The organism is Rummeliibacillus suwonensis (assembly GCF_007896435.1).
GTDB classification, from domain to species: domain Bacteria; phylum Bacillota; class Bacilli; order Bacillales_A; family Planococcaceae; genus Rummeliibacillus; species Rummeliibacillus suwonensis.
The window spans coordinates 2,737,133-2,794,803 of the sequence record NZ_VCBL01000001.1; the positions used below are offsets into that span (position 1 = coordinate 2,737,133).

At 35.5% G+C, this 57,671-nt stretch carries 46 protein-coding genes (1 of these 46 cut by a window edge); 18 read left to right on the forward strand and 28 right to left on the reverse strand.

The window, feature by feature from the left end:
• Window positions 1–223: 223 nt before the first annotated feature.
• Window positions 224–514 carry a DUF2653 family protein gene (locus tag FEU33_RS12425; RefSeq protein ID WP_146549674.1) on the reverse strand — a complete coding sequence of 97 codons (291 nt, stop codon included), beginning with the start codon at window positions 512–514 and terminating at the stop codon, window positions 224–226.
• Window positions 502–990 (reverse strand): hypothetical protein, encoded by a 489-nt coding sequence (locus tag FEU33_RS12430; protein WP_146549675.1) that lies wholly within the window; start codon window positions 988–990, stop codon window positions 502–504. The genes FEU33_RS12425 and FEU33_RS12430 overlap by 13 nt, the downstream gene beginning before the upstream one ends.
• A 204-nt stretch (window positions 991–1,194) precedes the next feature.
• Here FEU33_RS12430 and FEU33_RS12435 point away from each other — a divergent pair, with 204 nt between their 5' ends.
• Together FEU33_RS12435 and FEU33_RS12440 are read left to right on the forward strand one after the other, a co-directional pair.
• Window positions 1,195–1,581 carry a PaaI family thioesterase gene (locus FEU33_RS12435; RefSeq protein WP_243881100.1) on the forward strand — a complete coding sequence of 129 codons (387 nt, stop codon included), beginning with the start codon at window positions 1,195–1,197 and terminating at the stop codon, window positions 1,579–1,581.
• A 156-nt stretch (window positions 1,582–1,737) separates the two neighbouring features.
• Window positions 1,738–2,457, forward strand: a complete 720-nt coding sequence (locus tag FEU33_RS12440; RefSeq protein WP_146549677.1) for an S-layer homology domain-containing protein — start codon at window positions 1,738–1,740, stop codon at window positions 2,455–2,457.
• Between the two features lie 334 nt (window positions 2,458–2,791).
• On the opposite strand, the gene FEU33_RS12445 is transcribed toward FEU33_RS12440, so the two are convergent.
• Both FEU33_RS12445 and FEU33_RS12450 read right to left on the reverse strand, forming a co-directional pair.
• Entirely contained in the window at window positions 2,792–4,159 is a 1,368-nt protein-coding gene (locus FEU33_RS12445) for a S41 family peptidase (protein WP_186731396.1), read from the reverse strand.
• Window positions 4,160–4,777: 618 nt separating this feature from the next.
• Entirely contained in the window at window positions 4,778–5,368 is a 591-nt protein-coding gene (locus FEU33_RS12450; RefSeq protein ID WP_146549679.1) for a competence protein ComK, read from the reverse strand.
• Between the two features lie 491 nt (window positions 5,369–5,859).
• Between FEU33_RS12450 and FEU33_RS12455 the strand changes: the two genes are divergently transcribed.
• Complete coding sequence (locus tag FEU33_RS12455; RefSeq protein ID WP_146549680.1) at window positions 5,860–6,129, forward strand: hypothetical protein; 270 nt, start codon at window positions 5,860–5,862, stop codon at window positions 6,127–6,129.
• A 344-nt stretch (window positions 6,130–6,473) separates the two neighbouring features.
• Here FEU33_RS12455 and FEU33_RS12460 read toward each other — a convergent pair whose 3' ends face one another.
• The 6 genes from FEU33_RS12460 to FEU33_RS12490 form a co-directional block, all read right to left on the reverse strand.
• On the reverse strand, window positions 6,474–6,821 hold the full coding sequence (locus FEU33_RS12460; RefSeq protein ID WP_146549681.1) for a hypothetical protein: 348 nt from the start codon (window positions 6,819–6,821) through the stop codon (window positions 6,474–6,476).
• Between the two features lie 488 nt (window positions 6,822–7,309).
• A complete protein-coding gene (locus tag FEU33_RS12465) occupies window positions 7,310–8,320 on the reverse strand; it encodes a C40 family peptidase (protein ID WP_146549682.1) in 1,011 nt (336 codons plus the stop codon).
• 1,146 nt (window positions 8,321–9,466) lie between these two features.
• Window positions 9,467–9,742, reverse strand: a complete 276-nt coding sequence (locus FEU33_RS12475; RefSeq protein ID WP_146549684.1) for a YqhV family protein — start codon at window positions 9,740–9,742, stop codon at window positions 9,467–9,469.
• A 1,143-nt stretch (window positions 9,743–10,885) separates the two neighbouring features.
• Window positions 10,886–12,322 carry a 4-hydroxyphenylacetate 3-monooxygenase, oxygenase component gene (gene hpaB / locus FEU33_RS12480; RefSeq protein WP_146549685.1) on the reverse strand — a complete coding sequence of 479 codons (1,437 nt, stop codon included), beginning with the start codon at window positions 12,320–12,322 and terminating at the stop codon, window positions 10,886–10,888.
• A gap of 654 nt (window positions 12,323–12,976) precedes the next feature.
• Window positions 12,977–13,255, reverse strand: coding sequence for a hypothetical protein (locus FEU33_RS12485; protein ID WP_146549686.1), 279 nt, complete (start codon window positions 13,253–13,255; stop codon window positions 12,977–12,979).
• A 66-nt stretch (window positions 13,256–13,321) separates the two neighbouring features.
• Window positions 13,322–13,579, reverse strand: a complete 258-nt coding sequence (locus tag FEU33_RS12490) for a hypothetical protein (RefSeq protein WP_146549687.1) — start codon at window positions 13,577–13,579, stop codon at window positions 13,322–13,324.
• Window positions 13,580–14,072: 493 nt separating this feature from the next.
• Here FEU33_RS12490 and FEU33_RS12495 point away from each other — a divergent pair, with 493 nt between their 5' ends.
• The gene (locus FEU33_RS12495) at window positions 14,073–14,435 is read left to right on the forward strand and encodes a hypothetical protein (protein ID WP_146549688.1); all 363 of its coding nucleotides are present in this window, start codon (window positions 14,073–14,075) and stop codon (window positions 14,433–14,435) included.
• A 332-nt stretch (window positions 14,436–14,767) separates the two neighbouring features.
• The gene (gene guaD, locus FEU33_RS12500; protein ID WP_146549689.1) at window positions 14,768–16,132 is read left to right on the forward strand and encodes a guanine deaminase; all 1,365 of its coding nucleotides are present in this window, start codon (window positions 14,768–14,770) and stop codon (window positions 16,130–16,132) included.
• Window positions 16,133–16,524: 392 nt separating this feature from the next.
• Here guaD and FEU33_RS12505 read toward each other — a convergent pair whose 3' ends face one another.
• From FEU33_RS12505 to FEU33_RS12515, 3 genes are all read right to left on the reverse strand, one after another.
• Window positions 16,525–17,958 (reverse strand): efflux RND transporter periplasmic adaptor subunit, encoded by a 1,434-nt coding sequence (locus tag FEU33_RS12505; RefSeq protein ID WP_186731397.1) that lies wholly within the window; start codon window positions 17,956–17,958, stop codon window positions 16,525–16,527.
• Window positions 17,959–17,973: 15 nt separating this feature from the next.
• Complete coding sequence (locus FEU33_RS12510; RefSeq protein WP_146549691.1) at window positions 17,974–18,636, reverse strand: hypothetical protein; 663 nt, start codon at window positions 18,634–18,636, stop codon at window positions 17,974–17,976.
• A 682-nt stretch (window positions 18,637–19,318) separates the two neighbouring features.
• Window positions 19,319–23,719, reverse strand: coding sequence for a lamin tail domain-containing protein (locus FEU33_RS12515; RefSeq protein WP_146549692.1), 4,401 nt, complete (start codon window positions 23,717–23,719; stop codon window positions 19,319–19,321).
• Window positions 23,720–24,061: 342 nt separating this feature from the next.
• Between FEU33_RS12515 and FEU33_RS12520 the strand changes: the two genes are divergently transcribed.
• Window positions 24,062–26,203, forward strand: coding sequence for an alkaline phosphatase PhoX (locus FEU33_RS12520; RefSeq protein WP_146549693.1), 2,142 nt, complete (start codon window positions 24,062–24,064; stop codon window positions 26,201–26,203).
• A gap of 979 nt (window positions 26,204–27,182) precedes the next feature.
• Here FEU33_RS12520 and FEU33_RS12525 read toward each other — a convergent pair.
• The 3 genes from FEU33_RS12525 to FEU33_RS12535 all read right to left on the reverse strand — a co-directional run bounded on the left by FEU33_RS12525 (window position 27,183) and on the right by FEU33_RS12535 (window position 31,349).
• Entirely contained in the window at window positions 27,183–28,331 is a 1,149-nt protein-coding gene (locus tag FEU33_RS12525; protein WP_146549694.1) for an amidohydrolase, read from the reverse strand.
• An 850-nt stretch (window positions 28,332–29,181) separates the two neighbouring features.
• A complete protein-coding gene (locus tag FEU33_RS12530; RefSeq protein ID WP_146549695.1) occupies window positions 29,182–30,165 on the reverse strand; it encodes a Two component regulator three Y domain-containing protein in 984 nt (327 codons plus the stop codon).
• Window positions 30,166–30,350: 185 nt separating this feature from the next.
• A complete protein-coding gene (locus FEU33_RS12535; protein WP_146549696.1) occupies window positions 30,351–31,349 on the reverse strand; it encodes an SDR family oxidoreductase in 999 nt (332 codons plus the stop codon).
• Window positions 31,350–31,442: 93 nt separating this feature from the next.
• On the opposite strand from FEU33_RS12535, the gene FEU33_RS18845 reads away from it, so the two are divergent.
• A complete protein-coding gene (locus FEU33_RS18845) occupies window positions 31,443–31,604 on the forward strand; it encodes a hypothetical protein (protein WP_186731398.1) in 162 nt (53 codons plus the stop codon).
• On the opposite strand, the gene FEU33_RS12540 is transcribed toward FEU33_RS18845, so the two are convergent.
• From FEU33_RS12540 to FEU33_RS12555, 3 genes are all read right to left on the reverse strand, one after another.
• Complete coding sequence (locus FEU33_RS12540; RefSeq protein ID WP_146549697.1) at window positions 31,597–31,968, reverse strand: hypothetical protein; 372 nt, start codon at window positions 31,966–31,968, stop codon at window positions 31,597–31,599. The two genes, FEU33_RS18845 and FEU33_RS12540, sit on opposite strands and share 8 nt — an antisense overlap.
• A 488-nt stretch (window positions 31,969–32,456) precedes the next feature.
• Window positions 32,457–34,544 (reverse strand): methyl-accepting chemotaxis protein, encoded by a 2,088-nt coding sequence (locus tag FEU33_RS12550; RefSeq protein ID WP_146549699.1) that lies wholly within the window; start codon window positions 34,542–34,544, stop codon window positions 32,457–32,459.
• 983 nt (window positions 34,545–35,527) lie between these two features.
• Window positions 35,528–36,415 carry a PP2C family serine/threonine-protein phosphatase gene (locus tag FEU33_RS12555; protein ID WP_146549700.1) on the reverse strand — a complete coding sequence of 296 codons (888 nt, stop codon included), beginning with the start codon at window positions 36,413–36,415 and terminating at the stop codon, window positions 35,528–35,530.
• A gap of 427 nt (window positions 36,416–36,842) precedes the next feature.
• Here FEU33_RS12555 and FEU33_RS12560 point away from each other — a divergent pair, with 427 nt between their 5' ends.
• Together FEU33_RS12560 and FEU33_RS12565 are read left to right on the forward strand one after the other, a co-directional pair.
• Window positions 36,843–37,316: a sigma-70 family RNA polymerase sigma factor gene (locus FEU33_RS12560; protein ID WP_146549701.1), complete on the forward strand. Its 474-nt coding sequence runs from the start codon at window positions 36,843–36,845 to the stop codon at window positions 37,314–37,316.
• Between the two features lie 936 nt (window positions 37,317–38,252).
• Window positions 38,253–39,626 carry an Nramp family divalent metal transporter gene (locus FEU33_RS12565; RefSeq protein ID WP_146549702.1) on the forward strand — a complete coding sequence of 458 codons (1,374 nt, stop codon included), beginning with the start codon at window positions 38,253–38,255 and terminating at the stop codon, window positions 39,624–39,626.
• 138 nt (window positions 39,627–39,764) lie between these two features.
• Here the strand turns inward: FEU33_RS12565 and FEU33_RS12570 are convergent, their stop codons facing one another.
• Both FEU33_RS12570 and FEU33_RS12575 read right to left on the reverse strand, forming a co-directional pair.
• Window positions 39,765–40,085 carry a YolD-like family protein gene (locus FEU33_RS12570; protein ID WP_146549703.1) on the reverse strand — a complete coding sequence of 107 codons (321 nt, stop codon included), beginning with the start codon at window positions 40,083–40,085 and terminating at the stop codon, window positions 39,765–39,767.
• Between the two features lie 47 nt (window positions 40,086–40,132).
• Window positions 40,133–41,383 carry a Y-family DNA polymerase gene (locus FEU33_RS12575; RefSeq protein WP_146549993.1) on the reverse strand — a complete coding sequence of 417 codons (1,251 nt, stop codon included), beginning with the start codon at window positions 41,381–41,383 and terminating at the stop codon, window positions 40,133–40,135.
• 855 nt (window positions 41,384–42,238) lie between these two features.
• Here FEU33_RS12575 and FEU33_RS12580 point away from each other — a divergent pair.
• Together FEU33_RS12580 and FEU33_RS12585 are read left to right on the forward strand one after the other, a co-directional pair.
• Window positions 42,239–42,577, forward strand: coding sequence for a hypothetical protein (locus FEU33_RS12580; RefSeq protein WP_146549704.1), 339 nt, complete (start codon window positions 42,239–42,241; stop codon window positions 42,575–42,577).
• A 1-nt stretch (window position 42,578) separates the two neighbouring features.
• A complete protein-coding gene (locus FEU33_RS12585; RefSeq protein WP_146549705.1) occupies window positions 42,579–42,968 on the forward strand; it encodes a type II toxin-antitoxin system RelE family toxin in 390 nt (129 codons plus the stop codon).
• Window positions 42,969–43,088: 120 nt separating this feature from the next.
• On the opposite strand, the gene FEU33_RS19415 is transcribed toward FEU33_RS12585, so the two are convergent.
• Window positions 43,089–43,253, reverse strand: coding sequence for a helix-turn-helix domain-containing protein (locus FEU33_RS19415; protein WP_370467685.1), 165 nt, complete (start codon window positions 43,251–43,253; stop codon window positions 43,089–43,091).
• Between the two features lie 203 nt (window positions 43,254–43,456).
• Between FEU33_RS19415 and FEU33_RS12590 the strand changes: the two genes are divergently transcribed.
• The 4 genes from FEU33_RS12590 to FEU33_RS12600 all read left to right on the forward strand — a co-directional run bounded on the left by FEU33_RS12590 (window position 43,457) and on the right by FEU33_RS12600 (window position 45,802).
• Complete coding sequence (locus FEU33_RS12590) at window positions 43,457–43,852, forward strand: zinc-ribbon domain-containing protein (protein ID WP_146549706.1); 396 nt, start codon at window positions 43,457–43,459, stop codon at window positions 43,850–43,852.
• Between the two features lie 10 nt (window positions 43,853–43,862).
• Window positions 43,863–44,039 carry a TcaA NTF2-like domain-containing protein gene (locus FEU33_RS19420; RefSeq protein WP_425328611.1) on the forward strand — a complete coding sequence of 59 codons (177 nt, stop codon included), beginning with the start codon at window positions 43,863–43,865 and terminating at the stop codon, window positions 44,037–44,039.
• Window positions 44,040–44,193: 154 nt separating this feature from the next.
• The gene (locus FEU33_RS12595) at window positions 44,194–45,051 is read left to right on the forward strand and encodes a HipA domain-containing protein (protein WP_146549707.1); all 858 of its coding nucleotides are present in this window, start codon (window positions 44,194–44,196) and stop codon (window positions 45,049–45,051) included.
• On the forward strand, window positions 45,044–45,802 hold the full coding sequence (locus FEU33_RS12600; protein WP_146549708.1) for an HIRAN domain-containing protein: 759 nt from the start codon (window positions 45,044–45,046) through the stop codon (window positions 45,800–45,802). The genes FEU33_RS12595 and FEU33_RS12600 overlap by 8 nt, the downstream gene beginning before the upstream one ends.
• A 935-nt stretch (window positions 45,803–46,737) precedes the next feature.
• Here the strand turns inward: FEU33_RS12600 and FEU33_RS12605 are convergent.
• From FEU33_RS12605 to FEU33_RS12620, 4 genes are all read right to left on the reverse strand, one after another.
• On the reverse strand, window positions 46,738–47,862 hold the full coding sequence (locus FEU33_RS12605; protein ID WP_146549709.1) for an NAD(P)-dependent alcohol dehydrogenase: 1,125 nt from the start codon (window positions 47,860–47,862) through the stop codon (window positions 46,738–46,740).
• A gap of 404 nt (window positions 47,863–48,266) precedes the next feature.
• A complete protein-coding gene (locus tag FEU33_RS12610) occupies window positions 48,267–49,121 on the reverse strand; it encodes a DUF5011 domain-containing protein (RefSeq protein ID WP_146549710.1) in 855 nt (284 codons plus the stop codon).
• Between the two features lie 552 nt (window positions 49,122–49,673).
• A complete protein-coding gene (locus tag FEU33_RS12615; RefSeq protein WP_186725832.1) occupies window positions 49,674–50,984 on the reverse strand; it encodes an ammonium transporter in 1,311 nt (436 codons plus the stop codon).
• A gap of 5 nt (window positions 50,985–50,989) precedes the next feature.
• Window positions 50,990–51,349: a P-II family nitrogen regulator gene (locus FEU33_RS12620; protein WP_146549711.1), complete on the reverse strand. Its 360-nt coding sequence runs from the start codon at window positions 51,347–51,349 to the stop codon at window positions 50,990–50,992.
• Between the two features lie 623 nt (window positions 51,350–51,972).
• Here FEU33_RS12620 and FEU33_RS12625 point away from each other — a divergent pair.
• From FEU33_RS12625 to FEU33_RS12630, 3 genes are all read left to right on the forward strand, one after another.
• Window positions 51,973–52,632: a hypothetical protein gene (locus FEU33_RS12625; RefSeq protein ID WP_146549712.1), complete on the forward strand. Its 660-nt coding sequence runs from the start codon at window positions 51,973–51,975 to the stop codon at window positions 52,630–52,632.
• A gap of 238 nt (window positions 52,633–52,870) precedes the next feature.
• On the forward strand, window positions 52,871–52,996 hold the full coding sequence (locus FEU33_RS19305) for a hypothetical protein (RefSeq protein WP_255473088.1): 126 nt from the start codon (window positions 52,871–52,873) through the stop codon (window positions 52,994–52,996).
• Between the two features lie 461 nt (window positions 52,997–53,457).
• The gene (locus FEU33_RS12630; RefSeq protein ID WP_146549713.1) at window positions 53,458–54,552 is read left to right on the forward strand and encodes a DUF5105 domain-containing protein; all 1,095 of its coding nucleotides are present in this window, start codon (window positions 53,458–53,460) and stop codon (window positions 54,550–54,552) included.
• Between the two features lie 414 nt (window positions 54,553–54,966).
• On the opposite strand, the gene FEU33_RS12635 is transcribed toward FEU33_RS12630, so the two are convergent.
• Together FEU33_RS12635 and FEU33_RS12640 are read right to left on the reverse strand one after the other, a co-directional pair.
• Window positions 54,967–56,022 (reverse strand): acyl-CoA dehydrogenase family protein, encoded by a 1,056-nt coding sequence (locus FEU33_RS12635; protein WP_146549714.1) that lies wholly within the window; start codon window positions 56,020–56,022, stop codon window positions 54,967–54,969.
• A 765-nt stretch (window positions 56,023–56,787) separates the two neighbouring features.
• Window positions 56,788–57,671 carry the end of an endonuclease gene (locus tag FEU33_RS12640; protein WP_146549715.1) on the reverse strand. The gene runs 3,631 nt beyond the window's last position, so only the last 884 of its 4,515 coding nucleotides appear in the window; its start codon lies beyond the right edge, outside the window — the gene reads right to left on this strand; the stop codon is at window positions 56,788–56,790.

Genomic DNA, 57,671 nt, shown 5'->3' on the forward strand with positions numbered 1-57,671 from the left:
TTCGAAATGCATGGCAAAGTAATACATATTTCCTATTAGAAGTCCGTGAGCCAGAAATGGGTTCCTCTGCCATCTTAGGGCCAGAAACAATAAAGAAAACCTCTATTTTGTGAAGTTTCACTTTATTATTTTCCCTCACATATATGCTAGAAAAACTAAAATGCACCCTACAGAATGGACGTATAAAAGTCCATCTATAGGGTACATTCTAAAAAAAGTAGCTTTATTCAACGATAGCAATCATGCCTTGTTCGTCATCGATTTCTAGCCGAATACTTGCTGCATATGGGTCTACATTTAGTTCTTCTTGAAGAAATACACGAATAGCAGCTAGCATATTAGCTACTCGATAAATGTCTTCTCGACCTTTACAGTATGCGTCTGCGTAATATCCTTCATCATCATCAAAACAAAGCTCAATTTCTACATCTTCAGGCATGACATTGATTTGTCTCGCATGATAAATGCATAAAGCGTTGATTAAATTATCTTCTGAAAGAATCATCGTTTCCATACGTTGCGTTCCTCATCTTTTCTTTTGTTGCGCGTAAACATTTGGAAAATTTTCATGACTAGCATGATCAACACTAAAATGGCGATCACATTAATCAGTAAACCAAATATATTCCCCATTGCTCCCATATGGCTCATCATACCACCGAAAAGCATGCCAGCCAGACCGCCGACCATCATGCCTTTAAGAAATCCGCCTTTTGTGCCTGTAGGGTTTGCTGTATTTGTTTTGTTATTTGTTTTCTTGTTACCAAAGATTGAATTACTATTGTCTTTGGTATTGCTGTTTGTATTTGATTTATTGCTATTGAACAATGAATTATTATTTGAACTTCCGTTTGAATTAAAACCACGTTTTCCAGATTTATAACCTTTAGCTTCTGCTGTGATCGTACCTTGATGACTATCCATTACAATCGGTCCGACAGTTGAGAATGCAAGTGTTGCTGCAAATAAAGCTGCTGCAAGTTTTTTCAATTAAAATACCCTCCGATAAATAAATGTTTTTCTAACTTACTATTATTTTATCATCTACCTATTAATTTATAAAATAAAACGCAAGGGCTAAAAAATAGATTTTCTAGAAGTACATCAACTTTTTCGAAGGTTTCCTGATACATCTTTTCTAATAAGACTTAAAAAGTTATAATTGTAGTACAGGGGGGAAATATTTTGACAACAATGAAAACAGTTCAACAACGTTTTGAGCAAAGTTCTTTCTGGCAAACACTTGGCTTTGAATATATCCATGCCGAAAATGGAGTCGCTGAAATTGCTTTAAACTATCGTGAAGATTTAACAAATGTTGTAGGTACTCTACATGGTGGTGTCTTTATGACAGCACTTGACACAGTAATGGGGATTGCCACACACACATTAGGCTTTGATCAAGTTATTACAATCCAAATGGAAACAAGATTTTTAAAACCTATTACAAAAGGACGAATCCAAGCTATTGGTCGCGTCATCTCTCAAACACGTTCAACCATTATTTTGGAAGGACGATTGTATGATGAAGATCAAGAACTCGCAGGATTTGCAACCGCCACTTTTAAGGGGATTCATTAATTCTTCCTATTATTCTAAAGTTTGATTTAGATCTATCAACCTATTTTGAAAACTTGTATCTCCTCAAATTTACTCAATTTGAAATATACTTGTTACAAGAATGTAATCGACTTTAGCTATAATAGAGAAAATGATGAAACCTTAAGGAGGATTTTGATGAAACATAACATACGTAACAGTTTGATCCTATTATTAGCTACTATATTATTTGGGATGGGTAGTCTATTTCGCGGATCAACTGCTAGTGCTGGTATAATCATGAAATTCTCCGATATGAATAAACAAAATCCTGCTTATTCATCAGTCTTATATGTAACAAGTATGGATTATATGAATGTATACAAAAACGCAAAATTCAAACCCAAAAAAGCTGTAACGAAAGCGGATGCAGCTAAATTTGTTGGAAAGGCAACTGACATAGATAATCAAGCACGATTATCGAATAGTATCAATTTTGAAGATGTTTCTCAAAAAACGACAAACTATTCGTATATTATTGCCTTAACCGCAATTGATGCATTTGACAATGATCCAAAATTTCATCCAAAGAATACAATTACACGACAAGAAGCAGCCAAGCTTTTTGTGACTGCCTTTGGATTACCTATGAAAACAGGCAAAAAGTATATAGATGTTTCTACAAATAATTCATACATTGACTATATTTCAACAGCTTCTTCCTACAATATTTTAAAAGGAAGTTCATCGAAAAAGTTTCAACCAACCAAGAAGATGAATCGTGCCGATTTCGCAATAGCGTTGAAAAAATCATTAGATGCGAAAGAAAAAATAGATGAAATGATGAATGAAGAAATGGATGATGATCAAGATTCGCCTGATCATGATTTAGATGAAACCATCTCAGAAGAAGAATGATGTTGAAAACAAAAAGTACCGATCCGTCCTAACATATAGGCAGATTGGTACTTTTTTATGTGTTATTGATTTGGAAGCTTCCTCCACTAATCGAGATGTTCACTTTATCCCGCGTTAATGGACAGTAAAACCCTCATCTCAGGGTTTAGAGAGAAACGAGAATGATAGGTGGGGAATCAACTGCCGCATGCGCCCGATTGGTTTAGGCCAACAAGATATTGATCACTCAGGTGTTGCCCACAGGACGTGGCGCTTTTAACCTGAGTTCCTCTAGTTCAGGGGGATGAAGAACCCCCCACTGATGGAAGCTTCACTTTATTATGATTTTGATTGGTTATTTTCTAACTGTTACTTTGCTGTAGACACCTTTAGCATTGTTGGATTTTGGTTTTACCACTAAATAATAGTTCGTCCCAGCTTTTAGTTGTTTACTTGGGGTGATGACAAGTTTTTTACTGGACGAATACTTTACTGTAATTTTGCGCGATACCCCTCCAATTTGCCATAAGTATACATTGGATTTTTTCATTGCAGTCCAAGATAGATTTTTGCTAGCTTTTAAACTAATCGCTTGAGATGAAGTATTTTTTTCGATTGCTGATAACTTTTTATAGTTTTTTAACCGTTTTAACAAATAATCATTGTGGCCCTTCTCTACCTCTTTTCCGATTGCTGTCGTAATATCAGGTTTAATGCCTCTTTTATTAATTTTGTACAAGTTTGGTCCAAAGAACTCTGCAGTCGTTAACTTTAAAATACTGCCATCGCTCAATGGAATGATATCTTGCATAACCCCTTTACCATAAGTTGTTTGTCCATAAATTTTTGCTAACTTAAGATCTTTTGCAGCTGCAACGGTCATTTCAGAAGCACTAGCTGTATTGGCGTCTGTTAAAATCGCTACAGGTGCATTCCATTGTACCTTTTGCTTTATAGCACTGTAAATCTGATAGTTGCCTTGCCGTGCTTTATAAACAAAAGCGTATGTAGCCTTTGGAAATAGTCCAATTACCTTTTGCGCAGTACTAACGTATCCTCCGCCATTACTGCGAAGATCAAAAATCCACCCTTTCATCCCAGGCATAGACTTAATCGCATTTTGAACTTCTTTCCCACTCTGATCTGAAAAACTATTTAATCGAATAAAACCTATCTTCCCCGCAAGTTTTCTCTTTTCAACATTTGGTAAATGAATCACTTTACGAGTTAACGTTTTATCAAATGTTTTTTTCGTAGCTGGTCTGAAAATCATTAACTTTACTTTCGTATTTTCTTTACCTGTTAAAAGTGACAACGTCTTTTCAGATGATTCACCTGCTATACTTTTTCCATCCACTTTTGTAATGATATCTCCAGCCCTAAGACTGGCTTTTTCAGCTGGTCCCCCCTTAAAGATCGATGTGATTTGCAATCCTTTTTTATTTTCTAAAATGTTGACACCAATACCGATAAATTTCATTTTGATGGTATTTTCAAAAGTTTGATATTCATCTTTCGTCATATACACCGAATATGCATCCAATTGTTTCATTAAATCTTTAATGGTTTTACTCTTTAATGCATTGGATGGAGCTTTTGGATAGTAATACTCTTTCACGATGCTTTTGACTTCTTTCAGAGGCTCCGCTGCATAAACAAATGATGATGTGAAAAAAAGCGACAGTGCTATGACACTGGAGCAAAAAATTCGTAATATTTTCATAGTATCTCCCTCACTCATATATTAGTAGTAAGGGTTCTTCCCGATAGAATATCCAGTTGATCCAGACAGTTAAAGGATCTGTTGGATTTCCTATAAGAGATGTCCCTAATGGCTTTTCTATTACATTGTACTTTTAATAAGACAAAAAAGTGAGATAAAATTTAAAATTTTTTCAGAGCATGTTCATCACCATAATTGGAACAAAAAACTGCAAAGTCAAAAAGGAAGAATGTTGATTGGAAATGAAGTAGCATTCGCATTTTTTGAGTGATTAAATTTGTCAAACAAACATCTAGTAAGAATGGAGGATCCCCTCACTGAGTGAAGTTTCAGTTTATGAGTTTTTAGAAAATTACCAACTGAGTTCATCGCCGAAAACGAAGACGTAAATTATCGAATGAGTAAATAAATTCTCGGTATTAGCGAAGAAAGCCACTCAAGGAGCAAATAAATTCTCGATGATTTATTTCATATAAACAGGCAGTAAGATCTCCCCTCTTAAGATTTAAATATGGGAGATCCTACTGCCTAGAAAAGCTTGAATAGTTCCATGACACAAAAACCTAGAATAGATGAAGAAATTCCCACTGGAGATAGTTTCACTTATACATGACTAAATTATTTATCGTATGATTCTTTTTCGGAGTTTTTATCTTTACTATATATTTTATAATTTAAGCCATTTACTTCTTTCACAATTTCACAACGAAGAAAATTTCTTTTGATACTATGGGGAATAAGCAAAAACTTGGTGTGATATTCTAATTTGAATTTCAATTCATATGCGCGGTATATTCTTTTTTCAAAAGAACGATAACTAATGGGAAGAATGAGTGATGAATCATTTGTGAACAAGATTTCTGTATTTCGATCATGATTTTGCCGATAACTTTTGATATGATCTAATGCCAGCCAGACACAATCCTTCTTTTTGGGGGACATTGTAGGAAGCCAAACTAATAGACGTTTAAGGTTCATAATAACTGGGTACATATTAACTTCGCCCAAAATATTACGAGTGCCCTCGCTTGCGCCTTTTAAACTGGAGCCAAAAAATCGTAAATTTTGATCCACAAGTTCAAGTGGATTGAGATGGCACTTCTTCAAATACTCCACTTCAAGGATACTCGTTTTGACAACGCCTGTATGATCAAAGATCGGAATAAATGCCATCGTATTTTCATCAACTATGTAAACATCTTTTAGCATAAATGAACCTCCTTATGAAAAAATTATTTACCACACGGAGTTTTATCCGCATGAACAGGCAGTATGACCCACGCTGTGTGAAATTTCATTTTAAAACATCACTTCTCTCCGACAACTTAAGTTTTAAGATCAGCAATAAGTACTTTTTCTTGTTTAATCAGCTCCTCTCATCTATAAAAATTAATAAACTATCTTAAAAATAAAGTTCATTTGTCACATATAGATAATCTATTTATACTATCTTATAATTTACTTCTTTCGTTTGTCAAATTATTCTGTATTTTCAAAAATTATTTATTTAAAATTTGAATTTTTTATGAAAAATGGCTTTAAATTAACCTTTAACGTTATTTACATCATATTAATGTTATTTATTTTTCCCTTCATAATCTATTAGAAGATTATTATTTCTTCAGGCGTGTTGATTATCCAATTTAATCCATAAAAATAGGGGGATTCGTTGATTTCCGCTACGGCTTGCTCGCTTTCCTGTGGGCGAATGCTGGGGGCAACAGGATGTTGGTCACGGAGTCGTTGCCACAGGACGTGGCGCACTACAACTCCGTTCCTTAATCGCTACGCTGCGGGGTCTCATCTATTCGCTTTTCCCGCGGGACATTGAATTTACTTCATCGAATCCACACCGCACGAAGAAAATGCGCATGCATTTTCGAGGACTCGAGCAAGCCGCAGCGAAGATCTATATGAATGGTCTTAAAAACACAGAGTTTTTCAGAATTACGCCAAATATATATTCCTAATTTTTGTAAAATCAACACATCTGTTATTACTTCAAATAAAATAATAATTTTCTAGCATAATATAATCTTTCACTTACCAGATATGGTTTTAGGTTGACTTTTTAAGTCCAGAAAGGATTTATATATAACTTCTTTCCCTTTTTCATAGAAGTAATCCTCCGTTTAAAGTATTTTTTAGACTATACCATTCAGAAATAGCAATTTTCCTATACATATTGAAATTGATTTAAATAGATCCAAAAACTACATTTTTATATAAAAAAAAGGCATTCCCATCGTCCTATTTCAAACGGACTTAGGAAGTACCTCTTATTAGCTAGATTGCATCTCTTAATTTAATTTTTTCACAACCAAGGGTGTCCTGGATTCCACTGTTGCCACTGGTACCATTGTTGTCCTTGATGACTTGGATTCCATTGATTTTCTGGATGATGATATCCTGGATACCATTGATGACTCGGATAATACTGATGACCTGGATTCCATTGGCTACCTGGATAATATTGTCCTGAATGCCATTGATGGCTCGGATAATATTGGTGCCATTGACTATCATGGTGCCACTGATTGCCATACTTCCATTGATCGTCATCTGAATGCCACTTTGACTCAGAATGCCATTGATCTTCTGAGTGCCATGGTTTCCATTGATGATCACCATAACTGCCGTGTCCGTCAAAAGGTTGAACCATTCTATTTTCGCTCCTCTGCATATTTTTCTTTTCATCATAGTATATGGGTCATTCCCCAAAGGAATTGGGACTTTGACTATCTGAAGAAAAATATAATCCGCATCATTGAGCAATCAAAACTCCTCGAAAGTTATTAAAAAAAGCAAGAATACATCTTCTAAAAAAGGAACCTTCATAAATGATTATCCTATTTATGAAAAAACTCCTTATAAAAAAGCACAATTTAGTGATGCGCACTTAAAAAGTAAACCTAAAAATCCAATTTTAGAGTTTGGTGCATAACATCATCTAAATTGTACACCTTGCCTTCTATCACACATGAATGTACAGTAAGTACTTTCTTTGTTTGAGGCTTCTTTCATCGTTCTTTGAATAACAAGGTATATCTTGACCTTTCAACAGAGGTCGTTCATCTTCTCTTTAGATTAAAATCGGTAATAACATGTCATAAAGCGAAAATTTTCAAGCAACCTCATTAACAAATTCGACTACAAATGTCTATAGCCTGCAAAATGTGCTTTCCAATATGATTCGTATACAGAGCTTATTTGTACTTTTTTACCACTTGCTGCTATAAATCTGCCATTTCCCATATAAAGACCTATGTGGGAAATCCCTGATTTATATGTATTCTTAAAAAATACCATATCTCCTACTTTTGGTGAACTTGTCGGTTTTGAAATAGAATAAAATCCTGCAGCTGTTGTACGGTAAACTGAAACTCCCGCGTTTTTATAAGCATAATAGACAAGTCCGCTACAATCGAATCCTTTAGATGTTGAGCCACCAAATACGTATGGAACACCTTGTTTCGCTAGTGCAATGGATACAGCTTTTTCTTGTTTTGTGTTAACTGAAGCTGTTGAAACACTGCTGCTAACCTTTTTTGTAGCTCCACTTATCTTCAACTTTTGACCAACTCTAATGTTAGTTGATTTTAGGTGATTCCAACTCATGAGCGTCTTATATGACACACCGTATTTCTTACCAATTTTAGATAAAGTGTCACCTGATTTTACTGTATATGTAGAAGTGGATGTAGAAGAATTCTTTTTACTAGTACTAGAGCTAGATGAAGAGCTTTTTTTCACTTTTAATTTTTGTCCGACTTTAATCTTAGTCGATTTTAAGTGATTCCAACTCATGAGCGTCTTGTACGATACACCGTATTTCTTGCCAATTTTAGATAAAGTGTCACCTGATTTTACTGTATATGTAGAAGTGGATGTAGAAGAACTCTTTTTACTAGTACTAGAGCTAGATGAAGAGCTTTTTTTCACTTTTAATTTTTGTCCGACTTTAATCTTAGTCGATTTTAAGTGATTCCAACTCATGAGTGTTTTATAAGAGATATGATACTTGGCTCCGATCCCTGATAACGTATCACCTTTTTTTACCTTGTATGTAGTAGTAGCTGCTGATGCAGTTGTTTCTCCCGCGATTGTTGAAAACAACACGATCGAACTTAATGCCATGGCTGAGACGACTGATTTTTTCATTTTTTAACTTCCTTTATATGTTTATAGTTTCATTATAAAGGGATTATGTGACAAGATTATGATAACAAGATCAAATTAATATTACAAAATAACAGGCAAACTACATTTTCTAGTTTTATTTATCCATTGATTTTTAAAGATTTTTTCCTATATATGGTGAATAAAAGACAAAAAATTAAGACTCAACTTTCATTTTTTGAAAGCGAGCCTTAGAATATTTAGAAAAAGCGGATGGAGCTTTTGACAGATTCATTTTATCCCGCGTCAACGGGCAGTAAGACCCCCACTACAAGGTTTAGAGAGAAACGAGAAAGATAGACTGCCCATAAAAGCCCGATTGGTTTAGTTTAGCTAACCATCAGTGGGGATGAAGAAAACCCCCACTGATGGAAGCTCCACTTTATTCCACATTAACGAACAATATTGCCTCACTTCAAGACTCTAGTAAAAAGAAAAGTGCCACGATTAGTTCCATTCATACATAGCATAGGGTGAAAAAGATCCCACTATGTAAAACTTCATTTTATTTTTTCTTTAAAATTATGAATAAAAATTGTTGCTATCATAAGTATCTTCTTTTACTTTCTTACTCTTGTCTACTCTGTGATATTCAGAAATCTGGATAACTCTGACCTTGCCAGTATCTAACTCATGATAAATCCCACGACTATCTGTAAATGATATATACTGGTCCCTTTCGCTTTGTATCAACTGCTCCGCCTCCTCTTGTGAATGGAGAAAGACGAATCTTCTCACATAATGTTCTTGGTCAAAAAAATAGGTTACTTTGAACTCCCTCATAGCCAATCAACACCTCGAATGTATTCAAATAGTTTTACTATCCTATCAATAAGATGCCCAAGAACAGACATTAAAAAACAAAAGATCAAAATCTCGTTTTATCCCGCGTTAATGGGCAGTATGATCACCACCTCCAGGTTTAGAGAGAAGCGAGAAAGATAGGTAGGAGATCAACTGCCGCATGCGCCCGATTGGTTTAGGCTGGCAAGATGTTAGTCACTCAGGTGTTGCCACAGGACATGGCGCTTTTAACCTGAGTTCCTCTAGTTCAGTGGGGATGAAGAAAACCCCACTGATGGAAGCTTTACTTTATCTTTCGAATGCAATGTGCATGGTGAAGCAGCTCTATTTTGCATTTAAGCTGATTAAAATAAGTGTAATGCCAGCAAAAAGACAAATCATTCTTGTAACAGAAATTTTATCAGCTAGTCCAAACAATGCGATGGCCGTAGTAACGATTAACACAGTTGGTCCTACTAAAGCTAACATTGTATTAATGTAGAACGCCTTTTCCAAGCTATTAAATTTCAGCATAAATAAAGCAGCCGTCACTTCAATACTTCCAGATATTAAACGTAAAATAACCATTAGCAGAAGTGATTTGTCCATAACTTTCATCATCCAATCTTTTTTAGAATATAGTTATTCGATCAGGCGTGTTGATTAGGAAAAAAACAGGTGATAAATTGGACAAAATTCTAAAAAAACATGTATTTTTAGCTCCATTTATGTAGATCTTCGCTGCGGCTTGCTCGAGTCCTCGAAAATGCATGCGCATTTTCTTCGTGCGGTGTCGATTCGATGAAGCCAATTCAATGTCCCGCGGGAAAAGCGAACAGTTGAGACCCCGCAGCGAAGCGAGTAAGGAACGGAGTCTAAGGGCGCCACGTCCTGTGGCAACGACTCCGTGACCAACATCCTGTTGCCCCCAGCGTTCGCCCGCAGGAAAGCGAGTAAGCCGTAGCGGAAACCAGCGAATACACTTATATTTTGTGGATAAAATTGAATAATCAACACGCTTGTTATTCGATTGATATAGAAGAAACTTGTATTTTACCTTTAGGCTTTGTTTAACAGGTCCTTCATCATTCACTTGTTATAGGCGAATATTTCCCACTGGCGAAACTGGAACTCCTCATCTACTGTACTTACTTTTTCATCGCTGCTTCGCTATTCCAAAAGCATTTTCTCCTAAACCCTTTTTGTGGCTCGTCCTTTTGAAGTGGCGTAACCACCTTCCTCTAAAAATTTTACTCCCCTTATACATGGGCCTGTATGGAAATACAAGTCTTTTTTCAATATATGCTTGATCGGATTGTTTTACGATTTTATTCTTTTCCATCCTCCAAAATTTGCTCAGAAAAGGCCTGTCTATAAAGGTGCGTTAGGATAGACCTGCCGATTCTCATTTTTAAAAATAAGCAAAGTCCGCAATAATAACAGGAAGTGAGCCATTTGTTATGTTTACTTAGAGGATATCACCATATAAAGTGAAACTCCATCAGTGGGGTTTTCTTCATCCCCCACTGATGGTTAGTTGAACCAATCGGACTTTTACGGGCAGTTGATCCCCATCTATCTTTCTCGTTTCTCACTCAATCTTGAGATGGGGGTCTTACTGCCCCGTTAAAGCGGGATAAAAAGCACAGGACATGCTGATTGAATCACATCCTGCGCTCTACTTTTTTCCAATACGAATACTCGCTTTTGAACCTTCTATTTCATTTCATATTTTCTACATGACACACGCTCTGGGCATCTATTCTAATTTTCTAACTTTTTCTTCACGATCTCAACATACGGTTGCTTATCGTATTCATGATAGAGTGCCATTGCAATCCGTATTGGGTCTCCAAAAAAGAAACGTTCATATAATGTTTGACGTGTACCGAAAGAACTCATCGTAGCATCCCATGCTAGACGGAAAAGCTTAACACGGTCTTCTGCATTGTGTGCTGCAGATTGCAAGTATTGATCTAGATCTTTTTTAATCGGAGATTGAAATGCATTTTTTGTAGGGATAGACACAAGACCACTTGCACCTAATAACTGCACAATTTCTGTAAAACGTGGGTATACCTTTGGAAAAATATTAATAGCCACTTTTAATGTTGAAAAATCCGGTTGCATGAGTCCAGACTCATTTCGTTTTGCTTCTACTTCAGATTTAATAATTAAAGCCTTCAATGTTTCCAATGCCACAATGATTTCAGTCGCTTTTTCTTGCACATGCTGATATCCGGAAATGTTAATCGTCTCAATTATGGATTGCACGATTCCCAACATAAATTCTGTTTTCACGATTTGGCGTGAAAGTACTTGGTGGAGTGCAAACGGTTGAAATGAACTTTGGCCCAAATAAGAATACGACACATCAAGGTTGTCATAAAAGAATACACGATTCCATGGTACTAAAACGTTATCAAAAACAACAATCGTATCCATTTCTTCATATCGAGAACTCAAAGGATAATCGAATGGAGAATCTCCAACGACAAAGGATTCTCTACATATAAACCTTAAACCTTTCGTATTGCTTGGAATCGAAAAAGCGAAGCCGCTCTCATCATCATATGGCTTTCCAACTGAAACTAACAACATTTCATCCGTGATGCCACCTTGTGTCGCTAACAAACGCGCCCCTTTCACGATTAAGCCTTCCTTCGTTCTATCCACAATTTTGGCCGCAATAGGTTCTGTGGAATCTTCCCAAAATTGAAACCCCCTATCCACTTGCGGTTCAATAAAGGTGTGGGTCAAACATAAGTCATTTTCACGTACATATTCATAATAAGCTTTTATATTTTCTGGAAAGCAATTTTCTTCGCCTTCCAATAGATGTGCAGAAGCGGCAAGGGTCATCAATGTTGTATTCATATAATCCGGGCTTCTTCCCATCATTCCATTGCTCTCCCTAGCCCACTGTTGCACCATTTTCCTTTTCTTTGCTAGATCTTCTTTTGTTTTCGGCATTAAAAAAGAAAGTCCTACAGTTTCTCCAGTCGTTGGAGATGTGTAAGTCATCACATCTTTTAACTTTTCATCATTTTGCAAATCATAAAGATGTGCCTGACTTTTCATAATCCCTTTAAACGCAGGATGCTCAGAAATATTGCCTGTAACTTTTTTTCCGTCAATCCATACTTCTGATTGCAACTTATTAATGCGATCGATATATTGCGCCCCTGTAATGACAGGCATACCTTTCCCCCTTATAAGCAATACTAACTATCCATAAAAGAATTGCCTAAACTTATATTATGTAAAAATAGATGAATGGTGACGTTGATGGACCGTTTATACTTTTAATCATAAACATCATGAGAATGTTTAAAAAATAGATTTCAAAGCAAAATCTGATGAAATCAATGGAACAAAATTGTGATTTTTTATTCACTCTCAAAGGATTTACTTCTTTCTAAACAGCCCATGATGTATTTGTGAAGAGAAAATTGATTCATTAATAGGCGTGTTGATTATCCAATATAATCCATAAAAATAGGGTAATTCATTGATTTCCGCTCCGACTTGCTCGCTTTCCTGCGGGCGAATGCTGAGCCTCCTCGCTACGCTGCGGGGTCTCATCTATTCGCTTTTCCCGCGGGACATTGAATTGGCTTCATCGACTCAACACCGCACGAAGGAAATGCGCATGCATTTTCGAGGAGTCGAGCAAGTCTCCGCTCCAATCTATATAAATGTTCCTAAAAATACAGGGTTTTTCAAAAATTACACCAAGCAGGTACTCCTAATTTTTGTGAAATCAACAAGCGTGATTTTTTAATATAATAAATGCCTTAAAAACATTTTTCAAATCGTATTTTATTTTTTTATATTTTTAAAAGTTTGATGAGTTTATTCCTTCGTATCTAAGTTCTTTTCAAGCATCTCAAATATCTGGTTATAACTTGGACCGGATGCAGCATTGAGCCTTTTGACTTCCTCAATATCCGTTCCAGTCCATGTATACTTTTTTGGTGTATCTGCATCGATCATATTACCATTTGATGTATCATCGAATTCATGATTTGCAGCCAGTTCTTTTATATCATTAAAAGAAAGTCCTGATTCCGCATTTTGTCTTTTTACTGCCTCAATATCTGTTCCTACTACTGTACGTTTTTGGTTACTCATTTTTTCATCTTCCTTTCGCTCCCTTGATGGCTTTTCTATTACATTTCATAGCTTATTGACATTTAGCTATTGTCGTTCGTTTTCAGCAGGATGTGGCTGTATGACTTGTCCTTGTGCTTCATGAATACTAATACCTTCTGATGAGAAAATAGGTGTTTTGTTGTCATTCACTGGATGACTATAAGCTGATGTGGCAGTTCCACCTAGTTCTGAAACAATTGATTTGATCGCATTATTTGTCACCGAAGGGTAGGTTCCTTTTCCGATCACTTCATCGATCTCTAATTCCTTTTTTTCTGACTTTGTTTGTTCATCTTTTTTCATCGAATCACCTCCATTATAATTAGGCTTCCACAAAAGAATTTTTTTATGAGAGAGACCTACCTTACTTATACAGAAAATCTTTCTTATCAATTATTCTTTTGCAATTAGAAGATGGAGCAAGAAGATAAAGTAAAGCTTCCATTCAGTGAAGACCACTGAAAAAGTAAAAAAAAAGCGAATTTTTTATAATAAAAATTCGCTATTACTATCTTTGTTGAAGTGGAATTAGCGTAGACTCCTGTGGGAAAACGGACTAGACGAGTAGGCTCGGCAGTTCGCCCACGGAAAGCGAAGCTAATTCTACTTCAATTAATATCATATATATACTATAAATTATTGTGTTACTACATTTTTTCAGTGGCCTCCATTCAGTGGGGGGGTTCTTCATCCTCCACTGATTAACCATTTCTATTCACTAATTCCAACACTTAGTTATAAATTCTTCATAGTTTGGAAAGAATGCTGCTGTCTATTAAAAAAGGAGATGGAAAGAATGATAAGGAAGTTTTTCAGTGTTGCCATTATTGGCACAATATCTTTTTTGGCAGGTTCGTATTATACGATGAATAATCCCTCCACCAAACTCTATGATTGGAATAAAAATAGTGTCGAGCTATTTGCTTCAACACCTTCCACCATTAACTCGGCATTTAAAGATATAAAAATTATACTTACGACATCCATAGATATTATTGACAATAAGCTTAACAATATCCTAGCAGATAAAAATAACTCTCAAAACATAGAAAAAAATAAGCATGATCATGACAATCCTTCAATCGATGATTTAAAACAGATCGATATCGACCATGAAGATAAAGAAAAGATGCCAGAGGATAATGGAAATAGGATATAATCTACATGGGAGCTGTCCGAAAAGCAAAGAGGTACAATTCAACATTGATTTGAATTGCACCTCTTTTTTATAATGGATTGTTATTTCAGATGGTCATCTTCCGCAGACGTGGACCTTTTTTTCCTCTTTACTTCCAAACTGTTGTTGAAAATCCCCTCATTTCAACTATGTCTTCCCATTAATCATGAAATTGGCTTTTCAAATTGTTAGTTTTGAAAAGGACAACTAAACTCATAAAATTAGCTATTGCAATATACATTAGATTTTTCACTATCACATGCGTATAATAGTGTATAATTCCAAAATTAGAACATTAAGGTGTGGTGTTGTCTATGAAAGAATATGCACAAATTTTTCAAGGTACCGCTTTTACAAGCCAGTCACCAAAGGAAGTAAAAGTCTTAAAAGATTATCTTTTCTGTATAGATGAAAACGGAATAATTGAAAAAACTGTAGCACCAGAAGATATCGAATATCAGGATTTACTAGAGGCTTATCAATATAAAGATCATTTTCACCGTTTATCCAAAGGACAGTTTTTCTTACCAGGCTTTATTGACTTACATGTTCATGCACCACAATGGGCGCAATCAGGTACCGCATTAGATATTCCGCTCTATGATTGGCTCAATACCTATACTTTTCCACTGGAAGCCAAATTCTCAGATTTAGAGTTTGCCGACGCTGTTTATGAGGATCTCGTCAATCATTTATTAGCCAACGGGACTACCACTGTATTGTATTTTGCTACTGTTCATAAAGAATCTAGCTTACTATTAGCAAAAATATGTGCCAAAAAAGGACAACGTGGTTTGGTAGGAAAAGTAGTAATGGACGATCCTGTCCAAAATCCAGACTATTATCGTGATGAAAACACAGAAACAGCTTTAAAAGATACGGAAGAATTTATAGTAGCTGTAAAAGAATTAGCGAAAACAACCAAACAAGGTGTGTATCCAGTCGTAACACCGCGATTCATCCCTAGCTGTACAGATGATGCTCTAAACGGCTTAGGAAAACTTGCTGCCAAATATGACACCCATATTCAATCCCATTGTAGTGAAGGTGATTGGGAACATAATTATGTAAGAGATCGCTTTGGAAAAAATGATGCATTTGCTTTAAACGACTTTGGGCTTTTAAAGGATAAATCAGTTATGGCTCATTGCAATTTTTTAAGTGATGATGATGCAGATTTATTTGCGAAAACAGGGACTGCTGTTGGTCATTGTCCTCTTTCAAATGCTTATTTCGCCAATAGTGTCATTCCACTTGCCCATCTACATAGTAAAGGTGTGGAAATCGGTTTAGGTACAGATATTTCGGCAGGCTTTTCACCAAGTATTTTCGATAATGCTAGACAAGCTGTTATCTCCTCTAGAATGTTGGAAGAAGGCGTTAACACAAAACTTCCTGCCGAAAAACGTGGTGTCCCTGATTCACGGATCACTATTAACGAAGCATTCTTCTTGGCAACAGCTGGTGGTGGTGAAAGCTTGAGCTTACCGATTGGGAGATTGGAAAAAAACTATGCTTGGGATGTGCAAATCATCGATACAGCGCTTGATTCTGCGAAGCTCCCTCTTTTTGATAGCCATGAAAATTTACTAGATACCTTCCAAAAAATTATGTATCTTGTTAAACCAGAAAATATTCGCGAAGTATGGGTACAAGGAGAACAAGTCCATACGCGTTAATACTTGTTTGGTATGATACAAGGAAGTTTCCCTAGTGGAAGTTTCCTTCGTATGAACTGAATCGATCGAGCTTATAAAAGCAGTTAAAACCCTATTTCAAGATCCTTCTTTTACTCGGATCTTGAAATAGGGTTTTATTATCTATCGATGATTTACATCATGCGTGTTGATTTATACAATGCTATCCATTATAGGCATCATCGATTGATTTGTGCTATGATGGTCTGCTTTTTCTATGAGAATCGGTTCCATCTATCTATAGTGAACTAGAAACAAAGATGATTGCCTTGTTCTCAACCAATATTTATCCTACCTCATCAACATGCTTGAATTTGCATATTTTTCACTACGCCTAAAGCGGACTACTGAACAAAAGCTATAGTGATCTATTATTAGTCCTCAAATAAGCCCATCAATATATATTTTGCTTGTTGGGATTGCGTCATTTTTTTAAACTCTTTGTTTTGAATGCTGGTAGTCTTCAATGGCGTGATAAAGTTAGAAGGAGCTGTTAACGAAATAGCGTCTTGATCGACGACGATGACATCATTTGCTTGTAACCCCTTCAGTACCTGATTTTTCCCCTTAAATACTACACCCAAAGTAACTGCTTGTTTTTGCACGATCCCTTTATCCGTAAATTGATAAACATACTGTTTTTTTCCATTTTTTAATATCGATTTAGAATCGATGACCGGTGTATTTGTTGCTTCTGCTACAGTCACTTGTAATTTCATGTTTGTTCCTATGAGCAATGGTTTGTTGTCATCCACTGTAGGCATTTGATTTGCTTGTGTTTGTTCATTGGTTGTTTGGTTATCTAAATCTGATGTACCAAAAGTTTTACCATCATTGGATTGGTCAGCTTGATTTTGTATTTTTAAAGAGGAATCCGTAGTTGCTTCGCTCTTTGGATTTTCTTCTGTTTGCTTTCCATCTTTTGCTGCTTCATCATTGATCTTTACTAAAAATGAATACGTAGGGTCTGCCTTCTTGTCCTTTTTTTCTTTGTTTGGATAAGTAATTACCTGTGAAACAGTCCCTTTATATGTTTTCTTCATCAGTGTTGAAGATAGCTTTACAGTTTGACCTTCTGCAATTTCTCCAACTTGTTTTGCTGACACAACAGCCTTTACGACAGAAGCGGTTGAGGCAATAGTCATTATGGGGGCTTTTAAATCCGCATTGATCTTCACAATTTGCCCATCTACGGCACTTTTAACAGTTAAATCTGCTAATTGCTCTTCCACTCTAGATATTTTGGCTTCATTTGTAGTGAGTGCCGCGTTCAATTTTCCTTTTTCAGCTTCAGCTTCTGCTATTTTTTGTTGAACATTTCCGTTTACAATGGCGGACGTATCTACATCAACATCTACTTTCACTTTTTGATCATCGGAAGTCGTACTCGTTGCATCTGGAGTTCCAGTGGTTTCAATTTGCTGTAATGAAGAAATTTCTTGATCGATACTATCCATTTCGCCCTGCAAACGTCCTTGCTCATCCTCTAAATCTGCTTTCTTTTCTTCCAGTCTTTGAGAATTGTAGGAAAAAAGAGGCGTACCATTCTTTACGACATCTCCTTCTTTCACCAAAATCTTGTCTAAGGAACCTTTTTGATCGTCAAAATACACATGTGTTTCAGTTTCTGGCTTTGTAACGCCAGTAGTATATAACAATTTCTTTACATCACCTTGATCGACAAATGTCCAATCATTGATGTTCACTGTTCTAGCTGCCTTACTATCTTCCTTTAATAAGAGGAAAAGATTACTTCCAACAAAAAGAACGACAATCATAGCAACCAAATACTTGCCCCACTTTTTCAAATTGCTCATCCTCCTTTAGAAAAAGAAACCTATTTTAATATAAGACATAAAGCTGACAAAAACCCAATAAAGTAAAAATAATATACCGACCGCTACTAACAACACTTTTTTACGCACTTCTACTATTCTGGATAAATAGTAATAGGAATAAATCAACATCGCGATTCTAAACAGTGTTAATTCCCCTAGGAAATGAATGATGACTTTGCTATGTGTCAGATATTGAGCAATAATTCCTAATGAAAAAATATTCGAGGTTTCATCTATATTTAGCAAAAGAAAAAGCGGGATCTGTATGATTTTTTCTATTAAAAAAATACTAAAAACAATTAGTTGAACAATGACTAATTTCTTAAAATCGCCATTTATAAACGCAAAATAATATAAGGCAGTTCCAAAGATCAATACACAAGGAATCAACAGTCCTTGCAATAATCTACCTATTAAAAACAATTGTTTTCTTGCTTCAAGCGCATGATTACTTATACTGGATAATTCACTTGAAAGCGACTCCGTACCAATTCCAAGTGTAGCGCTTATTACATATACGCCAATGCTCAGCAAGAAAAAAAGCAGTATGTTTAACTTATAATGCGAATAATCTTTTGCTTCTTGTAGCTCTGTACGGTACGCTTTTGGTTTCAAAATCCCTTTGATAGGATTTACATTCAATGTCATGTTACAGTCTCCTTTTAATCTTGTTGCTTTTGCTTCATAGAACTACTGAAACGTCCTTTGCTATATTCTCTCTTTCTATAATATCAGTATTCTTTCGATAACATCTATTTGATGAGGTAATTTTCATATAATCTAAAATGCGTCAAAATTTGTTCTTGATACAAAAACTAGATATGTTGATTATACAATATATAGTTGATTCGCTGATTTCCGCTACGGCTTGCTCGACTCATGCGGGCAAGCCAAAATTTTAGAGAAATACAGAAAGCTCTGTAGAGAGGGTTCTCATAACAGAGCTTTTTTAAATATCTTATCTATTTCCATTGATATTAATGATCTCTTCTCATACTTCTTCCTTATTTTAGTTACTTTTAGAATGAATTGTCAACACTTTAACTAGTTATTTTTTCGTTAAATTAATACTTATCTACTGTAAATAGTAGCTGAATCATTTTAAATATGTTTAGAAATGATGGCAAGCAACTTTTACTCTTGAAAACATGTCATATTCATTCTATTAACAAGAGACAAGAGCATTCAAGTCTGTTGGTCTGTTCTATCTCTTTACCCTAAATTTCTTCCTATAAAAAAGAACACAGAATATCCATCTACAAGTATATTCTGTGTTCTTTATGAGGATGTATTTTTAAACAGACTCCTTTAGTAGCTTTTCCTGAAAAAACTATCTGCCTTTTGATCCTTTTCCTTTATTGGATGTTTTGAATGTCCAAATGGGGGATGTTACTTTTCCTTTGAAGCGATCGGTTACATTGACATACCAGCCATAGCTTTGATTTGCTTTTAATTTTTTCCATATGACAGATGCCGATTTGTTGTTTTTAATCCCTCGTTTTTTACCGATTTCATCATCTGTATAGACATTGACTTCTATTGCATCTGTTGAAACTTCTTTTTCTTTAGGTGTTAAATCTGTTTCAATGATAAATTCATCTTTACTTGGATACTCAGTTGCATCATAGAAATTGAATTTATCTAGATAAGGAGAGTACGTTTTCATATAAATCTTATTTTCTACTGGATTTACTTGAAGTAGACGCATAAAACCTTGACCGCCTTCAGGTCCTCCTTGGTAATCCGCAAGCATTTGATAAACTTTGCGATCTGGTGTGCCGTCTTTGTTATCATCGATTTCATCAACCAATGTTTCAGCATCATGATAATGCCCCGACAATACTGCAATGACGTTTTTATTTGGTACTACGACTTTGTTGTATATTTCTTCACCGATCGGACTACGCCCACCAGATACAAGTAAATACTCATGGAAATTGAGGATGGCTTTTCGTTCTGGGTATTTTGCTAGAACCTCGTTCATCCATGCCATATCTTCCTCATTCACACCCCAACCCATATAGAGCATGACAAAGTCGTTCCCTTTCTCACTGATTAAATCGTAATGACCACGATTGTTCTTGTAGGAAGCCCCGTAATAGTTTCTGCCCGCAAAGCGGCTTTCACCAAAATACTCACCATATTTTGTGTAATCTTCCGCTTTGTGATTAACATCATGATTTCCCGCTAATACACCATATGGCACATTCGCTTGATCGAGCGTTTTCATAGAGTTATCTGCATTTTGCCATTCGTACTCTTGATCAAAGTCATCCACTAAATCCCCTGTGTGGAATACATACTTAATATTCATAGCCGCTTTTTGCGCTGCAATCCATTCTGTCATTTTGTTATAAATATGAGGATAGCTTTCAGAATAGTATTGTGTATCAGACATCCAGATCAATGAGTAGTCAAATTGATTGGTAGCAGCGATTTCATCCTGTACCATCACTTGTACTTTATGATTTTTAATATACTCTCTTCCTTTTACAGAAGCATTAAGTTGAAAGTTTTTGCTGTTTTCAGCAATCTTCCATTCCTTCACTTCCCATTTTTTTGTTTCGTAGTTCCATACATACATGGACACTTTTCGACCAATAATGGATTTACCCTCCCAGTTAATCTCGATATCATCGGTACTGTCGACTTCTTTATCTAAATTTAGTTCAAAACGATGATATGGATACTTTTCCATACCTTTTGTCGTAATATATTGACCATCCACTTTCGTTAGCTTGTTAACAGCCGTCACTCGTTTTTCACCAGTCGATGTCAACGTTTCAGGTGGCTCATGATCGACACTATTTGTAAAAATCGACACATGTTCTTTTTGATTGGCCTTATACTGATAACCACGATTAAAGGAAACGTCCAATTGATCATTTGTAGGATCTGATACTTTTACTTCTAATTTTGGTGATAAAGATACATTTGTAGCTTTATCCTTTGGCGTCATTAGTTTTGGTGCATATGGCTGTTCCTCTACTACACGGAAGTTGGTTGTTTTTGTCGCTGAATTGCCCACCTGATCAGTTGCTTTCACTATAAATGTATGAGAACCAGGCGATAAATCAGCTGAAGAGGTTTTCAACGGTAATGTAATATCTTTGCCATCTAAAGTGGCACTTACTTCCTGTACACCTGCAAATTGATCCTCCACTTCTGCTTGAAGCGTAAAGTCACCCTTGTATTCTTTTCCTTCTTCAATAGACGACGTAATAATAGGAGCTCTATTATCGACTAATACTTTTGCTTTGGATGTTTCACCGCCATTTGTTGCGGTAAATAGATGCTCACCGTCTTTAGCAGCCGTTGTATCCCATTTATACGTTTTTGCCGTATACTTTTCATCCGGTATAACGAAGCTAGCATCCAGCACCGGGTTTAGTCCACTACTATCGCCAACGGTTATTTCCTTTGTAGGATCATTATACTGAGGATCATAGATGACCGTTCCATCTCTTAAAACAAGACGGATATTTTTGACATAAAAATCATCACGGTTTTCCTCTGAATTGTGATCAAATGGAGATACTTTTGTACCTGACCGTATGGAAATTTTCGTTTCTTTTCCTTTTTCAAAATATTTCGGATCGATAGGAACCGTTAATGTAGTATAACGATTGATCGTATCATCAAAAATTCGCAATGTTTCATCGCCGATCGTAATTCCATTTTTGAAGAAAAGATTTACTTTCTTTACATCGACCGCAAAATAAGCTTGATCTGGCAATGTATAAAAGGTATCATTTGTCACATCTTGACCATCAAGCATTAATTTTGTATGGGTATTATCCTTAGAATGAAAAGCTTTAAGCAAAACCTCTTGAGATAATAAGGAGTCATCTTGGACATTTAATGAAAGCCCTTCTTTCCTCTCATCCTGAATAATATCGATTTTTTTCTTATCCGTAGTTACCTGATTTATCCCATCAGAAGCCTCTAAATAGTATTCAAGTGATTGTTTTCCGATTAAATTGGCAGCGTAGACGGTATATTTGTAGCTTCCATCTGTAGCATCTTTTAGTAGATCTACTGAATGATAAGCAGATTCTTGATTATTTTTATAGTAAAGTCGGACAGTTTTAACCGTTTGATCATCTTGAATGGAAAAATCGAGTCCTACATCCGTTTGATCTGTAACGGCTTCCGTGTTGGATCGATCTAAAACCACAGGCGCCTTATGATCTTCTGTAAAATGTACCCTTTCTTTTGGTATTTGATAACGTGATACAGAACCCGGTGTCCCTGTTTCGGTTTTACTGCTATATTTTTTCATTTCTTTGTCGCCAAGTATTTTAGGAAATGTGTAGTATATTCCTTTATTTTTAGCAGTATCTAAGTTCGCACCATTATTATTGTAGTAAGCTACAGAAATATCCTCTCCTGTATTGGTCGAAATGGTCATGCCGCGATAACTTGTATTGGCCATCCCACTGCTATATACTTTTACGATATTCTTGTTTTCTACTAATTGAGTATGATAGTTCTGATTGAAATCTTCAACCGTTTTATCCTTGTTTGATGCATTGATGATCCAGTAGACCATCGTTTCTCCAGATGCCAATTCCAAATTTTCTTCTTTAGGCCCCCAAATAAGATCGCCTTCTGCTCCTTCTTCAGGATAACGATAATGAATTTTATAATCTTTTAAATTCAATGTTTTATCCGAGTTATTGTACACTTCGATATATTCATAACCATCCGATGCTCCAACATTCGTTGAATCAGGGACAACCTCTGTTACTAGAAGATATGGCACATCTTGTGAATTGTATGGAGTATGGGTAATTTCCGCTTGGTATTCATCTGTTGACACTGCATTTGTTCCATCATACGCTGTTATTTTATAAGTTAGTTCATCTCCTACTAACTGTGGCGCAGACAAAGCAGCTTGATAGTTATGATCAGCAGTAATGGTCATTGGTATTTCTAGCCATTCACTTTGGTCATCTAAGCGATAGGACAAGATCACATTTTTGACATACGTTTCATCTGTTACTTTTGCTTGTAATTTTATCCCTTCTTCTGCACTTATTTTAGTTATTGCTTGATGGGTAATCATAGGAGGTGTCGTATCTTCATCGACTCCTCCCTGGTTCTTAGGAACTTGTCCTTCAATGGTTTGTCCAGGTGTTACTCCTTCATCTTTTTTTAGAATGTCCATGGTTTGATCTTTTCCAGACCATTTATATTGAATGCCTACATCCTCTTGGACATCAGCTTTTTCATATCTAGCACTAACCATTTCATTTTTGTATGCATCCGAAACGACAAGGATACGTTCAGCAGTGTTGACCATTCCATTTGTTTCGATTGAAATGACCTGATCCTCCGTTAGTTGTGTGTTATAGTATTCATTAAATTGTGTGAGTGTTGCATCCTTATTGGCACTATTTTTAACCCAAACGACTATCGTGCTATGTGCAGGTATTTTTTTATCTTCATCAAATCCCCACTCTACGTCTGCTTTGTTTTCTGAAGCCGGATAGCGATAGAGCAATTTATAATCCTTCAGTGAAATTTCTTTATCGGAATTGTTATAAAGCTCTATAAATTCATAACCGTCTGCTCCATTAATGTTACCAGTACTTGGTGTAATTTCAGTGATTAAGATCGATGGTGCTCTTTCTTCTGCTAAAGCATGATCAAAGCCTGATCCTTCGAGTCCTAATGATGAGAAAATAAAGCTTGCTACTATTGCTGATGTCAATAATTTTTTAGCCATTTAAGCCTTCGCCCTCCTTTATCCCGCTTTAACGAGCAGTAAGACCCCCATCTCAAGATTTAGAGAAAAACGACAAAGATAGATGGGGATCAACTGCCCGTAAAAGTCCGATTGGTTCAACTTCATTATAAAAATGGAACATGAAAGCGATATAAAGGAGATGTAAAAGAGTTCTATATTTTTGTAAAATTTTATCATTAATAGAATAAATATTATATTAATAACATTTTTCTCATTAATTTAAATATTTTAAGCATAATTTACCTTGCTGTAACAGCGTATTTACAAAATTTTTGTCTAATTAATAGTGTAAGATAACTATTATTGGAGGATGATTGATTCATGAATAAATCATTTATAAAAAAAGGTTTAACGGCTGCTTTAGCTCTAACTATTGCTATTCCTGCCATTACTCCTGTACAAGCGGCAGCAAAAGACAATGTGAAAATTGATTCTGTGCAGTTCAATGGGATGAAAGCTCCATCTACTATCAAACAAATGGTCAATACTTACACAAATGCATCTGTTCAAGTAAAATACAGTAATGGAAAAATAAAAACATTCCCACTATCTTATAACACTTTATTCAAATCAGAAGATTCAGTAGCGAATGTGAACGGTCAATTGGTTCCTGCAGGTACACCTATCGATTATTTTGGTGATCCAATCGTTGACCCAAGTGTCCCAGGAAATAAATATTTCGTATCAGATGCTCCTGATTCCAATAGCATTTTGAATCCTATCAATGGAAAAACTTATATGATTACACATTATGAATATCAAACAGTTGATGCAGCAGGTAAAGATGCTTACGGTTTAGTTCCTGCTTCCATGTCCTTAACACAATTAGGACAAGATAGCAAAACAGGTAAACTAACAGCAAAATCTGTAAAGAAAATTGACTTTTCAGACGTCAATGGTCTTTGGATTCCTTGTAACGGCTCTCTTTCACCTTGGAACACTCATTTAGGTTCAGAAGAATATGAACCTGATGCACGTGCCTTTGAAAGCGATCCAACTTCAAAAGATCGCGCTCAGGTAGAAAGCTTTGCTAAACTTTACTTTGGTGATACGGAAAAGGCAAATCCATATTATTACGGCTTTATTCCTGAAATTCAAGTGACAGAAAACGGCGATACAAAGATTCAAAAACACTATAGTACTGGTCGCTTCTCTCATGAATTGATGAAAGTAATGCCAGATCAACGTACGGCATTCTTTGGTGATGACGGTTCTTATACAACGTTATTCATGTACGTAGCCGATAAGAAAAAAGATTTATCTTCAGGTACATTGTATGCTGCAAAATTCATCCAAACAGGAACTACAAACGGTGGTTCTGGTAATCTACAATGGATTAAACTTGGTCACTCCACTGATAGTGAAATAAAGGCTCTCATTGATAGTGGCATTAAATTTAGCGATATCTTCGAAACATCTGATACTGAAAAAGAAGGCTTCAAAAAAATTAAGCAATATGGAAAAACAGAGTTCTTAAAGCTAAAACCAGGAATGGAAAAAGCAGCTGCTCTTCTTGAATCTCGTCGCTATGCTGCATATGTAGGTGCTACTACAGAATTCAACAAAATGGAGGGTGTAACACTAAATCCTCAAGATAAAAAGGTTTATGTTGCAATCGCAGATCAAAGTAAAGGTATGGAAAAAAATCCAGAAGAACCAGCAGATGATATTCAATTGAATAAAATCAAAGCCGGTGCTACTTATCAATTGAACTTAACAGGTAGTCAAAGAGATAGTAGTGGCAAACTCATTCTAAGTAAATATGTTGCTTCCTCTATGTCAGGGTTACTTGTTGGTGAAGATTTAGATAAGGCAGATGCTTATGGCAATACAGCTAATGTCGATAAAATTGCTAGCCCAGATAACTTAAGCTATTCTGCAGAAATGCGCACATTGTTTATCGGAGAAGATAGTAGCCAACATACGAATAATTTTGTATGGGCTTATAATATCGACACGAAAAAATTAAATCGTATTCTATCAATCCCAGCTGGAGCAGAAGCTACTGGATTATTTGCAGAGGACGACCTTAACGGCTTCTCCTATATCTTCAGTAATTTCCAACATCCTGGAGATGAACTAGATGGAAAAAATATCACAGCAGTCAACAAGGATACACTAAAAAAAGAAATTGATACACAAATAGGTATTAACAAAACAGGCGGTATCGGCTATATTTCTGGCCTTCCTTCTTTCACTCATATGCCCGACTTTACTGCTCCAAAAACGCCAACAGTGAAAAAAGTAACACAAAAAACTAGGTATGTAACAGGTAAAACTGAACCTTATGCAACTATTCTTATTTATAAGGGATCCGCATTACTAGGAAAATCAGTGGCTAACTCTATGGGTGATTACAAAGTAAAAATTAAAGTTCAAAAGAAAAATACAATTTTACGTGTATATGCTCAAGACAAAGCAGGTAACAAAAGCAAAGGTAAAGGTATAAAAGTAGCTAAATAAACATTGCCACAATCCAATAGATAAATGAAAATGGTAATAAAATGAACATTTAGTGTATTAAATAGAGATACACTCTTTCAATTCACTTTATTACCATTTTAAAATACATACCTAGAATTGCTGCAACAAATGGTACAACTACCTAAAATCAATCATGCCTTTTCCCATTCTCAAGAGATATTGCATTTTTTTAAGAATATCTACTGCAAGTAATGATATCAAAAATGTTTATGTTGCTTCTCCACAATATCCAGGACTCGTTACATATCCAAACATACCACTGCTTAAAGACTATGATGCACTCCAACAATCCAACAAGACTGGTACAAACAAAGTACTATAGCAAATGGAAAGGTGATTTTGACGCTTCCTTATCAAGATGCTGGAACAAAAAATGGATGATTACAAACATTTCTAATACAAACCATCGCAATCAAGCAACTGTTGCCATTGCGATGTAAATAACTTTCCATAGAAATTTTAAAAATAAAAAGTCTCTAGGATAGAACCAAATGCCCCCCAAAGTTGAATGACTTTATAAAATTATCACGCGTGTTGATTTGACAAAAATTAGGGGTGTCTGTTTAACATAGTTTTTGAAAAACTCTGTATTTTCAAGACCATTTATATAGATCTTCGCTGCGGCTTGCTCGACTCCCGCGGGAAAAGCGAATAGATGAGACCCCGCAGCGTAGCGAGGAGGCTCAGCATTCGCCCTCAGGAAAGCGAGCAAGCCGGAGCGGAAATCAACAAATTCCCCTATTTTCATGATTTTCATGGATTAAATTGGATAATCAACACGCCTGTAAAATTATAATAAAAAGAAAATCCGAACTAATGTGAAATTCTATTTAGAATTTCGATTCATAGTTTGGATTTTTTATAAACTGAAATACCTTTGTCCCAGCCTTTATTTGAAATAAAATAGTAGACTAACCCTTCAAATTGAAATATTTTAATCTTTCTTACTCAAATCCCTCTACTTCCATTGTGCTAATACCTTCACTGCTAAGTTCGCAAAATAAGTGGCAGCAACAGATAACGCATCTTCATTTAATTTATAGGAAGGGTGGTGCCAACCATGAGGACCATCCACACCCATCCAAACGAAAAATCCTGGAATACTTTGTTGATAAAATGCGAAATCTTCTCCGGCTGGTGCAGGTTGAGCTTCTACAGCTTTAAATCCAGCCTCGAGAGCTGCTTCTGTTGCAACCTCTACAAATTGTGGGTTATTATCAACCACTGGCATATAGGAAAACCATCTAAAATCGGCACGAGCTCCATAACTTTCAGCGATCCCTTCTGCCAGCTTTTTCATACGTTCTGCCACTAATGCACGGTCTGCTTCTTGGAAAGAGCGAACCGTTCCTTCTAATTCGGCTTTATCAGGTATAACATTCCAAGTGTTTCCAGATTGCAACTTTGTGACAGAAACAACAGTATCGCTAAATGGGCTTAAGTTTCGGCTGACGATGGTTTGGAATCCTGTAACCACTTGACTCGCAATGACGATTGGATCAATGACAGCATTAGGGATACCCGCATGTCCTCCGATCCCAATGATATCAAGCTCAAAGCGATCTACACTCGCCATTAATGAACCTGCTTTTACACCAATCGTTCCAACTGGGAGATCAGGCTTGTTATGCATACCAAAAATGGCTTCTACACCCTCTAATACGCCTTTCTCTGACACATATACGGCACCTTTGGCAATTTCTTCTGCTGGCTGGAAGATAATACGAACCGTTCCTTTGAGCTCAGCCGTTCTTTCCTTCAACAAAATCGCAGCACCCATGATCGAAGCAGCATGAAAATCATGACCACATGCATGCATGACCCCTTTATTCTTAGAAGAGAAAGGAACGCCAGATTTTTCTTCGATTGGAAGTGCATCAATATCTGAACGCAAGGCTATAGTTGGTCCTGAAAGTTTGCCTTTTATCTCCGCTACGACACCTACTTCAAGTGGATAATCCAAAATATCGATTCCTGCATCTGTCAACCATTTTTTAAGACGTTTTGTCGTTTCCACCTCTTTAAACGATAATTCTGGATTCTCATGAAGTTCACGTCGATATGAAACAAGTTGTTCTTGCAATTTCACCTTTTCAATATTCCCCATAATATATTTTCCTTCTTTCAATTGTTTAATTTTTTAGTAAAAGATTTTGTTCGACCCTAGTGCAGGTAATCAACGATTGCTTTTGATGTTGCTTGTTCAAAACTATGTCCCATTTGCCATAAGGATATCTGATCGAATCCTTCACGTATGAAGTCTAGTCCGTGTATCCGAAATTTTTTTATTTCCTTTACATTTTGCTATTTCTACTATTCTACGTGAACCATTACAAACCATTTTATTTCTCTAAAAGCTATGGAACATTATATTAAATATATTATATCACTTAATCTTATCAATTTACTTTGTATTATCATATTTCATATTATTTATTACTTTATAAATTAATTCAATCCCCTCATACATATAAAATAAAACTTCACATAGTGGGAGTAGGGGCTTTCTTCATCCCTTGTTATGTGAAGTTTCACTTTGTCAAAAATATTTTATTTTTGTATAAAAAAACACTTTAAACAGATTGCCAACATGGAATAAAAATATATACTTTTAGAACTAAAATATGCTTTTTTTACTAGATAGTGGCAGCATGATTTTGACAGCCAGATGAATTTTTTGTGTAGATCACTTTTACCTGTATAGTTGGAAACAATCGTTTAGCGCTTAAATACTGTGCTTTCAACGCCCTCATCATGCTATAGTTAAGGGCGCTAGCAAGCTATTGACATCCACTTTTCTGAGCCTCATTAGTACAATGGGGGACAATCTCTCAGAAATGTTTATTTTATTCTAACATACTAAAATTCTTTTTTATGAACTGTCTGCGCAGACGTTTCAGTTTTAGATTTTCTATTCTGAGCCTTAGTCATTTACTTTAAGGAAATTGTTTTCGCCCCTAAACAATCTCGATGATTTCTGAACTGGTCGAAACTTTATGTTTTAAATGATTGATGGCAAATGCTTTTACACGGTAATTGCCAGCTTGGTCGAAAGTTACCGAAAGTGTGTGATTTGTCGAATAGCTTTTCATATCGATCCGATCTTTATCCTGGTAAACATACCATGCGACTTTATTTTTCTTCGAGTCCGTTTTGACCTCAAATATACATTGAGAACCAATTGGCAGTTTTCCTTTTGCTGATTGAATCATTTCAAGAGAAGGATAATGGAGCAATGTGCGAATATTTTCTCTTAAAATAGCGGGAAAATATTTGCCGACGTCACTATGTTTACTATAATCTCCTAAGTCGAGGTCGTACGGGATATGCTTTTCATCCAGTTTAGCTAATAAAGGCTTCACATGATTTTCATAATGTGGTTCTTCTTTTCCTAGATGGATGAAAATATTTGGCTTGTTTTGTGTTTCTTCAATCATTTTAGGCATAATCTCATTCAAAAATTGATGATCTTCTTCCCCTGAAGAGCCAGACATGAAATCAGTCACATCCTGCGAATTCGTTTGTTCTAGTAAATAATCCCCCAAGAAATATTGAGGAGAGGCCGCAATAATATGATCGAATCCGTATTTGATCCCATAATATAAAGCTGCATAGCCGCCTTTGCTAGAACCACAAGAAATAACGAAATTTATGTTATTTTCTTGGATAATGAAGTCAATTAAAGATCGGACAGACCTTTCAATAGTAAAATCTTTCTTTTCACAAAGATAATAACTTGCCCTGCTACCAAAATCATCTAATATAAAAAGTTTGTTGCAATCAATCCCTGATAATGTCCGAATAAAATTGTATGTTGGTTGCTTTTTTTTAGTAGGAAACGCTGAAAAAATCACGACTAGACTATTGGTCTTCGCATATGATTTTTGAAACAAATAGTGAATCGATTTTTCGCCTTCAAATACTTTCTCACCTTTAAACATTTGGTTTCTCCTTTATTAGATAAAATTGACCATTCACAACATTCATTGCTAATGACTATTTTAGTACAGCTCTATTGTTCGTTGTAAGATTTTGTATATTGTTAACAATACTTTTACATTAACTTTATGAAAATATGATATAGATTGTTCTTAAGCTTTGTCATTCCCGCCAAGCGTTCTTAAAATCACGATTGAGTCGATTCGCCACCATCGACATGAAGTACTTGCCCCGTTACATGTCGCGAGTCGTCTGAAGCTAGATAGACGAATGTTGGAGCTACTTCGAATGGTTGCCCCATGCGATCAAATAGGTTCCCACCATGAAGGGCAGTTTCATCAGATGAATAACTAGCTGGAATTAGGGGCGTCCAAATACGGCCAGGTGCGATGGCGTTCACACGTATTTGCCGTTTTGCAATATTTCTCGCTAATGCACGTGTCCAACCAACGATAGCAGCTTTTGTAGCAGAATAATCCATCAAATGAGGCTCACCTCTATACGCAACAACGGAAGCAGTTCCAATAATGGAGCTTCCTGCTTTTAGATAAGGCAAAGCCGCTCGAGTCGTGTAAAAATGAGAATAGACATTTACTTTGAATGTTTCATCAAACTGTTCATCCGTAATCTGAGTAATATCATTTTGGTGAAATTGAATACCAACATGATTACATAAAATATCTAACCCACCAAATGTACGGATCGTTTCATGGACAATATGTTCGCATTGTTCCTTTTTTCTCAGGTCTCCAGGGAGTAATAAGCATTTTTGTCCGAGTTCTTCAATTCTCTTTTTTGTTCGTGTAGCATCTTCATGTTCATCTAGATAGGCAATGGCTACATTTGCTCCTTCTTTCGCAAAAGCGATAGCGGCTGCAGCCCCCATCCCACTATCCCCTCCAGTTATGAGTGCGGTTTTGCCTTTTAATTTTCCACTACCTTTATAATGTGGGTTTTCAATGATAGGCCTTGGTACCATTAAATTCTCATGACCAGGCTGACGTAATTGTCTCTGTTCTGGCTGTGGCATTGGCACTTCTTCAAATCTTTTTATTTTTCCATAAATAGGGTAGTGTGGATACGGGTCATCCCTTTTATTTTCCTCAAACCATCGCTGGTACTCTCTGATCCGCTCCAGCTCTTCATTAGATAATGAATTATGTTCTTGTTCATTCTCATTCGTCATAACATATGCCTCCTTCTCGTCATAGACTATGTTTAGGCATTTATTTATGTGAAAAAATGCTAGGCAAGATCATTTGATATGGAGGAATGAAAAATGAGAATGGAGTTTTTCCCTGAGGCAACAAGACTATTACAAAACGAAGAATCAAAAGTAACAATGGAATATCTAACATACAGTTGGTCAATGCCAACCATCTCTACAAGACCACCTTACTACAGTAACCCTGTCTATGAACCTTATTATCCAATCATGTGATTCCTGAATGGAGACATAAAGAGGTAAGATGAGTAAGACTTTCATTGTTTTTTATAGAACATTTTGGAACTTCTTCCTCCGTGGATGAACTTTCTTCCGTGGATTGGGGCTCTTCTTCCATGGATGGAATCCCTCCTTCCGTGGATTGTGGCTCTTCTTCCATGGATGGAATCCCTCCTTCCGTGGATTGGGGCTCTTCTTCCATGGATGGAATCCCTCCTTCCGTGGATTGGGGCTCTTCCTCCGTGGATTGGGGCTCTTCTTCCATGGATGGAATCCCTCCTTCCGTGGATTGGAGCTCTTCCTCCGTGGATGGAATCTCTCCTTTCGTGGATAGAGCTTCTCCTTCCGTGGATTGAACCAAAACAAACCATATTCTAAAAAAATCAAATCTCATTTCCCGGGATTTGATTCAGTTTTCCATTGGTTGTTCTATAAAGTGAAACTCCATCAGTGGAGGTTTTCTTCATCTCCCACTGATGGTTAGTTGAACCAATCGGGCTTTTACGGGTAGTTAATCCCCCATCTATCTTTGTCGTTTCTCTATATCTTGAGATAGGGGTCTTACTGCCCGTTAAAGCGGGATAAAAAATCCCTACATCTTTCATAATAAGATGCAGGGGACGACTTTTTTCAATGGGATAAATTTAGATGCTGTTGCTATATATTGATAGAGTTGCTCTAGATACGTTTTCTCACACCCATTGGGGAAAGTTGAACTTCAACCAGTAGAAATTTCTTCATTACATTGGTTGAAGCTGAACTAATCGGATTTTCATTAGAAGTAAGTCCCCATGTTACTTGCGTCTGGCTGCGAGGGCTTACTGTCTGTTGATATGAGATAATTCGCAACTAATAGCTAAATTTAGACAATTCTAGATGAAGTGATTCTGCCATTTTAGAAAGGTTGTTGACCATTCCATTAATTTCTTGCATAGAAGCGTTTTGTTCTTCCATCGTTGCTGATAATTCTTCTGTTCCAGCGGAGGACTCTTGACTGATGGATGCGATGTTTTCTACATCACTCAATACTTCAATCGTTGCTTGCTTAATGATTTGAGAAGCACTATTTACTTGATTGATTTGAACAATCATTTCCTGAATATTTTGGTTGATCTCATCGAATGTTTCTTTATTTTGCTTAATCAAATCAGACCCTACTTGAACTTGTTGAACCACACCATCCATCGCTTGCTCTACTTCTTTTGTTTCTTTTAATACACCGTCAATAATGCTTGAAATTTTACTTGTAGATTCAGCAGATTGTTCAGCTAATTTTCTTACTTCCTCGGCTACAATTGAAAAACCTTTTCCATGTTCTCCAGCACGTGCTGCTTCAATAGCCGCGTTTAAAGCTAGTAGATTCGTTTGTACTGCTATATTATTGATCACGTCGAGAATCTCTCTAATCTCTTTAGAATTTTCACCTAGCTGCTGCACAATTGTCGCAGTAGAGGAAACCTTTTCTTCGATCGTCTGCATGCCATTTATTGACCGGGTAGCACTTTGTAACCCTTTTTGGACAGAATCCTCTGTTTTCTGTGAATCATTTTCCATTTCCTCTATATGCTGTGTAATCTCTTTCATTTCACCATTGACATGTTGTACCTTTTCTAAAATATCACTTGCATATTGTGCTTGACCGGTTGATCCTGCGGCTAATTGCTCTGATGTTGCGGATACTTGTTCAATTCCTTCACTCATTTCATTCGTAAACGTCGATAACTCTTCACTGTAAGAATTGACTTGTTCTGAAATACCTGCTGCATCTTTGACTAAAGTGCGCGTATTTTCAGTCATTTCATTCATTGCCATAGCTAACTGACCAATTTCATCTTTTGATCGAATGGTTAATGGCTCTGTCGCTAAATTCCCATCTGCAATTTCTTGAACTTTTTCGAATACCTTTTTGATTGGTTTCACTAATCCTCTGGCAATCAGCGTGACCAATAGGACAAGAATGATTAAACCAATAATTCCAATAAGTAGAGAGGATTTTAATAATGTGTTAGATCCTTCTTTTACTTCATTTAATGGAACGGTCACTAGCAACGACCAAGGTGTATTCGTTGACCCTATAGAGATGGGAGAATATACATTATAAACATCTTTTTTAGACGATACATTTGTAAAGGATACTGTTCGCCCTGACTGAACGGCTTTTTTGACTTTTGCTGACTCTGATCCTGCAAGCTTATCGCTGCTTTTTCCGACTAATTGTTCGGATGGATGAGCTACAATCGTTCCATCATTTGAGATAATCGCACCAGATCCACTTTTATACAGATGAATGGAATCGTTTACTTTTTGGATTGATTTTAAACTCATATCCACGCCAACAGCTCCTATAACCTGTCCTTCCTTTTTAATAGGAATCACAAAAGAAGTCATCAATACTTTTTTTCCATTTATTTCATAGTTATAAGGATTCATGATGACTTGCTTTCCACTGTTTTTAGCAAGAAGATAATAGTCACCAGCACCTGGCTTGTCATAATCCTTCAATGGTAATACACTGATTTTCTCTCCTGATCGATTCCAATATGGAATAAATCTCCCCGTTTGATCATGTCCCAGCTTGTTTTTATAATTTTTATCCTTTCCATCAAAAGCATTTGGTTCCCATATTGTCCATACACCAAGAAAATTAGAATTTTCTTCAAGTGTTTTTTCCAAAATTTTATTGGCCAATTGCCGATTCGCATTATGTTGATCTACCATCGTATTCAGCGTAATCGCAAGCCCTTTCGCCATATCCATTGAATAATTGAGATCGTTTTCTACATTTTTAGCTTGTTTTTCTCCTTCTTTAGTTGCCAATTCTTCTGCGCTTTTGACAGATGAATGGTTAACTTGGTATAGATTGAATCCTATGATCACTGCAAAAACAATCACACATGCACTAAGAATTGATAATAATATTTTTGCTAATACTTTCATCCTACTACCTCCTACATGATTCACGACAAATATGAACTACATCTGTGTCTTATTCACTATGTTCGTCGTCATAATTTCAAAAAAGTTTATGAATAAATTATATTTTCAAATAAAAAATTAATGAGCCTAAACTAACCATATATACAGGGATTATTTATTCATACAAATACTCATGTAACACTGACGATGACACAAATGAATTTTATACAGGCTAGATTGAAGAATTTTGCTAAACACGAAACGATTAGAAAAAGAAAAAGCACAGATTGCCGATGGAACAGCATCTGTACTCTATTTTTTCATGGGATAAAGGGAAACTTTCATCAGTGGGAGTTTTTTCATTCCCCACTGAACTATAGGAACTCAGGTTAAAAGCGCCACGTCCTATGGCAACACCTGAGTGACCAACATCTTGTTACCCCGAACCGATCGGGCGCATGCGGCAGTTGTTCTTCCTAACCTAACTTCCTTTTGCTGAATTTTGAGGTGGGTATTGCTGCCCATTATGCGGGACAAAACTGAATCTTGAGACAAATAGCTATTTTCGAACATCCTTAAATCTCAGTGTACATTTCCCTATTTATATGAAAACTGAATCATGTATTTCTTGGTTGTAAAGCAAAACTTTTCAGGCTTAGTCATATCAGTTTATCTTCAGCAATGGATTATCTCAATATATACCTGAATTACGAAGGAATACTATGTAAAAAACTGATTTACACAATGGCATTGTATTATATTTAGTCATAAGGTGGCGTTTAATGTTGGTATTTAAGATTGATTTTCTTTTTATGAGTCGAGGTTGATTATTGGATCCCAGATGCAAAGGTTTTCGTATACTAGCAAGAATAACCATCCGAATATAGGCGATTGATGTGGTTTGAAAAAGTTTAGCAAAAGATTTGGTGTAATTGTATACATACGAAATGAGTGTACTTATTTGTTGACTGGTTGAATTAGGCATACGAGAAACTCATATCACTTCAGTTTCTCAAAACCTCCAACAAAATTCCTGTTTTGTCATCGGATCTTTCTACTCTTGGATATTGCAGGCAATAAGGATCATTCTTTTCCATAATGATGTTTTTCGAGCATGCACTTTTGAGCCCTCTGTTGAAAATATGCTTAGCTGTATCCATCCACCTTTCATACCCCGGTGGTTTATGACTGAGCAATTGAAGTCCATCCGTTACCAATGCGATTTTCTTCATATCCATCAATGGAATACTACCCTTGTCCCAAAAATCCGAGGATTCCCTACTACCATCTATCGTTCCATATCCTTTATAGGTATTGACACTTTCACGATACTGCATATGGAAGGGTTGAATTAATGTTCGGGCATTTTCATAACATTGATCTAACTTTTTTTCTGAGTAATTCCGCCTCAATGTCTTTTTTAAAGTATTAAAGGTTCCCTTCCATTTACGAATATACTTTTCCTGCATTTTGGCTTTATGATCATAAGTGATACTTCGGATCGTACCGTTTTCATATTGCACAAAAATCATGCAATTTCCCGTTTGAATATAGTGCAGCTGATCATCTCTAATCTGAACAGCGGCTACACTACAACAATTTCGCGTGTGCTTTTTTATATCGGCAAAGTCATCCCAAAGCATTCTTCCTTTTTTGGTCCTTCTCATTTCCATATTGGCGGCCCTTAATATATGATCTAAGGAATCATTTTCATAGGTTTTGTCTAATAGAAAACGTCGTACAATATGTGCAGCCTCTGCTCCAGAAAAAAGATCAAATCCCGATTCTCCGTCAATGACAGCAAATCGATTATTTTTGGTGTCGCTAACATATGCGTCTTCTAGTTCCTTGTTGATACCATCTTCATAAATAAGCCCTATTACATTAATCATCCGAAAATCACTCCTCTTTTAGATTAAATGTACAAATCCTTTATGATTTCCATACTACCAACATTCCTGTTTATATCCATATGATTCTTTACGACTATACAATATCATTATTTTGGATATTAAAGTTACTTTATTCATCAATTGTAACAATTAATTCAAAATTGAAAGAATTTTATAAAAATTCTAAAAATATATCAAAACGCCACATTTTAAATAAAAATTGATGTCATATCAAATTTTTATTATGGCTACGAACATTGAAATCATAAGGTTTCGATAATTCTCGACATTTCATCGACAAAAAATTTTTCAACATTTTAACCCCTCAAAACTATTTTTTGCTCATTTTACAGATAACGACACAAATTTGTATTCTCAAAACACCTAGGAATACAACCATTGTGCACAATGAGAATGGACAAAGAAAATGTGTCAATTTGAAGTGATTCTTGAACAATTTGAGCCAATGATCACAGCAGCTATTCGGAAATGCCGTATCTACAAAAATCACGAACACTATCGTCAAACAGCTCGCATCACCCTATGGAAAGCCTGGCAAAAGTACAATGATCTACAAGGCGATTTTGCCCCCTATGCTTACACCTGCATACATGGCAGCATTTTAGACGAGCTGAAAAAAGAAAGTCGTTATGAAGAACGCTACCAGCCACAAGAAGATGTCCTGCTATCACTCTCCACCATATCAGCAGGGCAATCCGAAACAGCTTGCTTATTGGAGGAATTACTCAACACCCTTCCAAAGCAAGAACGGCAACTTCTCGTCGACTATTATATTACAGGCTATTCATATGCAGAATTAACAACAAAATACCACACCACGATTGCCGCCTTGAAAAAAAGAAGGACGCGTATACTTGAAAAACTAAGAAAAAATTTATAGCCCCATATAGCCAAACAAACACCACCTCATTTTTACTTGGTGGTGTTTTGAATTATGAATATAGAATGGGCTTGGTTCTTTATAATTAGTTTAGTATAGAAATGAGGCCATCCCATGAAATAAATAGGAACAGTTCTATCGCTCCCATCCACGGAAGAGAGCATTCTATCCACGGAAAACGGACTCCCATCCACGGAACATAACCTACTTATTTATAAAAAATCACACGTGTTGATTTTACAAAAATCAGGAATATATATTTAGTGTAATTTTGAAAAACCCTGTATTTTTAGGACCATTTATATAGATCTTCGCTGCGGCTTGCTCGAGTCCTCGAAAATGCAAGCATTTCCTTCGTGCGGTGTGATTCGAGGAAGAAAATTCAATGTCCCGCGGGAAAAGCGAATAGATGAGACCCCGCAGCGTAGCGATTGAAGGAACGGAATTTAAGAACGCCACGTCCTGTGGCAACGATTCCGTGACCAACATCCTGTTGCCCCCAGCATTCGCCCGCAGGAAAGCGAGCAAGTCGGAGCGGAAATCAATGACTCTCCCTATTTTTATGGATTAAATTGGATAATCAACACGCCTGATAAAAAATCTTAGTTTACTTTTATATCCATTTATTTAAAAGAAGATTAAAACTTTTATCACCAAACTATGGAAATTCTAATCTAATATCTTTACAAAATAAAAAATCGTATTATACTGTAAACGTAAAGTTTCCTTAAGGAAATAAAAATTCATATAGGAATTAAACTTTCATATAAGAAAGATATATTTTATTTATTACTAAAAAAGATTCCTAACTTTGCTTTATTTTTTGATAAAGGTGATGTTGTCAAATATGTTTACAAGCTCATAACAAAGCTCATCTTATACTAAACGTATCTAAAGATTCATTTAACTGAAAGAAAATGGAATGGAGTGATTACAATGAAAGAAAGCGAAATAAAAGGAAATACTAGCAATTTTATAAAATATGCTAATGGACCTAGTCTTGAAGAAATTAATAATACAGTTTCTGTACCAAAATCTAATCGTTTTTGGAAAAATTTAATGGCCTTTTCAGGTCCCGGAGCTTTAGTGGCAGTTGGTTATATGGACCCTGGTAACTGGGTGACATCAATTGGTGGGGGTGCACAATATGGCTATCTTTTGATGTCAGTTATTTTGATTTCTAGCTTAATCGCCATGTTATTACAATATATGGCGGCTAAACTTGGGATTGTAACACAAATGGATTTAGCGCAAGCCACACGTGCTCATACAAACAAAAAAGTTGGTTACGTTTTATGGATTGTGACAGAGCTTGCTATTATGGCAACGGATATAGCTGAGGTCATCGGTGGCGCGATCGCCTTGAATCTACTATTTAGTATGCCGCTTGCCGTCGGAGTTATATTAACCATTTTCGATGTATTACTACTATTATTGTTAATGAAGTTAGGATTCCGTAAAATTGAAGCAATTGTTATTACATTGATCAGCGTTATCTTACTTGTCTTTTTATATGAAGTCATCATTTCACAACCAAATATTCCAGACGTTTTAAAAGGTTTCGTCCCGCAAGCACAAGTTTTACATCATGGGCAATTAACAATGGCTTTAGGGATTGTGGGTGCAACCGTTATGCCTCATAACTTATATTTACACTCATCCATTGCTCAAACGCGTCAATATGTTCGTAGAGATGAGAAGAATCTTGCAAAAGCTGTTAAATTTGCAACATGGGACTCAAATATTCAGCTATCTGCAGCTTTTATTATTAACTGTTTGTTATTGATCTTAGGTAGCGCCCTTTTCTTCGGACACGGCAGTGAATTAGGGACTTTCTCTTCTTTATACCATGCATTAAATGATTCACAATTAGCTGGTGCAGTTGCAAGTCCTATATTAAGTACATTATTTGCATTGGCTTTATTAGCATCTGGGCAAAACTCAACAATTACAGGAACATTGACTGGACAAGTTGTTATGGAAGGCTTTATCCACATTCGTCTTCCAATGTGGGCTCGCCGAATGGTTACACGATTGTTAGCTGTCATTCCAGTATTAGCTTGTACAATCTATTTTGGCGGAGATGAAACAGCACTTGATAATTTATTGATATATTCACAAGTATTCTTAAGTATTGCTTTGCCTGTCTCAATGATCCCACTCGTTTATTTCACAAGTTCTAAAAAAATTATGGGGGAACGGTTTAAAAATCCTCTTTGGGTAAGTATACTAGGTTGGGTTTGTACAATCTGCTTAACTTATTTAAATATCCAATTGATTGTTAGTACCGTATCTTCTATCTTCCATTAAAAAAATATATATGTTAGAAGCTGTGTCATAGATATAAAAACTGATGGCATGGCTTTTTTCTGATTTAAAATACATATGTCTGCCCCCGTTATCGTAGAGTGCATACATCTTTGTTCCTAAATTTTGATGAAGGCCTATTTAAACCGTAAAACTCACACCAAAAATAGCTGGAAAGGGGAAATTTTTTCCGTCTTCTAAATAGAGTGAAGCACTTTTGGTGTCTAGCTTTGTAATTATTCCGATCACTTTAAAAATTCGTTTTTCTTCCCAAATGCTTAATTCGACCTCTAGGTTATTGGCGTAAGCGATTTGGAGTTGTTCACTGAGTTCCTGCAATCCCCATTCATCTAGCTCTGGCTTTTCAACATATTCATCTTGTGCTTTCCATTCCTGCAATAGTTTTACATGTTCTGGAAGCATCATCGCAGTCCATTTGATATTTCCACGATCTCGGATCACTTTTACATCACCTCTTTATCTCAAACACGTAGGAACTATGGGCTTTCTTACTTTTGGTGTCCACCGATCAATTCTGAACGTGCAACCGCAGTCCCTGCCTCTGTATAAGACACAGCATGTAAAATCGCTGTTGATCCATGTTTTGAACGCAAATAATCCATCGTCTCTCCTAATTTTCTTTTTTTCCATTTCTGTTCATCAAACAAACTAAGTTGCATGGAATGTTCCGATTCTAAATTTGAAATGCTGATAGAAAGCTGCCTTACAGGTTTTTCTACATAATAGGCTTCGAGCAATCGCTTACACACTTTATAAATTTTCATCGTATCATTCGTTGGCTCATCTATTGTATGTGACCGATGAAAACCTCCTCCAAATACATTTTTACTATAACGAACACCAAGTGAAATGGTTCTTCCCACTTGGAAGGCTTCCCTTGCTCTTCTTGCGATATCCTCGCACATTTCTAAAATGACGACAAGAATCTCACGGCAACTACCATAATCGCGCGTAAGTAATTGACCTTTACCAAAGCTAATGGGTTCTTCTGCATGTGCTTCTAATGGGGATAGATCTATTCCCCATGCATGATAGTAAAGCTGATTGCCCATAACACCAAAATGATTTTCCAGCATGCTTAAATCAGCATGAGCAAGGTCGCCTACCGTATAAATACCCAGATTATTTAGGGCACGTTCTATTCTTCGGCCAATCCCCCACATTTCAGACAACGGTGCAACCGGCCATAATTTTTTAGGAATATCTTCATATGTCCATTTCGCAAACCCTTCCTTTTTCGCCTCTAAATCTAATGCTAGCTTTGCCATTAGCATATTGGGCCCCATTCCAACTGCATTTGGAATTTGAAATTGGCTATAAATGCTGGACTGAATAGATTTCGCAGTTTCTTCAGGAGGACCCCAAAGCTTTTCTGTACCGGTAAGATCCACAAAGCTTTCGTCAACGCTATATACATGTATCGCTTCTTTTGGAACAATTCGATTAATTAAATTCGTAATTTCCATTGACATCTTTATAAAAAATTCCATTTTGGGTGTAAATAATTTGATATCCGGGTGGTCCGGAATTTCGTAAAGACGAGATCCTGTTTGAATCCTAAATCTTTCTTTCATGGGTGGCGATGCAGCGAGGACTATACTCCCTTTTTGTTGAAGATTCCCAACAACCGCAATGGGCACTTTTAAAGGATCCAGCTTTGCAAGCATAGCCATACAGCTTGCATAAAAACAACGCATATCAACGCAAATGATAGAGCGGTTCGGCGCATTTTTGTACATTTCCCATGGATTTTTATCATTGGAGTCAATTTCATATTCAGTACGATTCACTGTATTCCTACTCATTTTGCCACCTCCAAAATAATTATGAAACACTATTTCAGAACGTTTGTTCTAATTTTATTTTAGAGTAAGAAAAGTAGAACGACAAGTGGTATTATTTGGAGTGGTTTTCGCCACTAGCATTGCAGCAGACCTGATAATGATCTAATTTTAGCTCTTAATTTTGCTAATAAAGTAACCTCTTTTTGCAAAAGAATCTTATGCTTATTTCAATTTACTAGGACAACTCAAACCTATAAAACACATTAAAAATGAAGCCATTAAATTGGATTTAAAAAAATTAAGATCATTAAAAAACCATAATATCCCATTTCATTGATAAAGTAAAACTTTAATCAGTGGAGTTTTCTTCATCCCTCACTGAACTAGAGGAACTCAGGTTAAAGGCGCCACGTCCTGTGGCAACACCTGAGTGACCAACATCTTGTTGGCCCGAACCAATCGGGCTTTTACAGGCAGTTTATCTTCCACCTAACTTCTTTACTTTCGCTGAATTTTGAGATGGGAGTATTACTGCCCGTTAATGCGGGATAAAAATCTATTTTTTCTTTAACTTTTCAAACAAAAAACTGATTTTTATTAAATTTCCGAAGATGAAATGACTTTTTCAGTGATCTCTTAAAACTTAGATAGCTATTTTCACTTAGAAGACAAGAACGTATTATTTAAGCTCATCATACATATACTGTATAAAAAAACGAACTAAATTTTGTTTTATTTTTTGTGCAAAATTTAGTACAATAAAGGTAGGAGAAAATAATGTCAAATGAAATCTGGAAGGGGAAAATAAACATGAAAAAATTATTAGAGAAACCATTTACTCTAAAAAACACCATGCCTGCAAGCAAATTAAGAGAAATTTCCCAAAAAAGATTAAAGGAAATGATTGATGAAAACGAAGTAATGGGACTGATCATTAAAGATGAAATGGCAATCACAATGATGAGAATGAAAGACTTTGAAGAATTAAAAAAGTATGTGGAAAGTTTGGAACAATTAGTAGATGAAAATCTGATGGTAAACAAACTTGGAGAAGAATTTTTCAATACACCGAAAGAGCAATTCATCACTATGCCAAAGAATATGTCGGCAAAAGAATACAAAGAATGGAGAAAAGGAATGGAGAATTAACATGACCAATCAAACATATGAATCAAAATTTCATCCGGAGTATTTTGATACTTTTGATCATGTAGCAGACAAGATGACAAATACAGAATTTGCAATGTTTTATGAGCTGTTTCAACATGTCATTGACACTTTAGAAAAGGATCCTTATAGCAATTCAAGAGAATGTCAGTACGGAATTCTACATGAAAAAGGATTTCGTACGATGACATTCCACTCAAAATTACCAAAGATTCATACAGGCGACATGCGAGTAATATTCAAAATTGATGAGAATACAAAAACGAACTATTATTTTGCTGTAGGAAAACGGATCAACACAAGACCAAGACCGCCTGAAGATATCTATTCCAAAGCGGAAAATCTGTTAAAAGCTAGAGGAGAATATACATAATGCAATAAACTAGTAGATAGACATAGAACTTTTCATATCATTAATGTACGAAAAGAGAATGCCATCTGACATTCTCCATTCATAAAAAATAAAAGCCTACCCCTCCTAGTAAAGATAGCCCTAACGCTCAACCATTAATATTGATACTACTTTCTTTTTCATACACTGTTCACCCTTTCCTAAGTTATTCTTCCTTTGTATCCTCAAATTTAAAATACCCCCTACGTCACAATTAAAATACTTGCATAGCGCATCTAACGTACTGTAATTTACACCTTTACCTATTCCTCAATCTAAATTGGATAACGCATTTCTGGAAGTCACAAAACATTAATCTACTAAAATTGCTAATATATTTAGAATTTCTACTATTTTCCCCAAATCTATACTTTTAGTATAAAAAATTGGTATAATATTGTCATATTATTAGATAAAAAGATTTTTATTTATAACCTAAAAGTCTTCCTAACTAGAAAAGGAGTGAAGAAATGAATTCTTGTAAAAATTGCGGAACATCCTATGAAGATGGCCAACTCTTTTGTACAAAGTGTGGTCATGCCTTATCAGAAAATGAAAATCCGCAGCACCACCTCCAAGATAACGTTGAAACAAAGGTTTCTATACCTACTACACCTGCTACTAACAAAATCCATCCATCAAGATGGCAAAAACAAAAAATGAGTAAGAAAAATAAACTTACACTTTTTTCGATTATTGCAATTATAGTATTATTATTGGCTGCTCATTTAACGATGAAATCCATCATGAATCCTACGAAGACAGTAACGGCAATGCATGAGGATTTTGAAAAAGAAGATAAATCTTATTTTTCTAAATTTGTAGATGATGACGAAATCAGCAATCATACCAATGATATAAAGTAATCTTGTAGCAATTAATGACACAACATTCAAGTTTGACACAAATGAACAATATACATTTTACAGTCATGAAGATCCTACAATTGATTATGATTATAAAAAAACCTATACGATTCAATCTTCTAGCGATAGCTATATTATCAAAACGATAGAAAGTGAAAAAATTTCAGAAGAAGAATATGACGAGTAAAAGAAACCCGTATATCCTTAATATGAACCTAAGCAAGAAGTGGATCATATTTGTAGCAAATGTGATCACCATTAGCATAAGTACAAATAACGTTCACGTATTTTTTGTAGATGGTATTTGATGCAATGTTTCCTTACAAAAGGAAGGAGAAAAAATGAAGATAATTGACATATCTAATTGGACTGAATTGGAAGATCGCGAGGCATCTGGAACAAGAGAAAAAGCCTGGTATAAAAATAATGGAAAAACATATCTTTTTAAATATGTGAAATCTCCAGGCGAAGCATGGGCAGAAAAAATTGCTAGCGATGTAGGTAACAATATATTTCATGTCCCAGTAGCTAAATATTACATAGCCAAAAAAGATGGAGTAATAGGTTGCCTTTCAGAAAATGTTGTAGATAGTTCAAAAAATGAAGAACTTTACGAGATTTCAGATCTGATGTGTAACATACATGAAGATTTTGATTCTAAAAATTTAGCGCATTACAATATTAAAAGAGTATTGGAAATTGTTGAGGGTAATGGAATTCTCCCCTTTTTTTATGATATGTGTCTGTTTGATTTTATTATTGTTAACCAAGATAGACATTGCGAAAACTGGGGAATTATTAGAATAAATAATAGCATCACACCATCTCCTTTGTATGATAATGGCTCCTCATTAGGTAACAATTTATCAGAAAAAGATATTCAAATATATCTCGGGAAAGATGCTAATGCTTTTGCAGGATTTAATCGACGTACCAAAACACAATTCACTATTGAAGAAAAGAAAAAACCGAAAGCAAAAAAATTGATTACATATTTATACAAATATAATTACAATGTTTTTAAAAAATCTTCGTATAAATTTGTTAATTTTAATGCTTCAATGTTGGATAATATTATAAAGTCTATACCTTATGATATAATGTCAGAGAGCCAAAAAAAATTTGTATCAAAATTGCTTTTCTTTCGTATTAATATGGTAAGACAGTTCGTTGACGAAGGGGGAAATTGGTATGACTAAAAATAAAAAACTTTGCTTATTATGGCAAAATAAAACTACCCGTCAATGGTACCATGTAGGTAATCTACTTTACAATGAAGAAAATCATTACTACCAGTTCTCATACGAGCTGGAGAAGAAGCGTAGAGGTCTTAAAGAAGCGTTAGAAAATGGTTATCAGCCACATATCGCCTTTCAAGATTTAGATAAAACTTATGTATCCAATAAGTTATTTCTTCCATTTGCGCGCAGAGTACCCAACACAAATAGGCCGGATTATGACGCTTTCTTGAAAAAAAATGGATTAACTAGAAACTCAACAACTATGGAGATTTTAAAAGCCACTGGCGGCAGATTGGCTACAGACAATTATGAATTTGTAAATCCCATAATATTCGATGATAAAAATATAGTTTATAAAGTGGAATTTTTTGCAAGAGGTTGGAGATATTACGAAGGTCAAAAATTAATGGAACAACGAAGCTGGGACTTAAAACCTGTTGACCTTACATTTAAAATAGATAAAGAGAACCCACAGGATGATTGTGCAGTAGCTATTTTTATTGATAATATAAAAGTTGGGTATGTTCCTGCTTTTTATTCAGCATTTTTCAAAGATATGATTGAAAAAGAACAGCTTTTTGTTGTATCTGATTTAAGTCTTGATAAAAATAACATCCCACAACTACGTTTATTACTAAAAATTCAAGGGCATATGACAAACGGTAATACACAAAAGGGGTTTAAGGAACACTTTCTCTTGCCTGTATGACATGACAACGCCTGCCTGCCTAGGTATCAAAACATCTCAACATTTATGATGGTTAGAAAGGCTTTAAAGATTATTGTAAGCTTAAATATTGTTATCATATAGAAGTAGCTACAAGTCAGAATTGTCCGAATTTTATGGTGTGAAAAGGTTATTTAAAAGATCAACTAGAAGATCTAGAAATATGCTAATCTGATTTTTATGGTGTGAAAAATAGTTATAGCTTAAGCAATTGTTACGCTTGAGTATATATGCAAAGCTTACACAATTCTGACAGGGTCTATGATTGAAGTCCTTAACCTCTTCGGAGATTAAGGACTTTTTGTGATTTTTTATTATTTTTGGAAAAAAGACTTTTGATTCTTTTCCTTTTTTGAAGAAACACCACCCTTTGTGCTACAAGTGAATTCTTCATGTTATATGTTTTGGTCGTGCCATTTAAATTATTTTAGGCAACTTTTATAAAATATTTTATATTGTAATAGCGATAGAGAAGACTTTTGGTCATCATCATGAAGAGGAAGGACCAACATCTTCATCCTGTAAATCTAGCTGATAGAAAATAAAATGGTCAAAACTAATCTATTGAGATACTCTTCATAACCATATAAAATTGTTTGCTATCTTAGCGTTGTAAATCCGCATAATCCTGACCGCTCTCCCCCCTAAAAGAAATAAAAAATGCCCTCTCGAAATGAGGAGGCCACTGAAAAACTATAGAATCTCTATTTTCATTGATAAAAATCCATCTTTTCTTTAATTTTATGAACTAAAAAGATTATTTTTATCATTTTTTTGAAGATGCATTGACTTTTTCAGTGGCCTCCCGTATAGCAGGTGTTTTTTGTTGAGCCTTCTTCAGGTTCAACAGACTAAAGTCCATAATAAAAGGACTTTCCAAACATTTATTGGAAAGTCCCTTATGTTAGACCTAAAGCTTATTTTCCAGGTACATAGTCTTCATCAATGATTAAAATTGGTTTAATTGTTTTTCCTGTTAGTGAATCACTTGAGGCTTGATTGATATTATCAAATTTGTAGAATTTCACCAATTTATCAAAATCAAATCTTCCCTCTTTATAAAATTCAACAAGTTGAGGAATTGATAATTGAGGAATTGCATTTCCCATTAATACACCTTTGATCGAACGATTAAGTACTGTTAAATCTACCAAAGGGTGAACATCAATGGAGTTAAGTGTTACTGCTACAGGGGCTGTTACGCCACCGATAGCAAGCACGTCAATGGCCGTGTGCATAACTGCCGAAACTCCAGTTGTATCGATTGAGTAGTTAACGCCTTTTCCATTTGTTAGTTTTTTGATTTCTTCTAAAACATCTGTATTTTTACTATTGATAATATGTGTTGCCCCTAGTTCTTTTGCAGTTGCCAAGCGGTGATCATGGATATCAATACCGATAACTTTCGAACAACCAGAAATTTTAGCAGCCATCATTGCAGCAAGACCTACAGCACCTGTACCAAATACAGCTATCGTTGAACCTGGTTCTGGTTTCAATCCGTTAAATACTGTCCCACTACCAGTTAAGAAACCACAACCTAATGGTCCCACTAAACGAAGATCGACTTCTTTATCTACTTTTGCAAGATTAGACTCATGTACTAAAGAATAAGTACTGAATGAGGATTGACCAAAGAAGTTACCAACAGGTGTACCATCTTCTTTATGGAATACATGAGAACCATCAGCTCTTGTACCTGGTCCCATGTTTAAATCTATCCAATGATCACAGTTAGCTGGTAAACCTGAGCGACAGTTATCACAATGTTCACAATACGCATAAGAAACTACTACATGATCACCTGGTTTAAATTCTGTAACCGCTTTCCCAATTTTCGCTACAATGCCAGAACCTTCATGACCAAATACGGCTGGGAAATCATATGGAGAATCACCTGCACGAACAGCATCATCAGAGTGACAAATTCCTGAAGCCACTAATTTCACTAAAACTTCATCATCTTGCATTTCAGCAAGATTCAATTCTTCCATTTCATATGGACCATTTAATTTATTGACTACGGCAGCTTTTACTTTCATGAGAAATCCCTCTTTCTTCTATATTTATATTTATTATTTCCATAATCAGAATGTATAATACTATATGGAAAAAAAGAAAATATATGATTGTTAATGGAAACTGTATTTCATTTCCTAATTGGATAATACTATACCAAGTTTTCAAGACAATATATTTCTGCGGAGCTTTCAGCTAAATCTTTTCCCTTTAGAACCATCTTCCTTCCCCCCGAAATTACCAGATTGAACATACTTAAATGTTCAATTTTTTGTATAGTTTTACATATCAATTTGACTCATACATATTAATACAATCTAATATCTCTATAAAAAAGACTATAGACAAACTCGAAATTCTTGGAGTTTATCTACAGTCTAAAGAACACTTATTTTTCTTTATAAAATCCTCATCAATATTTAAACAATTATTTAGCTGTTTCTGATATTTCGACTTGATCTGCAGTTTGTGCTGGTTCTACAGATGTAACATCTTCAACATTTACAGTTACTTTCACTGTAGTTTGGTTAGAAGCTAAATCTTTTGCTGTGTAAATAATCGTATAAATACCAGCTATACTTGTGTCAATCTTATCAACTGTATTGCCTTGTGAATCAGTAATTGAAGTAACAAGTTTAACGGATTTATCCAAATTATCTTTGGCAGTTACTATTGGTAGAGTGAATACATCACCCGTTCTAACTTTATAAGTTACTGTACCAGTATTTTTTATCACAAAAGTTTGTTTAGCATCTTTAAGTTTGATCAATGGAGCAACTTTATCAGTTACTACTTTACCGTTTTTATATTGTACGTTTACTCCGTTTACTTCATAAACACCTGTTGCAGGAACACCATTCACATAGTATTTCCCTTCTTTAGATCCCTTGAATTTTTTCCCACTTTTAAAATAATATTTACCTACTGTACCAGTGAAACATTTCCCTTTCTTATAATAGACACCTTTAAATACTTTTGTTGCTGCTACACCTTTTTGATAAAAAGTTTTAGATACTACGCCAGTATACAATTGACCTTCTTTGTAGTATTTGCCTTTGTAAATACCAGTAAAGGTTTTTCCATTTTTATAAAGAACAGAGTTATAAACTTTAAAACCTGCGATTACTTTTTTATTTTTAGAATTCACAAGTTTACCTTTTAATACTTTATGAGTAGTTTTTGCAGATGCCGTTGTGTCAACTGCTACTGCTGCAGATGTAATAACAGAAGCCCCCAAAGCAAACGCCGCTACAGATTTAATTATTTGTGTGTAATTTTTCATTTTTCTATTCTCCTTTATTGTTACAATTTGTAAGGATTACCTTGTTTAATTCATGGACAAATACCATATTTCTCCTTTGGCAACCTCAACAAATATACTAGCACAAAAAAGTACTATTTTTTATTACATTTAGCGTTTTTTTATTAAATGAAAGTAAACATTCTGTTCTTACTATTAATTTTTTTAAAACAATCTTTATTGTCCTCAGCAATTTTCCAAATGAGCTACAAATATGTATCTTTTATTTTTTATGCCTTCTATTATTTTCAACTTAATTTCGTATTACATATGCCCTGTAATAAAATTCATGTAATATTTCTATGTTTTAATAAGAACTTAAGGGCATTTAGAATATTAAAGGAGTTACTAGTGTTGCATTAAACCAAATTCAATATTAAAAAGGCTCATAATCTTCGCAAATCTTGTTTTGTGTAAAGAAAACGTCCTTAATAATGTATAAGTCAGGTGATATTCCATACTAAAGAACATCGTCATGAAAACAAAAAAACCGCTGATATCATCCATCAGCGGCTAAATCTACAACACGCTACATTACTCATTGAATCTTTCTTTAGGAGGAACTGTAGGAGAAACCTTGACGCCTGTCGATTCTTCAAAATCGTATAAATTAGTAGGTAGATCAGTGAAACGTTCTAATTCATTGTAGGCAGGAATACCATGGTAGGACATGTCCAATCCTTCTTCTTCTTCGCGTTCTGTTGCACGTAGCCCTACCGTCTTTTCACATACTTTGGCCATAAATGTTCCGCCAAGCAATCCCCAAACAATGACAACGACCGCACCTAACAGTTGGATTCCTAATAGAGAAAAACTGCCTGTTGTGAGTAAGCCATGCGTGGTATCAAACAAACCAACTGCTATGGTACCAAAAACACCATTGAAACCATGAACGGCTACCGCCCCGACTGGATCATCGACTTTTAAATTATCTACAAATAGTGTTGCATAGATCACGATAAAGCCACTAGTAATCCCAATAACAATGGCGCTCCACTCTGAAACATAGGCACATCCAGCTGTAATTGCCACTAAACCTGCTAATACACCATTGATCGTCATACTAGGGTCCACTTTTCCGAACTTTTTCATCGTTATCAATAATGCAGCTGTACCACCACTTGCGCCCGCAAGCATCGTATTGAGCGCGATAGTTGCTAAGGCTGTGTTAGAAGCATCCAACGTACTTCCGGCATTAAAAGCAAACCAACCAAACCATAAGATAAACGTTCCAGCAGAAGCTAAAGGAATATTACTTGGCGCAAAAACATTCGTACTGCCATCTGAATTAAATCGCCCTTTTCTTGGTCCCAGTACTTTTGCCATTGCAAATGCAGCAAATCCTCCAACTGCATGAATAGCGGCAGAACCTGCAAAATCTTTCATCCCTAATTTAGCTAACCAGCCATCGCTATTCCAGATCCAATGGCCTGAAATGGGATAAACAACAATGCAAATCAATGCAGCTGTTAAAATATAGGCTTTGAAGTTCATACGTTCTGCGACTGCACCGGAAACGATGGAGATGCAAGCTACGGCAAATCCCATTTGGAATAGGACATATGCTGCACTTGGTAATTTTAAAGCAAGATCAATTTTTTCTGGGCTTCCAAACAATGAAGTACCAAATAGTCCAAAGGTATCGTGCCCAAACATAATCCCAAAACCAACTAGCCAAAATGCTAAAGCTCCAATTGTTAGATCCACAAAAATCTTCATTGTTACGTTTACGGCATTTTTCGTTCTTACAAGGCCAGATTCAAGTAAACTAAATCCACCTTCCATGAATAACACCATTGCCGCAGCTAATACAACCCATATGGTATTTATATACATTAATTCCACGTTCGTTATTCCTCCTGGTTTAACAGATCATCAATATCATAATCTGCCTTTCCTGTTCGAATGTTATAGGCTTCGAGAATTGGAAAAACAAAAATTTTACCGTCGCCATCTTCTCCAGTTTGAGCAGAATCAACAATTTGCTGGATGGTCTTGTCCACCATATGATCGGATAAGATAATCTCCAATTTGATCTTTGGATGGAGGGTCACTTTATAATTTTTTCCACGATAGACACCCTGATTGTCTTTCTGTTTCCCTCTCCCAACTACTTGGGATACTGTGAATCCTGTAATACCTATGTTTTTTAATCCTTTAATCGTTTCAGTTAACTTTTCAGTTCGAATAATTGCTTCAATTTTTTTCATGAAAACGCCTTTCTTATGTCAGATTTTCTCACATGATATGTTAAGAATTATACCAAACTTTAAAAATGTGTCAATGGATTTCGAATGGAAATTATGAATTATTGAAAGTTTTTAGAATTTTTTGTAGATTGATTGCGAGGGATAGAAAATAATGTATATATATTATTTTTATTAATTTATAATATAAATTTATCTTTTTTATATTTTAGATGATCTTTTAGTCCTTTTATTAATGAATTAACATTAGACTTTAGCTAACAGATTCTTAATTTTTTATTTGTACGGTTAGTTCGTATCCATACAACTCATTCTGCGTATTAGGAAAAACATCGATATGTCAAAATCACCATTTTTACTAATCCCAAAGACCTAATTTTCTACGCAGATTACATTAGAATGTCTATTTTGATCGTTTTTCTTCTATTATTCGTAGCCCAAATAAAATTCCTCCGATGCATTTCTTTAAACGAAAAGAAATTCAATGCTTTTAAAATTTTTCTAACTGGACAACATAAATAAAAATAACCTTAAAAAGAAAGGATGATGAAAAAACAAACAAATCAAATTAATGGTTATACATTGACTAATGTCAAATTCGATTTTAAATAAAGGAGTGATTGTAAATGAAAATACAGAAGAAATGGGGAACTCTTTCCCTAGCATTTGCATTAACGCTAGGATTTATAAGTAGCGCAGCTGTTTCAACTTCCGCTGCTACCACTGCAGAAAATAATCAAGTCAATACGACAAATAAACAACTGGATGCCGCTACAAAGCAAAAAGTGGATACGATTTTACAGAAGCTAGATGCAGATTTAAAAACACTGGGAATTGATATTCCAAAACATCATTCGAAACACCATTTATTTGCCAATTTAGATGAAAAAACGAAGGCACAAGCAAAAGAAATTATGAAAAAGTTAAAGGCTGGCGCTATTACGAGAGAACAGGCTGATGCTCAATTCAAAAAACTGGGGATTTCATTGCCAAGTCATCCTAAATTCAAAAATCTAGATGAAAAAACAAAGGCACAAGTGAAGGAAATTATCAAAAAGCGAAAAGACGGGACGATCACAAAAGCAGAAGCTGATGCCCAGCTAAAAAAATTCGGCATTGTATTGCCCCCAAAACATCATGAAAAAAGAGGACAATTTCTTCAATTAGATGATCAAACAAAAGGGAAAGCCGAAAAACTCATTCAAAATGCCAAAATAGAAATAGAAAAATTAGGCGCTGACTTTCCTAGAAAATACGATCACTTACTTCATTTGATGAATAAATAATATTTACCATTTTATTCCATTTATTCACTAACTGAATAATGTATACTTCCAGGAAGATGTTGTCTGTAGTTTTGGACAACATCTTTACTTGTATATGGATGAGTTCGAATTTCTTTAGTTTAGATAAAATATGCTCAGCAACAAGGATTTTGGAAATATTTGTAGAATAATAATCTAAAGAAAAATAAGCTGTCTTAGTTAATAATGCAAATTTAAAAATAACAGAGGTGTTTGTCTTATGTTTATAGTAGTTTTGACTTCTTCTTTGTCTGCATTAGTTGGTGTTATTGTTTCAACAATTTTTGTAGTAAAGGCATCAAAGAAAAAAAACGATATGTTTCGAAACAAAAGTGACAAGTCCTAAAAAGGGCATTTTTTTAGAAACAACTATAGAAAAATTTATCGAGAAAACAGAAAAGGCTACTATTAGCATTTGCCACTTATATTTTTTGAACATCTCCGAAATATTTTTGTTAGATAAAGTGAAACCCTTCAAAAATCAAACATTCATATCAAAAGTAAAATTTTTATCTAATATTCATTTTTTATTAGTCTTTTCTACCTAATTTATTTCTTCTTTATCTATCCATATAGAATGACAATCTAATGCAAAATCCCTTATATTTCGACAAAACTTTATTTTTTTAAAAATTAAAACAAGTTATTTTCTTCATTTATAGGTAATTATTCATCAAATCAATGGATGATTACTTATTTCATACTCCTTTATAACCATTCCTTATTTGGTAGTTTTATTTCATTTTTACATTTTAACCCACGAAATATGGCAGGGAGTGCTATAATCTCATCTAGAGATTATTATAATTGGAGGGATTTGTTATTAATAAGAAAAGGTGGGCACTCATTAGCTTATTTGCAGTACTTTCACTGCTTCTAGCAGCATGTGGTTCAAGTAGCAGTGGTTCTGATTCGAAGCAAGAATCAAGTGACGTTGGATTCAAAGTCAACTCAGGTGAATATATAACCATCACCAAATATGATGATAACGAAGAAAAAACGTACCTCAAGTTGAACGTAACGGTACATAATAAATCTAAAAATGAAGTTTCCTTATCGGGTGCAGATTTCAGTCTTTATGATAAAAATGATGAGAAGATTGAAACGGTTTATGTTAATCCGCCAGATGAAGAATCTTATGAAGAATTATCTGGAAGCGTTTCACCAGAAAAAAAGGCATCTGGTGATCTGGCGTATCCTATCAATCCAGAGGAAAAATATGAACTTCATTTCCAACCGCATATTTATAATGATGAAGGTGAAAAATCGAAAGAATTAGTTGTAAAAGTAGATCCGTCAAAATATAAAAATGACAATGAAAATGCGAAAAGAGCACTAGAGGCATACGTCGATAATGTATTCCTAAGCAAAGAAAACCCTGATTTTAAAACTTTAGTTACCAATGATGTGCTCAAAGACAGTCAAAAATTTGATGAAGAACTTGGAAATCAACTGAAAGAAGGATTCGGTGATTATACACCAGATTTAAAGACAGAGAAAATATTTATTGAAAAATACCGTAAAGCATTGAACCAAAAGATCAAGCCAACTTACCAAATTGAATACGCAGATACCAAAAAAGCAAAAGTGATAGTAAAATTCAAAAACTTTGATACTTCTGATCTGTACAACCAATCTGAAAAAGTCGGCGATCAATTCTCGAAGAAAAATCAAAATAAATATTCTTATGATGAATACGATAAAGCAGAAAAAGATGCTTTAGTTTATATCTTTACTAGAATTGACCAAATTCTAAACAATACTAAACTAGACGACGACTCTCGTGATTTTTCACTTACGCTGAAAAATGAAGATGGCAAATGGAACATTCAAACAACAGACGAAGATATGAATAGCGCTTATGATGACTTATTCAAAGCATTTGTTTTAGTCATGTATTAAAGCGGCGATTACGACAAAGAAACACAAACCTTAAGTGAGGTTACTGAAAAACAAGAACATTCCCATTTTATTGATAAAATCTTTTCTTTCATTTTACTAGCCAAAAGGCTGATTTTATCAAATTTTGGAGATGAAATGATTTTTTCGGCGGCCTCCTTTTAAGTTGGTTTGTGTTCTTTCTATTATATACAGCATTATGGACTTGAATAGTAGCCTGTTTTCTGAATTATTTGAGTTGACTGGCTGGGAAATGTCTTTGATATTTATTCGCTCTTTATTTGGTTTTATTCGCTAGTACGGAAGACTTATTTGCTCTTTGCCAGGTATTATTCGCTAGTTTGCCTCATTTATTTGCTCTCTCGCGATTTGTGCCCTTTAAAAAAACTTATTTGTGCTATACGCTGGTACCTGATTTTAATCATATGACACGAGCAGTTTATGCTGTGATGCCGTATGTAAATCACGGTATATTCGATTGATGTTCGTATTTTCCATAATGGCATCCATTCCAAGATATCGGAATAACATCTGTGCTCCATGTACAGCGTGTTGAGCAGCTACCTTACTTTGCTTGCTAATGGCTTGCAATTCTTCCTCAGAACATTCTTTTCCAGAGACATGGGTCATCCAAGATTGTTCCACTGCTTGATGAAACGCACGAACAGTAGCATTAAAAGGGGGCTCCATTTCTTCTATTTTGTTCGTTACAAACGTATAACGTGCAGAACCCCACGCTTTTTTCTTCATCAACGCAAACGCTCTCGCCTCATCAAAAAAGTGTCGTGCAATACCGATAGTCGTTGCAGCAATATTTGCCTCAGCAAAAGGGACGAACGGATAGTGAAATACCGGATCATCATAATAAAAATGTGGGTGATAGGCATCAAATACCCTTTCCTCAGAAATAAATGCGTCCTTCACATGAATTGTGTAGCTGTTCGTTGCCTTCAGTCCAAATGCATGCCAATCTTGTTCAATTTTCACTTGTTCTGGTGTGAACGCAAAGGCTTGTACCGTTCCGTTTTTATCATCATCTGTTTCAAGAATACAATTGGCAGTAAAAATCGTAGCATGCATCGATCCACTACAAAACGGCCAGCTGCCAGTGACAACATAGCCACCATCTACTTTTTGGGCAATACCGTTTGGACGATCACTGCCTGCGATATACACATCTTGTTTGGTAAATACTTCTGCTGCCAGCTTTTCCTTCATCGTCGTCACAAAAAATCCAGCACCTGATCCGATTTGCACAAGCCAACCAAAGCTTCCGTCGATCCAAGCCGCATCCTCAAAGAGCTGTATCGCTTCCGGAAATGATGTCATTCTCCCGTTCAGTTCATCAGGAATAAACAATTTAAACAAACGCTTTTCATAAATAATTTCAAGAACTTCCGGAGTCAGCTGTCCAAGCTTTTCCATTTGGACAACTTGGCTTCGAATAAGCTGAATAGTTTTGTCATCAAACACATCTATCTACCTCTTTTACTCGATTTTCTTTATTTTAATACGAATAGAAGAAGATTGAAATAACGGTAAGAGACTATTCGATTTGTGAATGGAGTGGCAACTTCTAGGGTAGATGATATTGGGATGAAACATAATTTCTGAGATTGCTGATATGTTTATGAAATGTTTTGGATATCGAGCTCATGCTTGCGATAATAAATCGATGGTCTAAGTCTTCTTTGTATCGTACTTCGTTCTTGGCGTTTATTCGCTCTTTGATAGGATTTATTGGCTGGCTCGGACGATTTATTTGCTAGTTTGGAAGGTTTATTCACTCTTTGACGGATTTTATTCGCTACTTTGGAAGGGTTATTCGCTTCTTAGCAATTTACATCTTATCAATTTAGTAAAAAGGAGATATTCTCCCTCCCTTAATTCGCAAATAGATTTTTATGGAATCATTCTTTTCCTCTGTGAGCTAAATACAAGCGCCTTTCGGAAAAGATTAAAGACTTGATTTGTAACTTATTTGAGAAAACATCTTCTCAAAAAAATATAGAACGCATACAAAAAGCCCTCAACCTTCTGATACGGTTAAGGACTTGAATAGTATACTAATGGTGGAATTATTTCAGTGGCTAGCGCCTAAGCTACTCCCTCTTCTATTTGTTTCAATGGCTAGCATCTAAGCTAACACTTTTCGAATTGACTGGCATCCAGGCTTATCATCTCTCTCGGAATGATTTCGTTGCCAGGCACTCAATGGCACCTATCCTTACCTGTGACTTACCAAATTGCTTCTACCCATTCGGGGTGGTCAATGAATGGGTTGCGGTTTCCTTGAATTTGATATATTTTTTCGTTTCGTTGTCTTTCCCATTCGCTTACGGGATCTTGTTCGCTCCACTGTAATAAGATAGAAATTTTTCCGTGGTAGGGGTTTGATCCATTGTTAACTTTATCATTCAGCTCTAAGTCAACTTTGTCACCATTTTCATAGCGTGTTGCCATGTAAAATAGCATTCTAGCTATATCGCCTTTTACTTCATCTGGCGGCTCAAAAGAATCGGAATCTCGTTTACACTCGGAACAGTTTTTTACTGAACCTCCGCCATTATCAAAATCTAAGTTACCTCTTGCACCATTTACCTGTACGTCACTTGGTCGCAAGTGATGAATATCTGTACCAGGACCATTGCTTGTTCCAAAGTCGCCATGTGATTTTGCCCAAGTATGCTCTCGATTCCAATCCCCAACATCGCCACCAGCTTTATTCTTTGGACGAGATTCTCCCGTATAAAGTAGGATGACATTATTCGGATTATTGGGATCTTCATCTGTTATTTTTAAGGCATCCCATACTTCACTATACGAAAGCATACGGCTATTATCTATGATATCGTGTAATGCAGCTTTTAACGCTTGCCCTTCTTTCCCCAGAGCATCGCTATAGTATTCGTCTGTTGCATTTTCAGAAATAACGGTTACGTTCAAACTAGAGATGATAGATTTTTTCTTTCCATCTGTAGCTGTGACTTTCACATTATGAATACCTACAGGTAAATCCAAAGTTAGTTTTGAACCTTTAATGGTTCCTAATGTGGAACTAAATGTTAGTTTATCTCCATCAGGATCATGGAAATAGTCCGTCAAAAGAATTTTTAAATTTT

Excerpts from the sequence above, each read along its gene's own strand:
- FEU33_RS12530 (WP_146549695.1), bottom strand. The coding sequence starts at position 30,165 with ATGTTTAAAGGTGAGAAAGTATTTGAAGGCGAAAAATCGATTCACTAT.
- FEU33_RS12565 (WP_146549702.1), top strand. The coding sequence starts at position 38,253 with ATGAAAGAAAGCGAAATAAAAGGAAATACTAGCAATTTTATAAAATAT.
- FEU33_RS19305 (WP_255473088.1), top strand. The coding sequence starts at position 52,871 with ATGTTTATAGTAGTTTTGACTTCTTCTTTGTCTGCATTAGTTGGTGTT.
- FEU33_RS12550 (WP_146549699.1), bottom strand. The coding sequence starts at position 34,544 with ATGAAAGTATTAGCAAAAATATTATTATCAATTCTTAGTGCATGTGTG.
- FEU33_RS12510 (WP_146549691.1), bottom strand. The coding sequence starts at position 18,636 with ATGACATTGAATGTAAATCCTATCAAAGGGATTTTGAAACCAAAAGCG.
- FEU33_RS12525 (WP_146549694.1), bottom strand. The coding sequence starts at position 28,331 with ATGGGGAATATTGAAAAGGTGAAATTGCAAGAACAACTTGTTTCATAT.
- FEU33_RS12445 (WP_186731396.1), bottom strand. The coding sequence starts at position 4,159 with ATGAAAATATTACGAATTTTTTGCTCCAGTGTCATAGCACTGTCGCTT.
- FEU33_RS12555 (WP_146549700.1), bottom strand. The coding sequence starts at position 36,415 with ATGATTAATGTAATAGGGCTTATTTATGAAGATGGTATCAACAAGGAA.
- FEU33_RS18845 (WP_186731398.1), top strand. The coding sequence starts at position 31,443 with ATGAGAATGGAGTTTTTCCCTGAGGCAACAAGACTATTACAAAACGAA.
- FEU33_RS12465 (WP_146549682.1), bottom strand. The coding sequence starts at position 8,320 with ATGAAAAAATCAGTCGTCTCAGCCATGGCATTAAGTTCGATCGTGTTG.
- FEU33_RS12425 (WP_146549674.1), bottom strand. The coding sequence starts at position 514 with ATGGAAACGATGATTCTTTCAGAAGATAATTTAATCAACGCTTTATGC.
- FEU33_RS12585 (WP_146549705.1), top strand. The coding sequence starts at position 42,579 with ATGACCAATCAAACATATGAATCAAAATTTCATCCGGAGTATTTTGAT.
- FEU33_RS12560 (WP_146549701.1), top strand. The coding sequence starts at position 36,843 with ATGTGTCAATTTGAAGTGATTCTTGAACAATTTGAGCCAATGATCACA.
- FEU33_RS12625 (WP_146549712.1), top strand. The coding sequence starts at position 51,973 with ATGAAAATACAGAAGAAATGGGGAACTCTTTCCCTAGCATTTGCATTA.
- FEU33_RS12610 (WP_146549710.1), bottom strand. The coding sequence starts at position 49,121 with ATGAAAAATTACACACAAATAATTAAATCTGTAGCGGCGTTTGCTTTG.
- FEU33_RS12520 (WP_146549693.1), top strand. The coding sequence starts at position 24,062 with ATGAATAAATCATTTATAAAAAAAGGTTTAACGGCTGCTTTAGCTCTA.
- FEU33_RS12580 (WP_146549704.1), top strand. The coding sequence starts at position 42,239 with ATGAAAAAATTATTAGAGAAACCATTTACTCTAAAAAACACCATGCCT.
- FEU33_RS12605 (WP_146549709.1), bottom strand. The coding sequence starts at position 47,862 with ATGAAAGTAAAAGCTGCCGTAGTCAATAAATTAAATGGTCCATATGAA.
- FEU33_RS12575 (WP_146549993.1), bottom strand. The coding sequence starts at position 41,383 with ATGTACAAAAATGCGCCGAACCGCTCTATCATTTGCGTTGATATGCGT.
- FEU33_RS12515 (WP_146549692.1), bottom strand. The coding sequence starts at position 23,719 with ATGGCTAAAAAATTATTGACATCAGCAATAGTAGCAAGCTTTATTTTC.
- FEU33_RS12435 (WP_243881100.1), top strand. The coding sequence starts at position 1,195 with ATGAAAACAGTTCAACAACGTTTTGAGCAAAGTTCTTTCTGGCAAACA.
- guaD (WP_146549689.1), top strand. The coding sequence starts at position 14,768 with ATGAAAGAATATGCACAAATTTTTCAAGGTACCGCTTTTACAAGCCAG.
- FEU33_RS12450 (WP_146549679.1), bottom strand. The coding sequence starts at position 5,368 with ATGCTAAAAGATGTTTACATAGTTGATGAAAATACGATGGCATTTATT.
- FEU33_RS12485 (WP_146549686.1), bottom strand. The coding sequence starts at position 13,255 with ATGAGTAACCAAAAACGTACAGTAGTAGGAACAGATATTGAGGCAGTA.
- hpaB (WP_146549685.1), bottom strand. The coding sequence starts at position 12,322 with ATGCCTGTCATTACAGGGGCGCAATATATCGATCGCATTAATAAGTTG.
- FEU33_RS12460 (WP_146549681.1), bottom strand. The coding sequence starts at position 6,821 with ATGGTTCAACCTTTTGACGGACACGGCAGTTATGGTGATCATCAATGG.
- FEU33_RS12535 (WP_146549696.1), bottom strand. The coding sequence starts at position 31,349 with ATGACGAATGAGAATGAACAAGAACATAATTCATTATCTAATGAAGAG.
- FEU33_RS12440 (WP_146549677.1), top strand. The coding sequence starts at position 1,738 with ATGAAACATAACATACGTAACAGTTTGATCCTATTATTAGCTACTATA.
- FEU33_RS12600 (WP_146549708.1), top strand. The coding sequence starts at position 45,044 with ATGACTAAAAATAAAAAACTTTGCTTATTATGGCAAAATAAAACTACC.
- FEU33_RS12590 (WP_146549706.1), top strand. The coding sequence starts at position 43,457 with ATGAATTCTTGTAAAAATTGCGGAACATCCTATGAAGATGGCCAACTC.
- FEU33_RS12620 (WP_146549711.1), bottom strand. The coding sequence starts at position 51,349 with ATGAAAAAAATTGAAGCAATTATTCGAACTGAAAAGTTAACTGAAACG.
- FEU33_RS12490 (WP_146549687.1), bottom strand. The coding sequence starts at position 13,579 with ATGAAAAAAGATGAACAAACAAAGTCAGAAAAAAAGGAATTAGAGATC.
- FEU33_RS12595 (WP_146549707.1), top strand. The coding sequence starts at position 44,194 with ATGAAGATAATTGACATATCTAATTGGACTGAATTGGAAGATCGCGAG.
- FEU33_RS12495 (WP_146549688.1), top strand. The coding sequence starts at position 14,073 with ATGATAAGGAAGTTTTTCAGTGTTGCCATTATTGGCACAATATCTTTT.
- FEU33_RS12475 (WP_146549684.1), bottom strand. The coding sequence starts at position 9,742 with ATGATGAAAGTTATGGACAAATCACTTCTGCTAATGGTTATTTTACGT.